Source organism: Bacillus sp. FSL K6-2944, from assembly GCF_038005385.1.
GTDB lineage: Bacteria > Bacillota > Bacilli > Bacillales > Bacillaceae_G > Bacillus_A > Bacillus_A cereus.
Genome location: NZ_JBBOTE010000006.1, coordinates 1 through 57671 on the forward strand (window position 1 = coordinate 1; position 57671 = coordinate 57671).

Below are 57671 nucleotides of genomic sequence, written 5' to 3' on the forward strand. Positions count from 1 at the left end.
GTTTCTTAGTACTTGGAGAAAAAATAAAATCAATTGGTGGCATGATCCGAGCAAAACTGCGTGAATCGTTTATTCCATGGGCGGAACGATATTTAGACGATGATACGCGTCATACACTTGTACTGGAACTCATTTCTCATGATATTGATGTACCTGATGCATTCAGACTTACTTAAATTTTAAAAATGAATAGATTATGAGCCTTGTTCAAAAAAATCACTAAGGACAGGGCTATTTGTCATGTTGAAATAAAATAGACAATCTTTCTATTACCCTATAATTCAAAAAAACAGTAGGTTTGATTTTCCTTCCCCTACTGTTTTTTTGTACTTCCATATACTAAATTACGTCTAAATACTTGTGAAATTGTTAGTAATTTATTAATTAAATTGTACATACCTTAATACATTTTTATAAAACTTGTGTGAAACTGGATAGTTTGTTGTTGTATTTATGGATAAGTTAGTATTTCGATTCAATTTTGTCAGACAATTAACCTACCCTTAGAGCCACAAGGGCTTTCAGGCTTTTCTTTTCGCCTATATAGTATTTGTATTTTTTATATAATAATTGAACCTTTTATATAATTATTGAAATTATTACTTAATAAATGTTTTTATACATATAAAGTGAAAAAATTAATAAAGACTCTATTCTTTAATACATTTAAGATTCATAGGAGATTCTGACAAACCTCATAAATAGAATTAAAACTTTTAGGGAAACTTGACTAGTTTTAGGGATACACAAGGGGTTTCATATACCACATAGAATTGCTACAGCAACTCACTTAATCTTTAAAACTTTAATTAGGAGTTGATTGTATGAGTCAAGTAATCTCATTACAACGTCCATTAAACTGTTCGGACGTTGTAAACAAGCTAAACATACCCCAAAGCACATTGCGGACATACACGGCGCATTTCAGACGTTTGGGCCATACATTCCAGAAAAAGAATGGCCGAATATTGTATTCAACCCGTGATGTAGAGCTATTTAAACAAATGATGGAATTACATGAACAAGGTTTTGGGACAATTACTGAATGTGTTTACAACGTTGTAAACAGTTCAAACAATAGTGAGGACACAGTGGACAAACAAATGAAACAACCTCAGGACACCTCTTCACCAATTGACACAGTAGATGAGATAGCAAGGATCAGGAAAGAAATGGAGGAATTGCGGAAATATGTCGATGAAAGCATAAAAAAACGAGATGAATTGTTGCTGCAAACACTGCGAGAAGTATTAGATGCTAAACAAAAAAAGAAAAAAAAGAAGCGATGGTGGCAATTCTGGAAGTAAGCCAACCATCCCCAACCCCTTCCAAGATTGGAAGGGACTCGCTCGGCGCTAGCCAGGCAAACAGGTTTGGAAGACCTTCAAACCTATTTGCATAGGTTCAAGCGTTTGGGATAGGTGAATCCGTCCATTCCTTATCCTCCCGCGCAAAGAACGCTCAGTCCGGTACCATGGACAGATACAATGTGTATTCCACCACTGTTTGATTGTGGGGACCGATGATTTTAAAAAAAGGAAACTCAAAATATAGCTTAGAGTTTCCTTTTTAATTAGTAAGGTAAAGGGCTGTATTCTGAATTATCCGTTCTAAAATCACAATAACGACAAAATTTTATCCAATTAGGGTGTTCATCATACATTGGTATTAAATTCCCCTTTGAACAACTAGGGCATATATCCGATGTATCTGTATCAGATGTTCCCTCTAAACCGACAACTAACCCCATATATTCCGCTTCCATCCCAACATCATCATACTCATAATGAAATTTACGTTGTGCATTATTCCATACTGCTAATAATCTAAGTTCATAACCATATTCATTATTTGCTGGTACAGTATCGACAATCAGGCTGGCATCTTCTGAAACTATACAATCCTCATGTAAATGAGCACATTTTTTTATCCCAATACATCTGAATAATATCATTATGTTCAAAACTTCTGTTTACAAATGTAGAAAAGCCAACAACACCGATTTTATTACGATTCATTAAATTCATAATTTCAGATCCCCCTTTGGTTTGCGATTATCTTATAAGTCTAATTTGTTAAAATGTAGAGAAAATACATTTTAATTATATAAAAAATACACTAATTATATATCTTATTTATATACAATCCCTATTTAAGTTTTTTATGCGCTCTATTTATATACAATTTATATATTTAATATATAAATTGTATATAAAAATAAACAAAAAAGTGTATATGGGATTCTCCTTGCTTAAATGTATAATAATTTTTATACAAAAAATATATAAAAATCATATAAAATGAATATTTATTGTATTGAATTCTAAAGGTGGGCGGTTTATAATATAATTAAGATATAAAAAACGTATAAAAAATATATGAAAAGGGTGGTCTTTGAATATGATAATGAGAACAGTCGCTGATATCGGAAATAGTGAATTGAAAATGGTGATTAATGGTGGAAAGGTAATCAAATTACCAGATGTAAATAAGCGTGTATTTGGCCGCGTGACAAATAAAGAAGGAAGTTTAAAACAAAGCGTAACTAACTTAATGAATGAGATTTGTGTTCATGTAACGAGTGATGCAATTGAACGTGATGGAAAATTCTATGTAGGATATCGTGCTGCACACTCAAACGGTAAGCCTGATGCCCTTGATATTGAATTAGGAGATAAATATAAACGAGATATACCAGTGGTTAATGTTCTATCTGTTATGGCAACTAAAGCGGTTCAAACGATTTATGAAGAAGTAGGAGAATTACCAAAAAGTATAGAGGTACCTGCATCACTAATATTAGCAATTCCAGCTTCTGAATATGAAGGGAAGAAAGCGCGTTTTCTAGAAAGTCGTTTTAAAGAAAATGTGCATATTGTGATCGTGTATGTGGGTGAAGAAAAAGTAACAGTACAAATCGAATTTGAAACTGTAAAAGTAACTCGCGAAGGTATTCCGGCTTTATATGCCATCTTCGAAGGAAATCAAGATATGTTTGATGACTTTAATAAGTTGTATAAAAAAGAAAAAGATAGTAAAGAAAATGGTAAAGAGGTTAAAAAGAGAAAAGCTAATCTAATGCTAGAAGAAGAAGTAAATGGTGAATATTTTAAAAACAAAAAAATTCTGCACGCTGATATTGGAGATGGTACCTCTGAATACATTTTCTCTAAGGGGTTAAACCCTGTTCCAGACGCTTGTTGGGGAGAAAAAAGAGGAATTGGCCATGCGATTGAGGGAGCGATTAAATTGTTGCAAGAAGAATATGAGGGTGGCGTAGATATCAATCGTCAACAATTCAGTGAATTAGTTACTGATCCTAATGATAAAAAACATGATAAGGCTGTAGAATTTTTAGAAGAAACTCGTTATATGCAAGCTCAAGGGATTTATGATGATATCGAAAAAGCATATGTTTATAAAACAGCTAGCCAAGCTGAAGTTCTCGCGGTTTACGGAGGAGGAAGCATTGCGCTAAAAGAAGATTTGTATAAAAAAGCATTTGAGTTTTGTGAAGTAAATGATATGCAATTACTGTGGATTTCACCAACTTATGCAACAGAAATGAATGTTAGAGGTATGGAGATTTTAAGTAAGAAATTGGCTTCTAAGGTGGCTAAGAAATGAGTAAACAGAAACAGAGAGAACAATACAATTGGAATTTTAAAAAAGAGACAAATCCCAAATTTTATGATTGGCTCAATACACAAACGAATCTATCTGAATCGTTAATTACGTTAGTTTTACATTTTGTAGATCAGTACGGAATAGATGATGTAACAGATTATGAAGTATCGAAGAAAATGCAAAGAGATCTGTTCATGAAGGAAAAGTTTTATCAAGACATTTCAGCGTTGCTAGAAAACGCGAATATAAAAAAAATTCATCAAAACAAGAATGTTCCAATTGCTGAAGTAAAGGAACAAAAAGTCGAGAAAGAAGAAATGCATATTGAGAAAGTGGATATGAGCGAGAAAGTAAAAGCACAACAAGAATCAGAGTCAATTGAAGAGAAACAAAAAGCTAATGCTTATTTGGATGACGTTGATGAGAGTACAATATTTGGCGATTAGTTCAAGATGATAATTTTCGGGAATTGATAATTAATTTTTAGCATTTTGTACAATAGAAAGGGAGAGATGAAATGTATATAGAATTGGATTTCGTAATGCAGGTGGAAAATCGTTAAAGGGAATTATAGATGGGAGAGATACCTATACAATTTTTGTTCAAACAGAAGAAAAGACACATTGTTTGTTCGAGGGTTCTGTAATGGATATTATTCCAGCAGAGAAATTAGATTTGAAGGAAATTAAAGATATCACCTTTGAATGGAATCAAGAACAAATGAAGAAAAAACAAATGAGTCCCAAAAAATAATGGCAGTAAAAAATCCCTGTTCGTAGAAACGAAATTCTAAGACAGGGATTTTTCTTGTTGTATTGCTTTTATTCGCATAATTGTTGTGAGGTATGCTAAATCTTCTAAATAGCAATGTTTACAAATTTTTTTGTTGGAAAACTGAAGTGCGGAGATTTTAATTTTGTGCATTTCTTCTTTATCCGAATGCTTGAACTCAGCGGCGGATTTTTTGATTTTATGTAACGTACTATAACTTAGGTGTTCAACTATATTATTGCATTTCATACAATGCTTCATTGAACATCACGTTTCAATAGGGAACTTTTTATTTGAATCAAGTGAAGTCCTTCTTTCACAAAAAAATTTAAAAATGAAGAGAGGATTTCATCACTTATTGTGATAAGGTATCTCTCTAAATACAGTTTGAAATTTACCTTTTTCTTCATCCCATTTTCTCTTACTCATAATGAGATAACGAACATAATTATTGTCGGATTTATTGTGAGCTGATATCATCATTGCATCTTTTTTGCTATAACAAGATATAGCGTGTATTCTCCACGTCTTTTGCAAGTCAAATGAAGAAAGTTTCAGATTTTCACAAGCTTGTTCTAGGTTACTTGCTTGGATGAATGAAAGTGTACTATCAAACATATTTAACGCAACGTACGTTGTCAGATGCATAAAAATAATAATCTCCTTTTGTATGAGTATAGTTACTTTAAAAGGCCTATAGAGCTACAGAAGAATGATTAGTAACAATTCTGTTATTTTCATCTTCAGATGAAATGTTGTTTATTTGCTGTACGCCAGGAAATAAATTCTCGATTTTTTCATTAACACGAATAGAAATTGATTCAAATAATACTTCTCGTTCTTCGATAGATAGATGCTCAATATTGAAATATTTTTCTGTTAGTTCACCAGTATCTTTACACAGCTTCTCTCTTTTTTTCTTTTCTTCAAGTTTCATTTTTCTTTTTAATTCTTGTTTTGTTTTTTTGAGTTGTTCTTCTTTTTCTAGAAGTGCTTTTAGTTTTTCTTCGGTTTTATTATTCATGTAATCTACCACCTTTTATAAATTACTTTGTTAACCTACTAAGTATTTTCTTTTTTATGAAAACGATTAGGTGTATTCGCTTGAATATAATTAGAAAATATTTTAAATACTTCCTCTCGATCTTCAATTGTCATGTGATACATATCGAAGTATTTTTCGCATAATGCACCTGTTTCTATTAATCGTTTCGTTCGTTTCTTTCTATCATGCTGTTTATCTTGAAATTGCAATTCTCGTTTTGTGATTTTTAAATACTCTAATTCTCGTTCAATCTTTTTTAGCTCTGTTTCATGTTTCATATTTTTATCACCTGAATTTCAGTAGATAGAAAAACTATGTACATCAATTATAATTTGTGTGGATAATAAAATCAATAAAAATAATTCGGGAAATTATAGAAAGAAAGAAGAAAAGATGGTAAAATATTCACTGTAAGGAACGTACAGTGCGCACTTACACAAATTTTCAGTTTGTACGTTTTACCAACCGAAATACATCGGTTGTTCTCTACGGGGTTTGTATAGTGGAAGTATCAAATTTGAGGAGGTGAACTAGGATATGGCGATCTATCATTTAAAGGTAAAAACAATTTCAAGAAAGAAACAACAAAATGTAGTAGCGAGTGCTGCGTATCGAAGTGGTGAGTCATTGTATTGTGAACGAACAAAAGAAACGAAACACTACTCTCGTACCGTGCCACCTGAGACGCATATCCTAGCACCTTCTGAAGCGCCATCATGGGTTTTTCGTCGTCAAGATTTATGGAATGAAGTAGAACGTTTTGAGAAAAGAGGGAACAGTCGCTTAGCAAGAGAAGTGGTTGTAGCAATCCCGAATGAATTGTCAGAAGAACAACAACGAGAACTTATTTTAACGTTTACACATGATACATTTGTACAACAAGGAATGATTGCTGATGTTGCCATTCACCGAGATGACAAAAATAATCCTCATGCTCATATTTTATTGACAACTCGTGAGATTTCTCAGGATGGATTTGTGAAAAAGAAAAATAGAGATTGGGATAAGAAAGAAAATCTACTTGCATGGAGAGAAGCATGGGCGAAGTATGCAAATTTATCTTTAGAAAAAGAAAATGTACAAGAGAGAATTGACCATCGTTCTTACGAAGAACGAGGAATTGAGTTGTTACCAACAAAGCATGTCGGTTATAAAGAACATCAGTTAGAGAAACGTGGGATTCGTACAGAAACAGGAGAATATAATCGTCGTGTGCAAGCCTATAATCAGCGTCTCATTTTCTTACAAGAAAAGAGACAATCGGTCGTTAAAGAACAACAAAAGAAAGAAACAGATTCGATTTCAAAAGTAGAGATATCCGTCAAAGGATATGTCGCTCTTCATAAAAAAATCGAGCTTGTTATGAAACAACAAGAACGTTTACAAGATAGTAAATCGAAACAGAAATTACATTCATATACATGGTTAAAAGAGAAAATTGAAACATCCGCTTATCGACAGTTAGAAGAGAAAAATCTGCACGTATATATTCAAGAACAACCAATGGAATTACAAGGTGAATATTCGGTTCGCATGTATGAAAAAATGAAAGAATTGCAAACAGAAGATATGGTGTCACTTGTAGAAGCGGTCGAGCGTGACATGGTTATGGAAAAGGTTGAAAGTCATATGAAGAAATCTGTAACTTATGAACGCCTGCAATCACATGTAGTCCTGTTAGATCGTTGGGAAAAGAGTATGCAAAAACAGCAGAATGATGGACGTATTTCGGATACTCGTTATGTGTCAAATATGAATATATTAGAAGCACAAAGAGAGGATACGAAGCAAGCCATTCAGAGGTATGAATTGCAAGCGATGTCCTATCTTTCTCGCCAAGGATACAGCGTATATCTTCGTGATTGGAAGGAAGAAAAACACCCAGAAATTGCGATTCAATTGTTAGAAGAAATGAAACAATCGCCTTCACTTTCTATGGGCATGATTGCGCAAAGAGTGAAAGAAAATGAAGTGCTATCAGAAGCGGAAAAAATTATCAGAAAAGAAGTAACCATTGATGCCATTGATAAGCGTAGAAAGCAACTTCATAAATGGAAAGTGGCGGAACAAAAACAAAAACGTTCGGAACGTGTGGAACACATTATTGAGCAAGCAAAAGTGTTAGTGAAAGCTCGTAAGATTTTAGTAGAACGATGCGAACAAGAGTTGAAACAATATCCGAAAACAGCATCGTATATGCAGTCATTAGGTGTAGTGGAAAATAGCCCGATTAAGAGTACATGGTTTAGCTGGAAACAAAGTATGGGAAGAGATGTAACAGAAGAAGAAAGTATGTCTTACGCTATAAAACTATCGGTACAGAAAAAAGAAGAAAAGATTCTACAGGAAGCCAAACAAGTATTACGGAAAGAAGTAACGTATCACAATGTGTCTGTGGCTATTGACCAGTTGCAAGAACAAGTAACGGATACACCAATTAAGGTCATATTGAATGAAGCAAGAACGAAAAAGATGGAGTATGAACTTGCGATTGAGCGAGTAGGTGAGTATCAAGAACTCTCTTCTAAGTGGAGAAAAACAAATTCTCAACAATATAGATTGGGAGAATTAAAAACATGGTTCACTCAAATAGGAATTGATGTAAATCATATGGCATATGGCTTACAACGAATGAAGTGGAATGTAGAGAAAATAGAAAAAGAAGCGCTCCGAAAAGAACGGATAGCGGAAGTGCAATTGCCACGAATCCAACAAGCGAAAAAGGTATTAGAAGAACAAGCGATTCGCTATGTAGGAGAAACGTATCCAGAGCTGAAAGACTTGTATACGAATCGCCATTTACTGAGTCCAAAAGAGCGACAAGTATTGGTTCAAATGAAATTATGGAATGAAGAAAGTGGTACGGTGTATGATTTTACGAATCGTCACGCACAATTGCAAAAGAAACAAGATAAAGTGATTGCGCAAAAAATGATAACAGAACAACATATTTCACGGGTGTCTGCGGTGGTACAAAAAATCGCAAAAGTTCAACGGGCAGAACAAGTTTTAGCGCAAGCGGAAGAAGCGAAAAAAGGGTTAGAAACAAAAGGGAATACCTTGAAACGAGTAGTACTACGAGACCAAAAATTAATAGAAGAGTACCAGACTGTACAGGAGCGCATTGAAAAAGCGAAAGAGGTTCTACAACTCAAGCAAGAGTTAGTCAAAGAAAATGGGGAAGCACGCCAAGCAGAGTTGGAAGAACTGAAGTTGTCGTATCATCAATTCCAAGAAAAAGAAAATCGTTTAGATGGCTTACTGGAAGTGTCAGATATTCTGGAGCGCACGCGTCAAAAAATGCAGCAAGAAGCAAAAGAAAGAGAATATGAGCATCAACAAGAAATCAGAAGGCAAAAAATGAAACATAGAGGTTTAGAACTATAGAAGGAAAGGGTGAATAGCTTGAAACAGACAAAGGTGTTATATAGTGTCATCGGTGTTTTACTCCTTGTAGTGGGAGTTATGGTCGGAATCATCGTAGCCAAAAGCGGTGATTCCTCTCCTACGGAACAAGTAGCAAAACAGGAAGTACAACAAACCTCTCAAAAGAAAGAGCAAAAAAAGAAATTAATAGCTGATGATGTAAAAGTCGTGGAGCAACGCACGAAAGAATATTTAGATCCCTATGTACGTGTGGAAGGGTTGAAAATTTCTGATGAAGTGGTGCGTGAGATCCAACAGAAGTTTTTAACAAAGCGTGTACAAGAAGAAGTATTACCGAAGTATGCATATCTTGCAGATTGGCGTGGGGCAACACAACAAGGTATGGTACAAACTTATCAACTACTAGACAAATACAGTCAAATTGATCAGCCTAGTCAAACAATCACGACATATGTGAAATATAGTAAGCCTGCTGATGTATACGGACAAACTGTAGATATTGAGTTTTGGATAGAGTGGATAGAAGAAAATAAAGAATGGCGCATTAATAGCAGTTCGAACTGGATTAATCATTCAACAGGTGAAATGCTTCCCGAAGCGAAACCAATATCTGATAATAAGAGGAACATTTTAAAAGGTGGGAGAGACATTCGCTTTGAATCGAAATAAAAAACGGTATTGTTTATACCGTTTTTTTTTTGTTCTTAAATTCCCTTACCATGTTCATATTGAATTAAAATGACATTTGCTTTTTTACTCATTCCAAGTTCCTTAAAGTTTGCTTGAGATACCCCCACACAAATTACTCCAATGCTCATAGTAGTTAACAAGACTATTTTCAGTTTTTTCATTGAAATGCCCCCATGTATTATAGTTTATTTACTAAATAACTCTTATAAAAAAATTCATTAGATTTTGAATAGTTTTTTTCCTTTAAATAACAGATGGCTAATTCTGTACTATAAGTCTTAATTTCTTTCCACATTTGTTGTTCTTCAAAATATTTATTTGCTGTAACTATTATAATTTCTAGCTCATCTATTGGTCGATTTTCAATTAGGGCAATTAAAATATCATAGTGATATTTGTATTCTTCATTAGTGTACTGTTTACCTATGTTTAAATAGTTTAATGCGTGTGAAATATTTTGAGTCTTGTAATATTCACGTGCTAATAAAAATAGAGTTTTATAATCTTTATCATGTTCAATAGATTGTAAAAAATATTGAATTGCTGATTCAGGCTGATTTCGTTCGGAATATAATAATCCCAAATTGTATTGTACTTTTAGTGCTAATTGTCCTTCATTTAGTTGTTGAAATGTTTTTAATGATGAGTGCAAATATTTTTCAGCTAATTCCCATTTTTCTAAAGTTATGTAAGCCATCCCTAAAGTATTCTCACAAGCAGCTAATTTTGTAGAATAATCTGTTTGTTTAGAAAAGTAATTGATACAAAGGTTGGCATGGTAAATTGAAGCAATTGGATCGGCTAAGTAATAGTAATAAAGTGATACACGATAATTAAATTCTGCAATTTCGCATTCATCATTAGTACATTTAAGTAATTCTTCAGCATTATTTAAGAAATGTTGAGCTTGTTGATAATCTCCAGTATTTGTACGGTGTATGAATTTGAAGAAATGGTAGTAATAGTTCAATTTAGAATCACCATCAAATTCTGAGATGTTTATTTCTAAATCATTTTCATAATCTTCTAATAGTATTAAATACCTATAATGAAATAACAAGTATAGCGTATTTATTGAAGGGACTGTTTTGGCAAAAGAGCTGTTAATGGTATTGTAGTATTTTTCAGCTTCTTTTACATGTTGTTTTCGAATTAATGAATACCAATGTTCTAATTGTATTATTAATCGGCTGTTAGAAGAAGGTTGTATTAACTTCATTAGTATCTCCTCTTTTAGAATATAAATTTTATTTTAGAATTTTCTGAATTAACACTCACTTAAGATTCGTATACTCGATGATAGCAGAAATCATCAGGTTTTGGAATGGAAATCGAAACTTTATCAACCTTCACAGAGAAAGTTTTTGTGTTTTTGCGTTTACCTTAATATGCCTTTTGTACATAGAGATGAGGTTCTAGAATTATTAGTTAAGCCTCAAAATATTTGTGTTCACTCCTTTCAAGATAACTTTAATCTAATGCACAAAAAGTTATGTATTTTGAATTGTAAACAACTATAAAAACCTAACATCATTTGAAGGAAAATATGAAAAATGAATAAAAAACATAGTGATACATGTATAAATAAGACAAATATTAAGTATTTGATTTTTGGAACTGTTATAAGTAGTATAGCAAACGTTATTCTAAAAGATTATGTATATATGCATATCCATGAATTACCAATGATGTGGGCGGTTTGCAAAATCTAATTAGGATGAAATTAGAAATATGTTATGTCATTCATGTTGTACCAATCGCTCCAACTTCTTTGTAATATACTACCGTATTGAATCGACTGAATAATTGTTATTTTCTCAAGTTTTTTTATTCGCAAATTGTTCACAATAAGTAGAGATATTTTATTTTTATGTACAACTTTAGTTTTCTTCTACTCCCTCATATGTATCTAAAGAACCTAGAATTTTATATGGATGGTGAGGATGCATGGGAAAATATCAGATGTTGTACAGCACACCATATCTTTATTCTTCTCGAACTTTACAAGAAATGTATAGGGGTGCGAGAAAAGAAGACGATATCACTGCAATACAAGGGCATATGCTCCGTCATGACGTGTATTTAGATCGGCAATATCGAGGGTACTATTCTTTGAGTGAAAAGATTGAAGATAATTTATATGGAAACGAACATCCCGTCTCTTGGAATGAATTATTAGAAGATTATCAGTTGTTTAAGGATTCCCAAGGGAATTTATCCATTCAACCGAAAGGATGGCGATAACATGACCATTGTAGGCGAATTAGGGGTTGTATACGGCGTGACAGGTGCAACCGTTATGAGTATTAAATTGTTGAAAAGAAAAGGGCTTCACCTTCCCGATTGGGTGCTACGTGCGGGTCTCAAATGCTTGTTAATTGGCACGGTGTGGTATGTGCTACGTGATATGCTCGATGTATTTCTACGCTAGCATTTTATCGGGTAGTTGAAGGGAGCTGTCGCAATGCATGGAAACAACTTCTTTCTTATGTACTATATAACCCCAACTACCTCTAGGGAGGTATGGAGTTTATGTTTTCACTTTTGGTGATCCCAGTTACTTTTTTAACAGTAGCGTATTTTTACAAGGGGAAAGAAATGAGCGATAAGAAGAAAATCAAAGCATTTTTTGAAATTACGAAAGTGTGTGTACAACATAAAGGAGAAATGCAGTACCCCGTATTTTTGAAACAAACAGATGATGATATTAGTACAACGTTTGTCTATCGGCTGCCATTAGGTGTGCCGAGTCAGCTCATACAGAAGTTAGCGCAAGTATTAGAGGAAGGGTTGTATAAACCCGTAATGATTTCCTTTCAAAAAAGGGAGCTGTTTATACGATTATTCCAGCAATGTATTCCTGAAAAATGGCATTGGTCCAACGAATTGTTACGAGAGAAGACATGGAACGTCATTGTTGGAAGAGCGTTAGACCGTATGATATATCATGATTTTGAAAAAACACCGCATATGTGCGTGAGTGGGATGACTCGTTTTGGCAAGACAGTTTTTCTCAAAAATATGATGACCAGCTTAATTTTACAGCAACCCAATCATGTAAAATTCTATGTGATTGACTTAAAAGAAGGTTTAGAGTTTAGTCCCTACAGGGACTTATTGCAATTAGAAGAAGTGGCGGAGAATCCCATGCAAGCATTCGATATGTTGATACGAATTCGTGAAAAGATGGTGGAACAGGTAGTACGCATGAAAGAATCTTATTTTACCAACATTGTAGATACACCAATCAAAGAACGCTATTTCATTATAGTTGATGAATCAGCGAACTTGTGTCCAACACAGGGATTGCCAAAACAAAAGAGAGATATGCTCTATATGTGTCAAGAAATGTTGTCTGAAATAGCGAGGATTGGCGGAGCATTGGGGTTTCGACTAATTTTTTGCACCCAATACCCGACTTCTGATACCTTACCAAGACAGATTAAACAAAATAGTGACGCGAAGATTGGCTTCCGCTTACCGACCGTAGTGGCTTCACAGGTGGCGATAGATGAAAGTGGATTAGAAGAACTTCCATCCATACCAGGGCGAGCGCTTTTCAAAACAGATCGTGTAGAAGAAATTCAAGTGCCTTATCTGTCCAATAAGGAAATGTGGAATACATTAAAACAGTATAAGGTGGTGAAACAAATTGAAACATCAAAAACTGAAACAAAAAGCGAGACAAATCGAGATTTTATCGAGTTTAAGTAAATTGGAATTTGCGTCTAGACGACAGTTGCAAGCCATTCATTGTCTAGGTAGCATTCGGAATGCCAATCGTATTCTGAAGGATTTACGCTCCTACTGTCATGTGACTTCGCACAACCGAGAGTATGTGTATTACCTCAATAAAAAAGGGATGGCACTACTCGGCATACAGGCAAAAGAACGAAAAAAGAAGCATCAATTAGAACATAGTTTATTACGAAATGAAGCATGGATGTGGCTAGATTTTCCTGATTGGAAGACAGAGCAAGTCATCACCCTGCGCTATCAAGGAGAAGAAAAAACAATTGTTCCAGACGCATTTTTCACAAAAGACAATGTTCCTCACTTTGTAGAGGTAGACCGGCTACAGCATATGAAAGTAAATGAAAAGAAAATACAGTATTATGCTTATTTAACTAACATTTATCAGAAGCAAAAACAAATTAAGCCCATTATCATTTTTTGTACGATTTCTGACCGTAGGGAGAAGCAATTAATGAATTATGCGCTGAAACATAATGTGTATGTGCAGACGTATTTGTTACAGGATGTTATATAAAAAGGTGAGACTAAAGCCAAAAATCACTATAGTCTACATTTTTATTTGTTAATTTTTTTAAAGCTAAAAGAACTCTCTTACCATTTTTAAAGGATGGATGGAAAGCATCACCTTTACACAAACGACTAATAGTAGATTTACTCAGACCACTCATTTCTGAAACTTCTTTTTGAGTTAATTTATGATGATCTAAAAATTTCCCGAATTTACTTCTAGGCTTATTAATAAAAAACCAATTCAATGGAATCACCTCGAAAATATAAATTTATTATCATCAGCTTGTCCATAAGTTTCAGTTTTTAAAACTTCCTAAAAATTTGGAATGAATTACAATTAAGTTCATAGAATAATAAAGAAGCAATCTAAGAAAGGTGTAATTATTTTGAGGAATATAGCATACATATTAATAGCTACAAGTTGCGACTACACTGAAGTATAAATTGCAACTTGTTGTAAAGGGTATGCTAGCAAAATAAAAAGCGAAAACTCTTACTCTCGCAAGGGGTTTCGCTTTTTTGTATGAAGTGAGGAATTGGAAGTAGATAAGAAGGAAATCAATAATTTCACGTACTATAATGTAAAAACATGTAAAATAAAAGAGGAACATCTGAAATAAGGGGTTTTCTCTGTCATCCTGTCGATATTTGCTGTATAATAAGGAAGATCAATTAATATGACTTCCAATATGCGGAGTTTAACATGTTTCACTTTTTTCATAGTAGCTTCAACAAAAATCAAAATCCCTATGTATAGCAGGCACACAATACTGACGTTGTATGGTATGCCTGCTCTTTTTTTAGTATAGGTAAGCGTAGCAAAGCACACAGTCTTGGCAACGGAATGGCTATAGAATAAGAGAGTAGTAGCGAGGTGTGTAAAGGGAATCCCCTTGAGAATCACATGCATGTTTCATGCGATTCCAAGGGGATTTTGTGTAGGAACACATGATGAATTTTCCAGTATTCCTCTATATGAGTATATGATACAATCAAGGTGTTCCGTATATTCCATTATATTGAACACCCATAGCAAATGCCTACAAGCAGGAGGCATTTGTTTCGATTTTTCCCTTCAGGTAAGCTAACGACCTGAAGGGTTTTTATCGTTAGAAAAGGGACAGTTGGATGGGTTCGTGTTCTTCTTTTTCTTGATTTGTACAAGAGATATGTCGATTGTATCCCTTCCCTAATCTTCGCTGCATTTCATCATCTAGTAATTGAATCGCACGCTCTTGTGAGGCTGTATACATGACTACTTCTTGTGTCGGGTATATTTCTCCACTTGGTGCTACGATGGTATAAGAAAGTGTATAGGCACTAATTTTCAAAAAAACGCCTCCTTATTGCGCATAATAGTGAAAGCAATAGAATACATACGTGATGAGGACACCTACAAATATGATACCGTATAATTTTAATCCGATCAGTGCGCATTTAGAAAAAATAGATAATCCTTTTTTTAGAAATGTAAATAAAACACCAGCCAAGAATAAGACAACAGAACCACTTATGAGAAAACTAATCAATATTTTCACCTCTTTTTTTGTGTATGCTGTATGATCGGTTATAGTTCTTCCAAATCTGTTTCCATCATGTATACAGGTGCAACGTGTTCTTGTTCCAGCAAGGTTTGCAACTGTTGTTGGAGTTCAAATCCATCTCCCGACTCAGCCAGCAGAAAAGACTTTGAAAAGTTGTTTCCATCCACAGAATAGCTCACATCAAATAGGTACATACTCACTGTGCCACTTTTTACAGGATTTGAATGGAACGGGTTTATATTGCTCATGTCGAACAACTTGGCGTCCATCAATTCCAAGTTGGAAAAAGGATTCCATTTCAGAAATATCTACCATACTAGTATGTATGTTCAAGTACCTTTACAATGTATCCTGTTACTTGCAGAGAAAGTTATGACGGTAAGAAAATGTTACATAATCCCCAACGTTAATTTTGTTAATGCTTCCATTAGAAGCCATAGTAGACACCTCCCATCACGTACGTTATTGTGAATAGAATAATAGGTGCAAGAAAAGTACCGAAAAAGTATAGTTGAGACTCGTTACAACCATCAATTCCAAACCATTCACACAGTGCGTAATATTTGGTAAGTAGCTTATTTTTTGGCGTCTGAGGTGTCTGTTGTGGTCTTTCAGAATGTGATACAATAGCTTCATCATTTTTAATTTGTAAAGCGTTTGACATATTTGTCATCCTTTCTGAATGGAAATGATATTGTGGAAAGTCCTCGCAGTCTTGGTGGGTGCTGAGGGCTTTCTATTACCTTCTTTTTTCTTTACCATAAAGACGTTCCATCGCTTCAACAGTGAATAAATATTCTCCACGTTTGTTTCCGGGTTTCAGGAAATACTTAATTAATCCTTGTGTTTTTAACTCGTCGATTATAGGACTATTTTTAATCCGCATTCGTAAGGTGGATTCGTTAATATTCCATCGATAGCTTGCTTCGTTAGTGGTCATAACATCTTGTAGTTTCATGTCATTCATATGCATCTCCTATATGTTGTAAAGGTCTAATGTCCTCTTTTTCCTATATTATAGGTCTATTGTAATGACTTATAAGTCAATTGTAAATTGATATTTTCAAAAAATTATATTTTTAATTGAACGAACTTGAATATCGAGATAAAATAATGCAATGTGACAAAATGTTCAAACAGAAATGGAGAGAGGCATCGCATGTATCCCAAATGGATTGACAAAATGGCATTTTCAAAAGCACATCAAGAGTTATTAATTCAGTTGTATAGAAAGCAAATCACACGAAGAGAATATGATTCTTTGGTGAATGAGCTATATGTTTTAGAAACAAAGGGGATCTCAAAATAAAACATAAAAAAATTATTTTGAGAGGTTTTTGATATGGAAATAGAATGGAGTGAACTGTAATGAGGGGCAATAAAAAAGAAGAGCAAATACAGAAATTCATACTTATGCAAGAAGAAATCCGGCTATGGATTCAATATGTATTTCAGCAATGGGAGAGCAAGAAACAAGAACAGCACAATTCATTTCCGAAATTAGCATATATAGAGACAGTAGCATTTGAAAGCTCAGAATCATATCAAGAAATAAAAAGACTTTCTGTAGGAATGGTGCGGGAGATGAAAACATATAAAAGAGAAAAATTATTGCTACAAATAACGGAATTGCATCAACATATGCAAAGCATTGTGTCAGCTGTCCTAGAAACGATACAAAAATATTCTGCATCCTAATTAATATATATGGTGATATCCCATTTGAAAAAGTATTGTAAGTGAACAGTAAGTAATAAAAAAAGAGTAGCTAATAATGGCTACTCAAAATGGAATACATATTATGGATGATTAACAGTTTTCTCATACAAGCTGTACTTTATACAAAAGGTTAAGAAAATTATAGGTGGTTTGTATCCTTTGTCTGTTTTTATTTTAAGCATGTTGTTTCAATTTGGATCGAGAACTGGTATTGTTCGTGTGATTCTTCTTCTAACAAAGTAGCGAGCGCTTGTAATTGGTGAATGACTTTCTGTTTTGATTTACGGCCTGTATAGTGGATATGAAAGGATTCTGGAATAGAAGGCTCTATCGGTGCTGACGGAATTGTTGTCGGTTTAGTTTCTGAAATCACGGGTACATCTTGCATTGGGATGGTTGATGGGAGTGTTTGCGTTTGAGCTGGTTCGGTGGAATGAGTATATTCTAGAGTGTTAGGTGTATCTTCTTTGGGAGTAGTTTTTTCTTTTCCTTTTCGTTTTGCCTGCATGTGCCCTTGGGTCGTAATTTCATGTTTTTTATACAAATCATAGAGTTTATTTTTATAGGTTCCTAATCCTTCTAAGATTTCTTTGATTGAAAAGTGCTCTTTCCAATATTGTAGTCGCATCTTTTGTTCTTCCACAGGTAGTGCTTCTAAAGAAGCCAAAGGCAAGAATGTGTTGAGTTCCTCAATTTTTACGATTTCTGTCAATGAAAATCACTCCTCTAAACAGGGTATGGTGTATAGATTCGATAAAAAGACGAAATTCCCTTTGAACAAAGAATGAGAGTGGTAGTGCGAAACTGTTTTTTGTGAAAGTAATGGAAGGAAAAATATAATTTCTGAAAAGTTGAAAAACTATTGCATCTATATCTATTAAACGTTATAATGAGAAAAATTCTTTATTAGGGAAGGGGATTTATACATATGGCCATCACAATCGCTGTGTTAACATTTTTAGGAGCCGTTATTCCAGCAGCTATAGAATTATTAAAAGTACTAGGTACATAGTCTAATCCCATCTTTTTTATCTTGTCATATATATAAGTAGGATAGATTATTATCTTGTTCCGGAGTAATTAGCATATGAGTACCTGTTCCGTAAACATGTGCTGGCTCATCATCCTGATTGGTACGCCTTGGTTTTGATACCAAGGCGTACTTTTTGTTTGAAATCCTTGTAAAGGCCTTGAAAAAGATTACATGGTGTTCGTTTTTTCATTTGTTTTAGAAAAAGAATTATATAACATATAGCGATTAGATGTTGAATAGGTCTCGTATGGGTAGAACAGGTTTATAATATGTTTTCTGCCACTTCGATGCCAAGTAACGATCGTACATGTTCTATATGATTGGCGATTGTAACTGAGGTTGAACCAGCAAATAACAAGCCAATGGCAACACCATCATTTGTCGTGATTAAAGAGCCAGAGTCTCCGCCCGAAGAAAGGTTGGTTGTGACAATTTGATCTCGAAACCGTGCAACCCTACCACTTCCGTAATTTACATCGACGGTTGCGTTTACTGCAGTGATGACGCCATGTGTATGATTTGTGGTCCGTCCCGTTTTCATGACGCGTGTACCGACGGTAACATTTTGTTTTCGTCGCCAGCCTTGCACAGAACCAATCCAATGAATTGAACGATCTATCTGATGAAAAGGTGCTTCTGCAATCGCGGCATCAACGAGATTGTTTTGATTTTCAAGTGGTACTTGTGAAGAAAAGGTAATTGGGATAAATCTTGATAAGGTCGCAATCCGATCTGTTGGATCGCTCCCTCCATCAATCGGGCCAGGTTGTAAAATAGGATCACCTATGTTCGCGTTATTACTATTCGCTAAGACATGATTGTTACTTAGTATATAGTATCGATTTGGGATACCATATCCATGTGCTGGCGGATTGGTAGAACCATTCGGTAATATATCATATACGCAAGTCGCAATCGTACCTGCCGTCACATTTCGATGAGCAACGCTATACCCTCCTTTTGCTGGGCGAACTCGAGTGGAAAGGGCTTGTGTATCAACTTGTAATGTTTGTTGAGTCCCAGCAAATAGATATCCTGTTTGAATGACGTCGGTTTTGATTCCATTTACTTCTTTTGGAATGACTTGATTCGTTTCCAATGTTTCAACAGGTAGTTTTTGATCTACAAATACAAGTAAAGAGGGTGTGCCTGTCATAATCCCATTTACCTGTTGAATACCGGCTCCAATACCTGTTACATTCCGAAACTGTAAGAAATCATCCTCTACACTTTGCTGCACTTTTTGAATGTCTTGTTGTTCCTGAACAGTCAACACCTTTATATTTGAATGTTTTCCCATAACAATCTCCCCCTTATCCTGTGTAATGATTTGTAATGGTCCCCACTTCTATAATGTTCGTTGGGTATGTTTCTAATTGTGTAGGTATTTGTTCCGCTGCTTTTAATTGAGAACGTGGTACTTTTTTCGAAACAAATACTTGAATCACTTCTTTTTCTTGTACAAATCCCATTCCTACTCCTACAACATAAGGTAAACGTAATAAATCTGTTTCATATTTGCGCACAACTTGTTCTAATTCCATCGGACCGCTCCCTCTTCATTTAGATGATATATTCGGTTTGTCTTCGATGGTTTTAAAAAAATGGTGTATGACACCACTATAAGTATTTAACTACACTCCTGTATTTTCCTTCTTGAAGCATAGATGAGAAAGAAAAAAAGAGACCTTCTATAGAAAGTCTCTCTAAAAAACTTATTTTGTTTCCTACTCTTACAAAATAAGTTACATAACAGCTTACTTATAAAATACTAGAAATTTTCTGTATAAAAAAGCGGGAAAATATGTAAAAATATAGAACTTCGGAATATAACATTGCAAAATATAAGCCCCACTGAATTATAAACAGGGCTTAAGCTATTGATAAAACATAGATACAATTCGTCCTTTTCATATTCAGCAGTAACAGATGGTGTACGAGTATGTATTCATATTTTGTAGACAAACGAACATATAGGATTAGAAATATGCCTATTTATTTTCTCAATAGATTCCCTGTATTTCTACATAAAAAATTATAACAAAATGATAACGCTCTTATATAATAGATAGCGTGGAAAGAACTTCTGAGAATGTCTTACATGTCTGCATTCTACAATTAAAAATGAAAGGCGTGGAAAAGATGATGAAAGGGTTATCAAAATTTACATTAGCTGCCTTGATTGGCTGCAGTATCATTGTTGCACCGCAAGCCCATGCAGCTGGTCAAGAAAAAATGACTGCTATGAACCAAGAATTTCTACAAAATGACCAATATGTCTATAATGGCTATCGTGTAAAGGAAGTAGGAAAACCAGCCATCTATTTAGTGGATAGAGGCATGAAACGTTACATTACAGATTCAGATACGTATAATCGTATTTTTAAAAATTGGGATGGGGTATTAGAATTTCAAAGCTTACATACGATTCCAAATGGAAGAAGTATTGATCCGGATATGGGATTAGTACGGTTTGAAAAGGATTCGTTCATCTATTTTCTTGATAAAGATGCGACTGGAAAACCAATGAAACGCTGGATTACGAGTCCGTCTATCTTGAACAAGTATGCTTTTCATTCAGAGGCAGCTATGCTTCCTCAGTGGATGAAAAATGCTATACCAAATGGCGCAGCTATTCGTTAAATATAAAGATTCCTAACATAAGTAATAGAAAATAGAACTTTATTTTTTATAAACTTGTATGCTAGCTATGGAATTTAGAATCTTTATACATACAACAAACAGAGGCGTATACCAAAGTACCTTCTGTTTGTTGTATAAGAAGAGATTCTGGGTTCTATCTTAATGAAAATAATGATTGGGATCGTCCAAATTGGAGGTTGTTCCATGTAAGGGAACCTATCAATTTTTCATTTTACATACATATATGATGCGCTACTTGTTACAAGAAGAAGCTATCGCATCATTGGTACCTGTATACAGATAGGCGTCACTCATCCAATACCCATTTGTTAGTTGATTCCATCTATTTGTGCTCCCCTTACGACCAGTAAATGTCGCCCCATTTGCGGTACAAGAAACCGTTACAACCTCTCCATCATGAAGAGAACCTACAACCGGATAGTTCGTACCGGGGCCTGTACGAAGGTTTACTGTACGCCCTCCATTCGCATCTACAATCCCTTGATTCGCAAGAAGTTTTCCGTAATTATACAAGGTATAGCCTGTATATCTCACTGTACTCCCATGCATCGCATAGCCATTATAAGGGGAGGTTTCAAAGAATACCCAGCCACCTAGTTCTTTTCCATGTAAAGGTATACGCGTATTGCCCTGCAAGAGGGAAAAATGCACATGGCGACCACTTGCATATCCACCACATGATATATCCGTCCCCGTATAACCTAAAAAGGTTCCTTCTTGGACTGGCTGACCATTTGGTATCATATTATTCCACAAATGATAGTAATCCGTGGCATATCCATTTTCATGATAGATACGGATCCAGCCTCTGTTATTTGCGCACATGGTGTAAGCGATGCCATCTCCCGCAGCTAACACGCGTTGGTCTCCGCCATATAAATCAAGAGAACTATAGGGTCTATCTGATCCTGACCATCCATGAGGACCGCCAGACATCACCCAAGATTGTCCTTTTTCGTAAGGTAACCGAAGTTCAGGTCTATTCTGTGATAGGGCCTGCGCATTCCCAAGTAAAGAAAATGCTTTTTTTTCTTGCGCGCTCATCATTGCATCGGGAATTTGTTGTGAGAGTTCGCTGAACAAATCCATCCCTTCTAAAGCGACTTGCCAATTTGTAGTAGCGTGTTTCGCAATGAAAAGTTTTCCTTCTGGAAATGCGCCTGTGACATTTGGAGCCAATATCACTACAGATCCAAATGCCCAGTGCTCATCGTTGGATAATCGCTTCACATTCACCTGCACTTGTGTCTCTGTAATCTGTGGTTCTTCCCCTAGTGTCTTTTTTTGTTGCGATAGTACCTGTAAAACAGCATGTTTAATCGAAGTTTCTGGTGTTTGCACGGGTAGTGCGTTCTTCATCGGTTTTGGATTTTCTTTTCGTAATATTGAAGCGTACATCATTCCTATTAGCAGTAATACTAGAAATACACCAAATAAAATCCATCGAAACCTCTTCTGAAACCTCATTCTTTCACCCCTTACCTTTATAAAAATAGCTTTCATAAAGGATATATGCCATGTTTTAGCATTTATTTATGAGAAAATTGTGTGAGTAAGCATTTATATGGAGAGTAAGAATGAAAAATAGCAAGATGTTAGGGATACACGTAACTTTGTATAGCGCTGCATTTCTGAAAGCTAGATGACCACAAAATTTTCTCAATATGTTGTGTTTTGATTTTCCATATAAACTTCTCTCTATTCGTGCTATATCTATATCAAGGGGTTCTTACATAGATTAGAAATAGAATAGGAGGAACAAAATATGTCATTCAAAAAGAAATTAGGGGTAGGAGTGGTTTCTGCCGCTCTTGGTTTATCTTTCATCGGTGGGGGAACATATGCCTATTTTAGCGATCAAGTGGTAACGAATAACACATTTACGGCGGGTACATTAGATTTAGCTATGCAACCTACTACTTCATTGGATTTAAATCAGTTGAAACCAGGGGATAAAATATTAAAAAAATTCAACTTAAAAAATAGTGGTACGTTAGCTATTCAAGATGTTGTGATGAAAATAGATTATACGGTAAACGATGTTCTAAAAAATAATCAGGCAGATGATTTTGGTAAGCATATAAAAGTACAATTCCTTTGGGATTGGGACCCAGCAAAGAGCCCTGTTTATGAAACAACCCTTGCAGAACTAAAAGAACAAGGATCAGAAGTCGTTTCAAAGAAAGTATTTGCATCCAAGTGGACGGAATCACGAGGGTTACAACCTGGGAAAATGGATTGGTTTTGGATGAAGTTTATATTTGAAGACAATGGAAACGATCAAAATATGTTCCAAGGAGATAGTATTGCTTTGAAAATGGAATTCCAAGCAAATCAAACAGAAGGAAGGGAAAGATAAGAAATACTGCACAGAAAATAATGTATCAAGCTATCGTATAGAGTAATTTACAAATTCAAATGATACATAAAAAACCGTTATATTTGTTTCATTATAAAATGTAACGGTTTTTTATAGATTTCTATCCCTTTTTACTATTCTTCTCATCCTATATTCTTTCGTGTGATGATTGTACTTTTCTATCTCTTTATTTACAAATAGGGAATTCCGCCTTTAGCCATGCTAGATATCCACCTTGTACATTCATTACTTCCTTTACACCATGTTTCTGTAATATACTTGCTGCAATAGCGGAACGTATACCAGAACGACACTGTACAATAATCGGACGATCTTTTGGAATGTCTTGTACATGCTCTGTCAAGTGTTCTAGCATGATATGTTTGGCATGCGGAAGATGTCCCTCGTTCCATTCCGATTGATTTCGAACATCAATAACGGGATGGGTTCCCGATTGTATAAGAGGAAACAATTCTTGAACTGTTCTTTCTTCATACGTCTCTAATGACTCTATATCTTCCAGTGTGTTTGAAGGCATATAGGCTATCGTACGATCTAGTCCAATTGCTTCCAAATCTCTCCGTACCTCGTTTATATTTGCAGACAGAGGATCGATAACGATGATAAGGTCCTGGCTATCCTCTAGGAGCCAACCACACCAGGTTGTAAAAGACTGGTTATAAGGAATATTCAGGGACCCCTTTACGTGACCAGATGCAAAAAACGTTGGTTCTCTTGTATCAATGATTTGTTGGTCTGTATGTGCTAGTTGTTGCCATGCAGGGAAAGAATGTATTTCTTTTATGAGACCCTGTGTACGAATCGGCGGACCAGCTTGATTGATTCGTTTCATTTTAGAAAAATAAGGTGGTGGTTCCGGCTGTCCACTTAATACATGCACCACAAGAGAATTTTGTTCCTCTGTTTGAAAGGCCAAATTAAAAAGTTTCTCATAGCCCATTGTAGAAGAGGGAATGGCGCCTAATGATTTTCCGCATGCGCTACCAGAACGATGGGAGGGCCAAATTTGTAGGTATACCGGCATCGTTTTGATTTTTTGGATCGAATGAAATAAGTCTTTGGCGCTATCCTTCGCATGATGTGGAATACCCCCAGCGGTTTCTAATAAATCTGGTCTACCCACATCACCAACAAATAGAAAATCTCCTGTAAAAATCCCTATCGGTTTATCATTGGTTTCATTATGCTGTTTTGTATCTATGACTAGAAATGAGATACTTTCAGGCGTATGTCCTGGTGTGTGAATAACCTGAAATTATTTGGGCCAGGCGGCTAGAAATGCGGGGTCTTGTAACTGAATATCTGACAGTAGCTGATTCCAGTCGCCACCTATAATCACATAATCCCCCTTCTGATACTGTGTATGCATATACTGTTTTATGTATTGCAGTTGTTGTTTGCGGATAGTCCCACCTGCATCATATGCCGAGACATGTAGATTTACGATTCGTAAGTTCTTTCCATTTTCAACCGGGATCATGCGTTCTACCATCGCACGATCTAAATCAAAGAGTTGCTTAGGCCAAGGCTCTCTCCCTGGTAATTGAAAACGAGTTGCTTGTTGTATGAAGTAGGTAGAAAAAGTAGCCAGTCCTGATTCCACATATCCCATGGGACGCAAAAAGGGAACCGGAACCCATGGATTCCTATAATTATAACCGAATGTAGAAGCGTGGTAGGATAACTCCTGTTGAAAAAATTGATATTCATTTTGATCAAAAGAACGGAATGCTTTGATATCGACTTCTTGTAACAAGACAAAATCTGCATGGTCTTCTTTTAAAAAGGACGACATGTGCTGTAAATTCTGTTTGGTTTGTTCTTTACTACGAGAACGTGAGCCTGTTCCTCCGTCCATGAAGAAATCTTGTTTTGCATCTAATCCTGCGTAACCAATGTTGAAGGTAGTAACTTGGAATGGCGTATAGGATGGTAATCTGTTTTCTTGCGAGTTTTCTATCATAAGATTTACAGATTCGGATGGCTTTTTATGCTTCCATGTAATAAAAGCTAAAAAGATGATAGGCAGTCCGAGCAAAACCAATGAGAAAGTAACCAATATTCGGGTTCCACTTTTCATCCTCTTCCCCTCCTTTTTTTATGTTCCTAGACAATCTTGCCAGGTCTCCCCATTATATATCGGATATAAGGGAAGTATTTTGAGAAATATCTCGAAACGGCTAGAATAAAAGGTTTTTCTCTTTTGGAGACCGAATATCATGAGAAATTATATGTACAAAAGGGGGCCGAGAAGATGTAATCTTCATTTGAAAGTGTATGTAAAGATAAAAACATGAGGGGGTATTCATTTGAATCATTGTAAAAGACTACTGCAATCCTTTCTTTTGCTTTTCTTATTTTTCATTTTTTATAACGCACCTTCTGTATCTGCAGAAACACATCCAAATTACGGAAAGGTATTTCCACCAAAAGAAACATTCCGGCCAGGGGATTGGTTTGTGGGAGCAACACCTACACAGGTAGATCCTACCAAATCACCGATTGTATTTGTGCAAGGAAAAAACGGAAAGGCAAATGATTGGTATGGAGATACTTACTATCATGGAAAAAATACGATGTACGACCTTGCCTACGATGCTGGCTATCAAACTGCTTTTGTACAACTGTATGATGCAGCTGGGACAGGTTCCGTAAGTCCTTGGACAAATGGGAAACTATTAGCTGAAAAATTAGAAGCCATTTCGCAACATTTTGGAAAAAAAGTCAACATCATCGCGCATAGCAAAGGGGGCATTGATACACAAGCGGCTCTTGTACAATATGGGGCGCATCGTTTTGTGGATAAGGTCATCACACTTGGATCCCCTCATTATGGGACACATCTAGCAGATTTATCCTATAGTTGGTGGGCGGGATGGCTTGCCTCTTTGCTAGGGCAACAAGATGAAGGAACGTATGCGTTACAAACCGGGGAAATGGCACGATTTCGTTCGATTATTGATAGTAATCCCGCCACAAAATCCAATCAATATTACACGATAGCAGGAACCAGTTGGGGGCCTACTTTTTCTGCTTTATCTATGGGAGGATTGTATTTGTCACCATATGGAAATAACGATGGCCTTGTCAGTGAATGGAGTACCACTTTGCCGTACGGTGCCCACCTTTTTTCTGATGTTACATTAGATCATGATTCAATTCGAACGGGAAGTGCCGTCTTTTCTCGCATAGAACCTTACTTACGAACGAAAAAAATGGGGCCAGCATGGTCACCGTCTGCCGCGCCTTCTAGGAATGAGCCCTATACAGAGTTAGGACCGACAGAAAACCAAACGGTTTTAGGCGGAGAACTGATCCCACATCAAGAAAATCGCGCTGTGTTTTCTGTGGATACATTGACATCAGGAACTGTATCGGTTTTGACTGCGCGTAAACAAGTAGAGATACAACTTATTTCGCCATCAGGGAAGGTTTACACCAAACAGGATGCGGTAGTAACAACGGGTGATGATACCTTTTTTAAAGGGGCCTTTATTCATACATTTCAAATAAAAAGTATGGAAGTGGGAGACTGGAAGATACGTATGAATACGGAAGAGAAAGATGCTTATTTAGCGATGGTACAGTATCAACAAGAAGCACCTTTCCATTTGAAAATGCCGGCTAAGCTAAAAGCAAATCAAGCAAAATTACAAATCCAATCTGCTGATAAAAAACCAGTTGAAGCGGAGGATGTCTCTATGACGGTTCGAATTGTCGATCAGACAGGTACACTGATTTCACAATCTGATGGCGTTCAGCAAGTAGATGCACATACGCTATCTACCACGTTACAGCATATAGAGCAATCAGGGGTATACAATCTTACAATTGATGTGAAAGGGAAAAATAAAGCGGGGCATCCATACACACGTACGATTATACGTTCTATATATATTGAGAAGTAATATATATTAAAATTCTATAAACAGAAAAAGGTGCCCCTAGGAGTACCTTTTTCTGTTTGTTATATGTATTCATTTTCAATCCATGATCCATGTAACTGTTTCTGGATTAGGATTGTCCATACCCGTATATATTCTAATAAGAAAGGTATACAAATAGTGATGGACCTTGTAGGATTTGAACCTACGACCGGACGGTTATGAGCCGTCTGCTCTTACCAACTGAGCTAAAGGTCCTTAGAAAAGCATATGGATAAGATAATATGAAGTGACCGTACATCAAAATCAAAGGAGAAAAGATGTACTTATATCGTGCTGTTGACTCCAAACTGTTTGACTAATCTTTTCATGAAGGAATAAGCTGCTTGATGATTACGTGTTTTTCGAAGTTGAAAATCTAGTGTATGTCCGTCACTATCAATGGCGCGATATAAATAACACCATTTTCCTTTGACTTTGATATACGTCTCATCCAAATGCCAAGTATGGTGTGCTGATTTATTTTTCTTCTTCCACATTTGATAAATCAAATTGCCATATTCATGCATCCAACGCATGATGGTTGTAGGATGAACCGAGACACCACGTTCTTTTAGAATTTCAGATACGTCACGATAGCTTAAAGCAAAACGACAATAGTAGCCAACGGCTACTAAAATAATGTCCTTCTTGAATTGTTTTCCTTCAAAATAGATAAAATAACGGTAGTTTCTAGCAAAAGAGAATGGCATTTTGGGTATAACTCTTATAAGGATTAGTTCCATCTGTATATAAAATATAATCATTTTCCATCCCGACTCTTTTGTTAAAGCAGCAATCTAGATGTATATGGAAAGAAGACAATCGAGTTTCTTCGTATTATATAAGGATTGTAATTGGAACTTTAGCTCCTACCTAGTATTCCCAATCATCTTTTGCAAAATTTGACGAAGACGCGATGATTGTCAAGGAGATTTGCATAACAGAATGAGCTTGCTATGACATATATAAATGACATTGCTAGAAACCCCTCTTTTTAAACAAATGTTTGATTCGTCATGATTTGTACAAAGTCTGGAGAGATTCGCTAGATAACGACCAAATTTTGCATATTGAAAATAATCGTCGATTTTGGATGTATGAATCGTTCGTACACAGCAGATATAATCATTGTAACTACTCAGCTTCTTCAAATAAAAAAACAGGCCAAATACATGTTTCCGATTCGAAAACATGAAAAGAAAATACTCCAATCAGAGAAAGAATCTATGCCAAATAGAGAAATTCTCTTATGAAGTCGTGTTATTCCAAGGAACCGTTCTAGTTTCTATGACTTGGTTTATCGCTTGTAAGACCGATTGTTTTTGTTTTTTCATGGTACTCATAAAGCTTCGTATCTGACAAAAAGATTCTGCGCCTTTCTTACTTCGGAAAGTCCCAGACACTTTCTGTTTTACTTTCGTCATCCGAATATCCCGTTCTGCTTGATTGTTATCAAATGGAATGGCTGGATGTTCTAAAAACGCTAGAATTCTGTCAGAATACTTGACGAAGCGATTCCATAAATTTTGAGAAGGCGTCTGCTTTCCTTTCTTCTTTTGTTTCGTGGAAAGAATCTGTTGTTCTTTCAATATGGATTGATACATAATAAACAGATTCTTTTGCGTCGCTTTTGGCATGGTACCTTCGGATTGCTTTTTCATCGTCAACGCTTGCGTTAGAAATTTCTGCATCTGTTGTGCCCATTGTTCTCCAGTACTATCTATAATTCCTTGTAAATCTCGTAAGAGATGGGCATTACATAAAACGTGACGACAATCTGTATACGCATCATACGATTTCCAACCATCATGCATCGCAATTCCAGAAAAAGATGGCAAGATTTCTCCAGCATCCATTGCTTCTTTTCCACGTTTTTGATGAATATGTTGCAATGTCACCTCCGGTGTACTGGCAGTATGTAACCATTGTGTTTTGTTTTCTACACGCATACCAGTTTCATCAAAATGGACAACAGGAGACTGCAGAATCTTTTCCTTTACTTCTTTTATGAATGGCTGCAATTGAGAAGCGAAAGCCTGTGTATGATTTACCAGGGTTCCTTCGCTTATAGAATGTCCAAAACAATCCTGAAAGAATTCTTTTGTTCGCTTCAAAGAAATGCATTGATAATGCGTTAAATAGGGAATCAGTCTTTTTATATTTGGACCATATTGAACAGGACGAGATACTGTCGAAGGAAATTGGGCTTCTTGGATAGAATGGCAATGTGGGCATTCTTTCTGTTCTACTTTATGTTCTGTCACTTCGATCTGAATAGGTGGTAAGTCATACACTTGGCGAATGCGATACCCTTTTACAGGCTCGTGGTTCAAGGAAGTATGACAACAAGTACAATATGTAGGAGAATGTGTAATCGTATGATCTGGAGTCGCTGTCAAACCAAGAGTATGTCCCTTGTGGCCCAACTGGCCACCCGTTTGACGATGAGACGGTTTGCGCAAACTTTTTGTAACGGGCTTACCCAAACCATCTGTAGAAGGTGGCTTATGACTATTTTTGGAGTTTTTTTTTGAAGCATTTTCTAGTTCTTGTATACGTTTTTCTAACTTAGAAAATGTTTCTTCAAATAAAGAAATAACAGCTTCAGGTCCTTTTTTATATGTATCTAAAATAATTTTTCGATCGACCATAAGATTCACCTCCCCTGTTTGATATACTCAGTATTTACAAATGGGAGGCATATGAAACTAGTAAAATTTAAAAAAGACACCGAAAGGTGGCTGAGTAGTTACTAATCATTTTTAGTGTAGGATTCTACTATTTGTCTCCCTTCAGTATGAATAGATAAGTTATGTTGCATCAGTTCGTTCTTTTGAAATAAATTTGATATGATAGAGGTATGAAATGCTAAGAAGAGAGACATCGGAATGAATAATTGCATCAATTTACGTATTGATTTTGCTTTTAAGCAATTATTTGGACCCAAGGAAATGAAGACATATAGCAATTAATGGGATTTTTGAATGCAGTCTTGCCGAAAACGTTATGGGTCCCCTATTATGAATTAGACAAAAGAATTGGCTATCACTTGAATAAGGAGAATGAATATATGTGTTTATGAAATGGGCGTTTGGAGGTTTTACATCAAATAAACAATGCATTGAGCGCACATTACCAATATAGAATGGATACGACATATACAGATGAAATTATAAGGTTATCAAGTTTTTGTAATCTACGACTTTTTGATGAATATTTAAATTTATTTGGTCACGGTGAAGAACAAGCTGAAGATTCGAATTAAATTATCTTTATAATTATATTTATAAACAAAGGTGGTTACGACAATGAAATCTATCTCACAAAACGTTCTAGATACGCTTGTAGTCGGCATTTATGAAGATGTTCAAATGCTTTTCATAATGATGATAGACTATGAAGAAGAAATTGACATGATTACAAAAGAAGAACTTATAATTGCACATGAAAATTTAAAAGAAGTTATTTTATTTTGCCAATCACATTCGCAAGGAATGGATGTTCTTCTTATGGAAGAGATTCTGGTAGGAATCAACCATCGTATTTCAGAAATATTGGGAAAAAAATTCACTATAGAAAATCCAAATGCCATTTATGGTGAAAAATTACGTTTACCTGAAGGAGTAACGGTGCGTAGAAAATTAGAAGAATCCAGTTTTCACTATATATTTGACCATGAAACCTTTGGGGAAATCGGGAAAATAGTATTTCCAAAAGAAAACGGGTACATACCATATTTCGATGTTTATTTAAGTGAACATGTTGTAGAAAATAGTCCCCCAGCACTCATGCTAAAAGAAATCGGAAATATATTACAAAAAGAGATTTTGCGTTTACGCTAAATCTTTGTATCTGTCTAAAATCTATGAGGGGTAGAAGCAGCATCTTCGAGCAGGATTATTTTTTGAATATTCCGTATTTAATCCTCTTTTATTAAGAACAACTTTAATTTTGTCCTTTTAAAAGGGAAAAGTGAGTTTTTAATTTTTGTGGTTCCGTTGCAAAGTTTGAGCAATCATAAGTCTGTTTACAAAATACTATTGTAATTTAAGCGGTTCTGAATAATCGCTGTAATTCTTTGTACGTCGAAAAAGAGAAGTCTGGAATGCAGTGACCCCTGTCAAGTAGACAGGATTTAAAAGGCGCAACTAAGCAACCTGAGTTCTATATTTATATGGACTCAGGTTATTTAATTTCTTTTGAAATCTTTGATGATTATAAAAATGTATATATTTGCGCACGGCAAATTTAACTTCATCTGCTTTGCGAAAGGAATATAAATGAAAGCATTCTGTCTTAAAGTGACTGAAGAAGTTTTCCATACAAGCATTATCCCAACAGTTACCTCGTCGAGACATACTTGCTTTCATCTGATATTTTTAAGTAATTGATTATATTGACGAGATGTATATTGAGACCCTTGATCACTATGTAAGAGGATTCCCGTTACATTTCGTTTTTTCTTTGCCTTTTTAAGTGTATCTAACACAAGTTTTAAGTCGTTTCTACGACTGGTTTCATAGGCAACAATTTCATTGTTGTACAAATCCTTAATAGCTGATAAGTACAGGCGTTGTCCATTGAAAATCAAGTAGGTTATATCCGTTACCCATTTCTCATTTGGTTTTGAAGCTTGAAAGTCTCTATTTAGATGGTTATCTGAAATCACATATGCCTCTTTTTTTCCTAATTCCGGCTTTGATGCCTAATTCATTCATCAATCTTTGTATGCGCTTATGATTCAAATGAAGGCTATAGGTGACTTTCAGCCACACTTGCACTCTTCTATATCCATAAATTCCTCTTAGCTTTTTATGACACTCTAATATCTTTTTCTTGATTTTAGCGTCCTCTAGTTGTTTTTCAGAAGGCACTAAGTGCCGCTTTGTCCACTTATAATACCCACTTCTAGTTACACCAACGACGGCACATAATAGGGTAACCGTATACCCCTTTTCTAACATCTCAATTATAGCTTCAACCTTTTTCGTTTTGGATATAGCTGGCATACCTTCTTTTACATCTCTAAGAGCTTTTTTAATATTTCATTCTCAGCTTCTAATCGTTTAATCTTAGCTTCTGGATCTTCTGGTTTTGTTCTTGGTCTTCCTATACCTGGTCCTTTCGCTTTACCGCGTTTTTCTTCTAATCCTTTGATTCCTTCAGCTTCAAAGTGTTTTACCCAACGACTTACAACTGAGTGATGAGTACCTAATTCTTTCGCAACGGTTTCATAGCTCATGCCTTCGTTTAAATATAAATCTATAGCTTTTTTCTTAAATCCTACATCGTAAGTGACTCTAATTTTTCCCATAGAAAAATCCCCTCCATAGTAAACAGGTTAATGTGCTTTCTTTTTCCTGTCTACTATAAGGGGATCATATCATTCCAGACTTTTCTTTTTCGACGTACAATGAATTACAGGAGTTATTCAGAACCGTCTAGATCATAACTATATTTTGTAAACGAGTTTGTATTTTTTCACACTTTGCAACAGAACCCCCAGCTTATATGAGTACGAGCATTGTGAAAGATGCTGCTGAAGGATTTAGTGATGCGCCTATTCTAATGAAAATTCATGTTCCTACAGGTGTTCCCGCTATATATGTAGACCCTTTAAGTAATTTTTCTGGAGAAATGGAATTACTTTTACCGAGAAATAGAGCGTATCAGGTTACAGATATATCACCAGTCATTGAAAAAGATAAAGAATATATCATGTTAGATATTGAGATTTTAGATATCGCATCTAATTATCGTAATAAGCGTGCGGCCGACATCATGTACGAAGACAGTGTACCATCGCTATCAAAATAGATATATAGGATGGTAAGAACTGAACAAGTTTTTATATTTTTACTATCGTTATAATGCGTGTACAGGTCATAAACAAAAGGAACGTCCATAGGACGCTTTTTTTGTTCGTACAGGTTACAAGGTCGTGCACAAAAAACAGGGTATACATGAAGAGGAATGATAATTCCATCAAGAAGATGTTATAAAAAGATAGTGCATCTTTTCGTTTGGCGTAGGTAAATTACATAGATACGAAATACTTAGATAACCGGTACTTGTATTTTGGACTGATTTGAGTATACTAAACAAAAAAGAAAGGAGTACATCCATTCCTATAAGAATGGACTGGATGACATAGCTTATGTTTACGCATCGACGACAACAAGAAATTCTCAACATGTTATTACAAAATTCAAGGTGGCATACATTAGACGAACTTGCCGAACAGGCTCATTGTGCAGTGAAAACGGTTCGAAGGGATTTACACTATTTAAAAGATCAGCTACCACCGGAATGGTACATCCAGCTAATGAAAGGAAAAGGGGTGAAATTACACAAACCACCGTATTCGTCTCAAACCAGTATATATTCTTTTTTTCAGCGAGAAGATATGCAGTTTCGTGTGTTAAATCAACTATTTCATGGACAAGTTCATACGATAACGCAATTAGCGGATTCGTTATATGTACAAGTATCTACCTTATCTCCGATTTTCTGTCGTGTGCAAAAGTACCTCCGTTATTTTGATTTAGAGCTGCATAAGAGGCCCTTACATATCGCGGGGGTAGAAGCACATATTGTATATATGTTTTACGAGTTATACTTTGCCACATATGGATGGGAAGAATGGCCTTTTCCTGACGAAATAGATGTCTTTTCTTATATTACACAAATAGAACGAGAGCTAGATATACAATTTTATCCCACTTATAAACAACGACTCGCCTATTTATTAGCTGTTGCGATTCGACGGAAAAAACAAGGATATGAAATGAAAATATTGCCGATTCATGAGGCGCTAATTATGGAGACCCCTTTCTACCATAAAATAAAAAAGCTCTCCGCAATTTTATGCGACGTTTCATTGACAAGAGCTGATCAAGTTTTCATAACCATCGCTGTAAATTGTTGTATGTTCGTTCCTTCTAATCGCGATCAGTATAAGCAAGATATTTTGCAACTTTTTTATGAAGGAACCGCCACTGTGTATCAGTATGCGCAGGATTTAGTAGAACGATTAGAAAAAAGTTTTGACATGCCTTTTCATCAAGATGACGAATTTTTGTTTTGTTTCTTGCAATATATCAGACAAATTTCTTACCGTAGCCAGTTTATTCCCACTCTTACCTCTCCCTCGTCTGAATGGCAGGAACAAATCAAGCAGAAACACGGGACAACGTTTCAAACTGTTCGTTCGGTTTATATAGAATGGATAAGGGAACACCCTTTTCTGCATAAAGCGAATGATGAAGACATTCTAGCCATTACCCTTCAATTAGAAGCGACATTTCAGCTATCGCAAACTTATCGTAAAAAGGTACTCTTGTATTTGGAAGATTCTATTCTATGGAAACGATATATACAAGGTGTGCTCTATCATGAATTTGGGACTACTTTATCCATTGTACCCGAAGAGGTGTTAGATATTCACAACTTTGATGTACAACAGTTAGGGATAGATGGGATTATCAGTACCATTCCAGTAGAAGAAAGGGAGCTCCCTATTTTACAAATATCAGTGGTTCCAACTCGAAGAGAGTTAGACGATATTCAAGAATTCTTACACGAAAAGTGAGGTCTCTTTTATGAGAACGATTTCATAAATGTGCGAAAATTACCTTTGTCAAAAGAACTTTTCGTATGAATAATTTTTCACCCTTTTCGGTATAATAAATATCTCTACAATACATATTATTTTTTACACTACTTATTTGATAGGTACAAAAAGAAACGGGCAATATAAGCATGAGGCATATATTGTCTTTTTTCGTGTGGATGTAATCATGTGAAAAAGTTGGTTTCGGATATTTTTGTAAATAATAACATGTAAATAAAGGAGCGAGTGATGAAGCGAATTTTATACCTATGTATCGCAACCAGTATAGTTGCTACAGCCGGTTGTTCTTTTGATACAAGTAAACCGGATACGTCCCATTCTAAACAACAAACAGAACATGCATCAAAAAAAGAAGCGCGTCAAATATACTTGCAGAAACACCTGCAAGAAGCCAATGCTTTTATCCCAAATTCTACGATTCGTGCAAACAAATATAAAAAGATGATGGAATCACCATTCAACTTTTATAGAGGAACAACACCTTTGTATTATAGTGACTTACGAACCGGAGTTATTCCAATACCAGTTGGATGGAATCAATACACTCCCATTCAAACTTGGTTAGAAGGAGACGCGCACGCTCAAAACGTAGCTATTTTTGATGATCGTGAGGGGACTTTACGATTTGATGTCACTGACTTTAAGAATTCTTATATCGGCCCGTTTTATTGGGATATTCTTCGTTTCATGAGTAGTATCTTTTTATTTACAGATGAATTGCCTTATATCAAGGTATCAAAAGCACAACAAAAACAACTATCTTCCGCATTTTTAAAAATCTATCAAACAACATTACAAAATATTATCGAAAATCCAATGGAAAAATACAAGGAACTTCGTAAGGAGCAATTGAAAAATGGGCTCATCCAAGAACAAATGGAAAAAATGAAGTTGTCCTATACATACGAGGCGTTTCTTGAGAAGATTACATTACTGCAAAATGGAAAACATATCTTTCTTCCAAATGATCCCTCTTTCGTTCCCCTTCGTACAGAGGAACAAGAAGATTTTACAAAAGGATGGAACGAGTATATTAAAAGTATAGGGTCTTTCGTTGATAAGAAGCCAGAAAGGTATTTTATGCGAAAAGATGTGGTACATAAACAAAATTCAGGTGTCGGTAGTGTGGGCAGAGATATTTTTTATGTCTTGCTAGAAGGAGATACAGCGGGCCCAGCAGATGATATTGTTTTGGAAGTAAAAGAACAGCAACTGCCCGCGATGTTTGCAGAAGGCCAATTATCTAAAGAAGAATATAACCGCTGGTTTACATCGCATGCAGAGCGTACGCGTATAGCGACGCTTGCAACAGGTATGAAAGTCGATTCGTACCTTGGTACCTTGTATACACAAGGACGGTCCTATTCGGTAAAAAAATTATCCCCTTGGTATCATGAGTTTGAATCAGCAGATTTTCGTAAGCTTTCGGATGTAGAAGAATTTGTACAATACGCTGCGAAAGCGTTTGCTCGTATGCATGCACGGGCGGATCAGGATTATAATCCAGCATATGTCCCCCATCACTTTGCAGAAAATGCTTTGGCATTTATGAAACAAAATCCAAAGTTTTCCCAACAGTTATTACAATGGAGTGAGACCTATTATCATCAAGTGATTGAAGATTACACATTATTTCAAGGGTTAATTCAAAGTAAGAAACTATAGTCTGGCATAAATAGGTGTTTGATAAATAAATAAAAACAGGAGGTAAATATATGATGAAAAAATACGGAATGCTAATGGCAACGTGTTGCCTGTTAATCTTACATGGATGCGGAAAGTCAGACACGTTCCCATCTGAAAAGGATGCGAGCTCTCAACCAAAACAACACGTAACAACAGAACAGCTCAATTAGGCTTAGTGACAGGGTAGCTGCTCTAGTCCGCAGGACTTTTCCCATTAAAAGTAAATAGGGAGATTCATACTATGATGTAACTGTACTTTCTGTGGCATTCTCTTTTTTTAATTGCCTCTTTGCTCTGATTAATGTACTTTTTGAAATACCCATTTTTTCTTCCACTTCTTTGTAGGAATGATTATGTAAAAGAAATAAGGCATGTTCTATTTGTTTCTTATTATATTTCTTTGGCCGCCCTTCTTTAAAATTAGGATTTAGCTTTGCGATTGCTTTTCCTTCTTGCGTACGTTCTACAATCATATCTCTTTCGAATTCAGCAAATGCGCTCATTACATTGAATACAAGCCTACCTGTTGGTGTATCTTCAACTAATCCCATATTGAGTATATGAACCTTTACACCTTTTTCAAATAGCGTTCTAATTATATGTATCGCATCAACGGTTGAACGTGCAAAACGATCTAGTTTTGTCACAACAAGCATATCCCCTGTTTTTAATATAGATAATAATTCCTGAAACTTTGGACGATCTGTTTTTGTTCCAGTAAACTTTTCAGAATAAATTTCTTCACAGCCTTCATTTTGCAATGTTTGAATTTGGGACCCCAGGTCCTGGTGTAATGTACTTACGCGTGCATAGCCATATTTCATAAAAATCGCTCCTATTTCCCCGTAACTTTAGACCTTAAGTTATGACACCTGTCTACATACTGATATTACAGCACTTCAAAAACAGAGTCAAAACTTAAAAGTTATGACTCTGTTTGTACAAGAATGATAACTTTTAAGCTACTTGTAATTTAATTGGTATTCTTTGATTCATATTTAATTTAAAAATTCCATATGGATTCACATGATGATAAAATAACGGGGTTAAACCTCGGAAATCTTCTATTGTCATTTTTTTCAACCAATATTGTTGGTTATCGTATAGAATTTCTTGTACCATTAAGGTATTCATATAGACCAAACAATTTTGAAGTAGCTGTAGTGATAAGGCCGATACTTCTTGATCCTCTAGTGAATTGGAGCGTAATTCACTATTTTTCCCATAGAAAATATAAGTAGTTACTGAATTCCATTGCTCTACAGTATTTAGTCCTTCTTGAATTTCTCTACGAATATCTTCGGAGTGTAAATATTCACATAAAAAAATGGTTTTCATTGCTTTTCCAAGTTCACATAATGCTAAATATGTTGGATGTTTTGTATCCCTTGTGAATCGTTTTAAAATAGATTCAGCAGAAGCTGTTCCCAGTCTTAGGGCAGTCGCAAACTTAACAATTTCTTCATATTGTTGTTGAATAAGATCCCAGTTAATCGGTCTACTTAAAACAGGATGTAACTGAGGGTATTCTTCGTTCATCCCAGCTTCAGGACGATACAATTTTTGAGAACCAATATTCTTGAAACGTGGCATAAGTTTGAAGCCTAACAGATGACAAAAGGCAAATGCAATCACACTTTGCCCATGCGTATCTACATAGTTTCGATCAATTTCCATATCTGTGCAGTGGCGCAATACACCTTCCATCATTGCAGCTACTTCAGAAGATAAACAAGATTTAATTTGAGAATACACACATGCAGAATTTCGATCTGTGTGCCAATAAATCATAATTCCATGTTTTCTATAACGAGGATGCCATTCTGTTAGTAGGTTTTGATCCCAAGCGCCATAATGTTTAGAATCCGAGGCACAAGCAGTGGTAGCTTCTCCCCATACATTTTTCTCTCGATGATTCATAATTTGATTGATTACTTCTGCATTCGCTTTTCTTAAATGATCTTTATGTATAAATTTCTGACGCATATATCGAAGCTCTCGATAATTATCAATGGGGTTTCCAGCAGCTACTGCTTTTAACCCAGTGTTTGTTCCTAATCCAAATAAACAAAGAAGTAAACGACGTTGAATCGTTTCTGAATCTAATATTTCTCGGTTAGCTGTAGTTTTAAAATGTTTGGTGAATCCTGTATGAAAGTCTGTTTCTTTTAATAAATCTAATAAATTAATATCATTCCATCTATTTTTAACTTCTTGTTTAATAGTTGGTACAAGTGGAGGCTCCAGTTGTTTATCAAGGGGAGTAACTTGGATCCATCCTTTATTACTTTTGGTAGTAATCACTATTTTTTTATTGCTTTGACTCTCTAATCCTTGATGAAGCATTTGTAGTTTTTCTTTCATTAACTGCTTTATATTTTCAATAAAAGGCTTCACATCAAGTGGTATCTTTAATGCTTCAAAATATTCTTCCTTATTTTCTTCAAAATCTTGTGGAAGATCTTCATCCGGGTTACGATATCGATTTGCTCCTTCAATCCAAATTTCTTTACACCGAAGCTGCGTACGAAGAGATTGAATGACTGCAATTTCATAGTTAATTCGATTGACTCTTTCAACTCCCTGACTATCCGCTTCGATAATGATATTTTTCCATTTAGGTTGAATGACACCCTCAATTGGAACAGTATCTTCAATTGCAAAATAACGTTGGCCACTTTCTTTATATTCTCGGATAAGTTGAATAGCTTCAATTACAGGTTGATGTAATTGGTTATTAGACCGGAAGGTAAGATTCATCAAAATATCAATAAATGTCCGTCGATAGTGTCCGCCATAAGAAGCATGCATCCTAGTATAAATTTTTTCTTTATATTCACGATCATTTTTTGTCATCTCTTTTATTATATCTTGAATTGTGTTAGCGCTAACAATTGGAAATAGGGTATCTTGAATAATCCCTTCGGGATGTTCTACAGTTGCTTTTAATAAGCTTATAATATGTTTATTTTTTCCTTTTACCCGTTCCAATTCTGTAATGGCTTCTTTCCGAGTTGTATTTTTAGCTCTATTTTTGATTTTAAGTGTAATTTCATCTAATAAATCTGCTAAAGAATCAATGACTTTCCCATATTGGTGTGAAAAAAGGATAGCTAATAATGTATAACGAATGTGGGACGGATGCGCACGTAATTCTGTTACAGTTTCTGTTGCTGCGCGGAAACGATATTTCTTTTCTAACTTTGGAGGTAAATGCTGAAATAGTCTAGGAGGAATTTCTAATCGTTGGATGGCTAACAGTTTTTTTAATTCTGTTTCCATAGTATTTACACTCGGTTTACATGCAGACGATAAAAGATATCGAAAAGATAACTGATTTGAATTTGTTTTTTCATACATGATGTCTACAATTTCTAAATCCTCATTTGATTGCACAGCTAACAATGCATCTAATCGACAACAAGTTTCAGCGGATAAATGTTCGGAAATTGTATAATATAAATCTTTCTCATACGTATCAATAGCGGAATGAATCATTCGTTTTAAACTACCTTTAGAAGGTGGTTCTACTTTCCATTTGCGAAATAAATGATAAGCTTGATCAGATAAATCTTCCATATCATGTGTAAGTTGTACTTGTTCTTTTAGCCATTGTATCAATTGGAGATTATCTTTTGAAGTGATCTCTCTGAAACCAAAGAGATCACGAATGATTTTTCGATGATCTGTATAACTTCTTTCTTTTCCGCCCCATTTATAATGTTCAAAAAAATCTTCAGGTAAAGCATCTATTTGATGTGCTAAATGTTGCACAATATCTTTCGAGATATCTTGTTTTTCGCTTGGAAAACGAGCTTCCTGTTGAAAATATTTTAGTAAGACAGCAAATCCCAGACGATTGGCGTTTGTTTTTTTACTCAATACTAAATGACGTTCATTTGGTAACAGCATGTAGTTCTCTAATAATTCTTCTTCAGTCCAACTTTTTTTCAATATTTCCCCTCATCTCATTACGTTTATTTAATAAATAGTATAATTGAGAGAGAGCATAACCTTCAAGAACACCCTGTTTTACTATTAATGGAAAAAGTCCTGCGGACTAGAGCAGCTACCCTGTCACTAAGCCTTCTTGAAGTCCTCTTGATTTTCTGTATAATAGGTGCTTACTTTATTTTTAGCGAATGATACAATATCATCGTTGTATTTTCTTATTTTATAAATCAAACCATTAATTAAATTGTCATTCATTCTTTGATAACGATAAAAAATAAAACATAATAGATAAAGGTACATAAGAGATTCATTAAATCTTTTTAATTTATACACAGAATAATAATCAATTAAAGAAGCGTAATATTTAATGCTTTCATTAGAAATTTTTAATTTCGGTAAAATAACACTAGCTCGTTGAAAAAGGGACCGTATATGATTTCCGCATTCTATTTCACGTTTCATTGCATTTATACTAAAATCTTTCGGTTGACATTTTATTCGAGTGATTTCATATAATCCAGAAGAATTGTATAATAATTCTTTTAAAAGTTGTTTATCTGTTTCAAATAGATGGTTGTGTATAATTGTTATGAGTCGTTGTTCTTCAGATGTAATCGCAGTCCCTACAACATCTTGCATAAAACTATACGCAGGAATAATAATATGTTCTTCTACTAAATAATTAAGTAATTCACGAAAAATAAAAATCGGTTTTCCACTTACTGTTGCAGCCCTGCGGGCTTTTTCTTCTAAAACACTTCGGTGATAGGAGTCACAAATACGGTAATTAGATATTTTAAGAATTAATTTTTTATGAGTAGATCGTGTCTTTTTATCAATTGATTCATAATCCCCAAAAGACTCGTTTTTAAAATAGATTTTTAAAATGTATTGAATATCTTCTTTCACCTCTGATAATTTAAACTGAAAAAACAATTGCTTTGATTTAAAATATCCAAGTTGAAGAATAAAATATACTTTAGATTTTATAGAACGTAAAGTATGTAATACTTCTTTTTCGACATGTGAAAGTGTAAAATACTGCACACGTTCTTGATGGGTAAATATTGGTCTACTATAAAGGCGATGTATTTCATCATCTGATAAAATCTTCAGTCTGTTCTTCGTGTTCATATCTGTTTAAGAACCCATCCTTTTAGTTAAAATATATTTATGTTATAAAGTACACGTCATTTTGTATTAGTTCGTCTTTTGATTACGATAAATAGTCATTCTAGACATCCCAGATTTTTCAATAGCTTCTGTGATACTTTCTCGATTCTTCAGAGCGAAAAATAAGCTTGTTATTATAATTGGTACTTACTATATCAACTGGATATGTATATCCCAAATACAGTTAATTACCCAGAGTATTTTTATATTCTTTCCATCTACGATAAAACGTGGCTTCACTTATATTCGTGATTTTACATATTTCTTTCACTGTCTTATTTGTTGTTTCATGTAATTCCATTGCATGTTTCACTCCATCATGTTTTAGATTGAATTTTTGTTTTCGTCCTTTATATATACCTTTTCTTTTAGCAACTGCAATTCCTGCTTGTTGTTTTTCTTTGATCATTGTCCGATCTAACTCACTAAAAGCAGACATAACTGTCAAAATAAATTTTCCTGAAGGCGTTCTCGTATCAATCCCTAAATTCAATATCACTAAATGAATGCCTCGTTTTTCTAATTCTTCCGTTAGTTCCAGTAACTGTTTTGTATTCCTTCCTAGTCGGTCCATTCTAGTTACAACCAACGTATCTCCTTTAATGAGTTGATTTAGTAATTGGTCCAATTTTTTTTTTTGTTCTAGTACGCCAGATATTTTTTCATGAATAATTTGATTTACTTTTGCATTCCTTAATTGTTCGATTTGAGAATCTAAGTTTTGATCAAAAGAAGAAACACGTGCATATCCAAAAATCATTATAATATCCTCCAATCTCCCTATTTAAAAGACAAGTGTATATGATAGCTTGATTATACAGTAAAATCAACACTCTCTCAACCTATCAATAAAGTGTACTCTATTGATAGTAAAAATAACATTATAATAAATATTAAATATACAAATAGTGCAATTAGAAAAACGTATAAGTTAATGTGGATTTGGTATATTTTGTCTTATTCCCCCTTTTCGGGGGTTGGGCAAAGAAACCCAAAATCTACTCCCTTCCCCAGACACTTTCAATCACTTTAAAATTATCCACTTCAATCAGTAGAAGCACTCTTTTCTTATGTTTTGTATCCAAAATAGATTTTTGATGCTCCATAACTCCGAAATCCTCTCCATCTGTCACATAACGATAGTCACATAGACTTAAGCACATATGTCTAGGTATGTGTGCTTAAGTCTATGTTAGGGTGCATAACTTATGTACATACACCTGCTGTCCTTAAGAACCTTATAACGAAAATGTTTAACTTAGATTTTTAGTCGGCTTTTTAAAAGAAAAAGACACCTCTCAAAACGGCAACTTAATACCCCCTTGGAATAGATGAGTTTGTTTAGAAATATGTCTCTATTCCACAAAAAGCTCTTATAAAAAACGAAATACAATTTTGACATTTCTACTACCGTACAACATCTAAATTAACATTCAAAAGTCTCCGTTCAGATGGAATCTTTTCAAGAAAGATTCATGTCCATTTCCAAATGAAAAAGCCTTGCTATTCGCAAGACTATCCTCTGAAACAAGTAAACTTGTATGATCAATTTTGACACGACATTTCCCTAACCGCCGTTTTACTTCCGATTGTAATTTCTTGTTTGCTTCTTCTAAAGAATGTGCTGGAATAATTGCTGATTGTAAGTCTGTTACCTTTCCATCATACATCACAGAAGAATCAATCTCATACCGATGTATCATGATTTCTCCACTTCCTTTCCAAAATTCCGCTTACAAATCATCCATACATGCATTATATTTATATATATTTTCACGATTACACTATATTTCTTCACAATCCCAGCTAACCCTGCCGCAATATCCTTGAAAAATCCCAATACTTAACATAATATATGCAATTGTCCTTAAAAAAATCATTTCCCTCTCCTTTTTCTGCCTATAACCATTTGAGCTATCTAATAAAACGAATAAAGAACAAAACTTGGGGTACAGTTAACAAAATAATAACAGGTTGATAATGCTCCAGCTTGAATGCGGTTGATTTTCCATATTAATCACACACCCTTTTTAGAGTGGTAGTATCAGTATGTCCAAGATTTAAAATCTCATTTTAAAATTTTTATATTCTTTGTATAAGGACCGGTTTTTTTCAGTTTTTCTTATGAAAATCACAAGGAGATAAATTATATTTTTTACTTTTAATAAATGTCCTTTTCTAGAAGAACCCCTTTATATATTTCTGATAGAATCTAAATTGTATAAAAAATATGTATGAGAAGAGGAGAAAAATATGAACCAGTATAAAAAAATATTAAAAGTTATCCCACTTGCTGGAGTATTAAGTACGTCATTATTAATAGCCCCAAATAATTCATTTGCAGCAACTAACTTGGATATGTGCTTAAAGCAAGGAAAAGGATATGAACAAACATGCGTAGAACAAAATGATTCTAGTGATCCTAGTCGTATTCATGCTATGTATGAAACAATAAATCACCTTGTAGAAATTGATGATTTAAATGAACAGACCAATTGGAAAAAGGATAGTTATAATTTTATCAGATTGAATTATCTTATTTTGCCGAGTCAAGAGCAAGGTGTGCTAGATAGGTTGAATACGATTCCAAAAGACAACGTACAACTTCAAGAAGTTCTGAAAGCTTTAAATGGCTATCATAATGGAACAAATACAATTACGGGTATTGACACATTACAAATTTCTAATCCAAATGTAGATAAGTATGTAGAAGCACCGAAACCAGATCCTAATTCGGACCAATATGAAAATATTATTTCATCAGCGAGCAATCAAAATTATACTAATAAAATTATTAGTAAAACTCAGAATATAACAAAAACATTGACATCAAGCAAACAATTAACAGTCACACATAGCATGAATATAGGAATGAAGGAATCGATGCATTTAACATTAGGAACGAATTTCCTTGGCCTTCTAGATGCGAAAAATGAAATTACATTTGAGTTTTCCGCAAACTATGGGTACACAAACGCATCTACATCAGTTGATACGGTTTCACACGTTGTGAATGTTCCTTCAGAGGAATTCGAAATAGCTCCTCGCACAGCTGTTGTCAAAACAGCTAAGTTGAGTACACCAGTATATACGTCGAAACTATTAGGGACTTCTAAAATTAAAGGTTACTATACAGATCAAGTTAATACGTATCCAACATGGGTACAATTAGGTATTTATAATAAATTTAAAGTCATCTCTCAACACAATCCAACTATCTGGAACAAATTAAAAGAGTTAGGCTTTGATTTAGATGATCAAACAAAAGAAGTTATTTTTAAAGGTGTAATTGATATGAAAGACAAAAAAGAACCAGGTTCTGTATATGAATCTAAGGTTCAAACTTATGAATTAGATGCAAATGGAGATATTAACTTTAATAAACCAGTAGGAACTCCTGTAGTAAAACTAGCAAAATTAGCCATACAATAAAGTGTAACAGCAAAACGCGTGCTACCTCTAAAATAAATCAAAGATAAAAATAGGGAAAGCTGCTCGATTTGTACATATCTAGATTAATTTATGAAAAATCCACCTTTTTTGAAAGAATGATGATAATCGAAGAGGGTGGATTTATTAATGTGATAGCTGCAGGTTAATCAGATTGACCTGCAAAAGAGTAAATAAATCTTTATTGTATCATAAGTAGTATCTTTAGGAAGAGCATGTCAAAATTAAATAGTAATTTAGCAAACGTCAAGTTTTAAGACTGAACCAGACATGTTAGCATAAGAAAATGTATTGTTTACTGCATGTGTAACTTTTTCTAATCTATTACATTTTGGGTTTCTTTGCCCATCCCCCGAAAAAGGGGGATAAGACAGAAACTACCAATTAATGAACAATCAACGTAACAAAAAGGTAGAAGATTTATATTGTGACAAATTATTTTTGAGACAGTATTTAGTTACATCTAAATTCAATACAATCTAGTTTAGAATTTAAAAAGAAATATTGTAACAAAAACGAACGAACGTTGATATTACAAATCCATTTAGCCCAGTTAATCCCTCGCTATGATTATAACTAAGGTTGTTTTGTTAGTACTACCTAATCCAGATAACCCAAAACGTTAATGAATTGGAATATTTTGTATTAATATCCCTTTTCGGGGGATGGGCAAAGATACCCATGTAACAAACAGAAAAAGGTGCTCCTAGGGGCACCTTTTTCTGTTTATAGAATTTTAATATATATTACTTCTCAATATATATAGAACGTATAATCGTACGTGTGTATGGATGCCCCGTTTTATTTTTCCCTTTCACATCAATGGTAAAATTGTATACACCTGATTGCTCTATATGCTGTAACGTGGTAGATAACATATTTGCATCTCCTTGTTGAACGCCATCAGATTGTGAAATCAGTGTACCTGTCTGATCGACAATTCGAACCGTCATAGAAACATCCTCCGCTTCAACTGGGTTTTTATCAGCAGATTGGATTTGTAATTTTGCTTGATTTACTTTCAGCTTAGCCGGTATTTTCAAATGGAAAGGTGCTTCCTGTTGATACTGTACCATCGCTAAATAAGCATCTTTCCCTTCCGTATTCATACGTATCTTCCAGTCTCCCACTTCCATACTTTTTATTTGAAATGTATGAATAAAGGCCCCTTTAAAAAAGGTATCATCACCCGTTGTTACTACCGCATCCTGTTTGGTGTAAACCTTCCCTGATGGCGAAATAAGTTGTATCTCTACTTGTTTACTCGCAGTCAAAACCGATACAGTTCCTGCTGTCAATGTATCCACAGAAAACACAGCGCGATTTTCTTGATGTGGGATCAGCTCTCCGCCTAAAACCGTTTGGTTTTCTGTCGGTCCTAACTCTGTATAGGGCTCATTCCTAGAAGGCGCGGCAGACGGTGACCATGCTGGCCCCATTTTTTTCGTTCGTAAGTAAGGTTCTATGCGAGAAAAGACGGCACTTCCCGTTCGAATTGAATCATGATCTAATGTAATATCAGAAAAAAGGTGGGCACCGTACGGCAAAGTGGTACTCCATTCACTGACAAGGCCATCGTTATTTCCATATGGTGACAAATATAATCCTCCCATAGATAAAGCAGAAAAAGTAGGCCCCCAACTGGTTCCTGCTATCGTGTAATATTGATTGGATTTTGTGGCAGGATTACTATCAATAATCGAGCGAAAACGTGCCATTTCCCCGGTTTGTAACGCATACGTTCCTTCATCTTGTTGCCCTAGTAAAGAGGCAAGCCATCCCGCCCACCAACTATAGGATAAATCTGCTAGATGTGTCCCATAATGAGGGGATCCAAGTGTGATGACCTTATCCACAAAACGATGCGCCCCATATTGTACAAGAGCCGCTTGTGTATCAATGCCCCCTTTGCTATGCGCGATGATGTTGACTTTTTTTCCAAAATGTTGCGAAATGGCTTCTAATTTTGCAGCTAATAGTTTCCCATTTGTCCAAGGACTTACCGACCCTGTTCCCGCCGCATCGTACAGTTGTACAAAAGCAGTTTGATAGCCAGCATCGTAAGCAAGGTCATACATCGTATTTTTCCCATGATAGTAAGTATCTCCATACCAATCATTTGCCTTTCCGTTTTTTCCTTGCACAAATACAATCGGTGATTTGGTAGGATCTACCTGTGTAGGTGTTGCTCCCACAAACCAATCCCCTGGCCGGAATGTTTCTTTTGGTGGAAATACCTTTCCGTAATTTGGATGTGTTTCTGCAGATACAGAAGGTGCGTTATAAAAAATGAAAAATAAGAAAAGCAAAAGAAAGGATTGCAGTAGTCTTTTACAATGTTTCAAATGAATACCCCCTTATGTTTTTATCTTTACATACACTTTCAAATGAAGATTACATCTTCTCGGCCCCCTTTTGTACATATAATTTCTCATGATATTCGGTCTCCAAAAGAGAAAAACCTTTTATTCTAGCCGTTTCGAGATATTTCTCAAAATACTTCCCTTATATCCGATATATAATGGGGAGACCTGGCAGGATTGTCTAGGAACATAGAAAAAGGAGGGGAAGAGGATGAAAAGTGGAACCCGAATATTGGTTACTTTCTCATTGGTTTTGCTCGGACTGCCTATCATCTTTTTAGCTTTTATTACATGGAAGCATAAAAAGCCATCCGAATCTGTAAATCTTATGATAGAAAACTCGCAAGAAAACAGATTACCATCCTATACGCCATTCCAAGTTACTACCTTCAACATTGGTTACGCAGGATTAGATGCAAAACAAGATTTCTTCATGGACGGAGGAACAGGCTCACGTTCTCGTAGTAAAGAACAAACCAAACAGAATTTACAGCACATGTCGTCCTTTTTAAAAGAAGACCATGCAGATTTTGTCTTGTTACAAGAAGTCGATATCAAAGCATTCCGTTCTTTTGATCAAAATGAATATCAATTTTTTCAACAGGAGTTATCCCACCACGCTTCTACATTCGGTTATAATTATAGGAATCCATGGGTTCCGGTTCCCTTTTTGCGTCCCATGGGATATGTGGAATCAGGACTGGCTACTTTTTCTACCTACTTCATACAACAGGCAACTCGTTTTCAATTACCAGGGAGAGAACCTTGGCCCAAACAACTCTTTGATTTAGATCGTGCGATGGTAGAACACATGATCCCGGTTGAAAATGGAAAGAACTTACGAATCGTAAATCTACATGTCTCGGCATATGATGCAGGTGGGAATATCCGCAAACAACAACTGCAATACATAAAACAGTATATGCATACACAGTATCAGAAGGGGGATTATGTGATTATAGGTGGCGACTGGAATCAGCTACTGTCAGATATTCAGTTACAAGACCCCGCATTTCTAGCCGCCTGGCCCAAATGGTTAGTGCGTTTGCCCCAAGATTTTACAGAAGGAGGGTTTCAATGGGCTGTAGATTCTTCTGTGTATACGGTACGCGATAATCGTACGGCATACATCAAAGGAAAAAGTTTTGTGACCATTATTGATGGATTTGTAGTCTCACCTAATGTGGAAATCCTTCAAGTCAAGGGACACGATTTACAGTTTACACACAGTGATCATAATCCTGTGAGTGCTGTTTTTCAATTACAGTAGAACGGAAGACATACGTTCGAATAAACTTTTGGGAGACGTGAATAAACATGAAACAAGCATATACAATTGTTGTTATCGGAGCTGGTACAGCTGGGATTTCCTTGGCTGCTCATTTACTCCGTCATGCCCCTGTATTAACAGAACAGGTGGCCATCATAGACCCTGCTCAAACACATTATTTCCAGCCACTATGGACCTTTGCGGGAGCTGGGATTGTCAAAAAAGAAGCAACGATGAAAAAGCAATCCGACCTCATTCCAGAAGGCGTACATTGGATACAAAGGAACGTTGTGGAAATAAGCCCTGTAGAAAACAGGTTGCTGCTAGAGGATGGAACTGTTATTGCCTATGAAATGTTAATTGTAGCTGCGGGTATTCAAATGCATTGGAATCACATTAAAGGATTGAAAGAATCGATTGGGAAAAATGGGGTTTGTAGTAATTATTCGTATGACTATACGGATGCAACCTGGAGAGAAATCCAACAATTTAAAGGAGGAAACGCTATCTTTACGCATCCGAATACCCCTATCAAGTGTGGCGGTGCACCCCAAAAAATTATGTATTTAGCCGAGGAATACTTTTGTCGCCAAGGTGTCCGGGAGAAAAGTAAGATTATGTTTCAAACAGCAAATCCACATATTTTTCATGTACCTCGCTATGCTTCCTCTTTAGAAAAGGTAATTCAGAGGAAACAAATTATAACGAAATTTCATCAGAATTTAGTAGAAATTAACGCTGAAAAAAAAGAAGCGATTTTTGAAGATATACAAACAGGTAACAGAGAAAGCATACCGTATCATCTCTTACATGTTGTCCCGCCTATGGGACCACCTGATATGATCAAGAATAGTTTACTAGGAGACGAAGAGGGATGGGTAGATATAAACCCTTATACACTGCAGCATGTACGGTACCCCAATATATTTGGAATTGGGGATTGTACCAATTTGCCAACTTCTAAAACGGGGGCGGCTATTCGAAAACAAATCCCTGTTGTAAGAGAAAACCTGTTGGCATTTTTACAGGGACAGGAGGTACAAGCGACATACGATGGCTATACATCTTGCCCCATTGTCACGGGATATAAAAGTTTGATTTTAGCAGAATTTGATTATCATCAGGAAGAACAAGAAACATTTCCGTTTGATCAATCGAAAGAAAGATATAGTATGTTTTTGTTAAAGAGATATGCACTTCCTTTTCTATATTGGAGATATATGCTGAAAGGCATTGTATAAGAAATGATACATTGTCAAAAGAAATCCTGGCTAAAAAAGAATTTGAAATGTAAGGGGGCAGATGTATGTTATTCGAATGCTTTTATCATGACAAATTGGCTCATGCATCTTATATTGTGGGGTGTCAGGATCACGGAGTAGCCATCGTTATTGATCCGGGACGCCACATCGAACAATATATGGAATTTGCTAGAAAGCGCGGATTAAGCATCATTGCGGTAACAGAAACACATATTCATGCTGATTTTGTATCTGGTGCGAAAGAGCTTGCGTTATCTTGTAACGCAACGTTTTATGCATCAGCTGAAGGGGGAAGCACGTGGAAATATCAGTATCTCGATCAAGTGCCATACCATCTCGTCAAAGGTGGTAGTGCATTTCATATTGGTACGATTCAATTTCAAGTTATGCACACGCCAGGACATACGCCTGAAAGTATTTCATTTCTAGTCATAGATACAAAACAGCATAATGAAACCAATGACAAACCGATAGGGATTTTTACAGGAGATTTTCTATTTGTTGGTGATGTAGGTAGACCAGATTTATTAGAAACCGCTGTTGGTATTCCACATCATGCGAAGAGTAGTGCCAAAGACTTATTTCATTCGATCCAAAAAATCAAAACGATGCCGGTATACCTACAAATTTGGCCCTCCCATCGTGCTGGTAGCGCATGCGGAAAATCATTAGGCGCCATTCCCTCCTCTACAATAGGCTATGAGAAACTTTTTAATTGGGCCTTTCAAACAGAGGAACAAAATTCTTTTGTGATGCATGTATTAAGTGGACAGCCGGAACCACCACCTTATTTTTCTAAAATGAAACGAATCAATCAAGCTGGCCCGCCGATTCGTACACAAGGTCTCATAAAAGAAATACATTCTTTCCCTGCATGGCAACAACTAGCACATGCAGACCAACAAATCATTGATATAAGAGAACCAACGGTTTTTGCATCTGGTCACGTAAAGGGATCCCTGAATATTCCTTATAACCAGTCTTTTACAACCTGGTGTGGTTGGCTCCTAGAGGATAGCCAGGACCTTATCATCGTTATCGATCCTCTGTCTGCGAATATAAACGAGGTACGGAGAGATTTGGAAGCAATTGGACTAGACCGTACGATAGCCTATATGCCTTCAAACACACTGGAAGATATAGAGCCATTAGAGACGTATGAAGAAAGAACTGTTCAAGAATTGTTTCCTCTTATACAATCGGGAACCCATCCCGTTATTGATGTTCGAAATCAATCGGAATGGAACGAGGGACATCTTCCGCATGCCAAACATATCACGCTAGAACACCTGACAAAGCATGTACAAGACATTCCAAAAGATCGTCCGATTATTGTGCAGTGTCGTTCTGGTACACGTTCCGCTATTGCAGCAAGTATATTACAGAAACATAGTGTAAAGGAAGTAATAAATGTACAAGGTGGATATCTAGCATGGCTAAGGGCGGAATTCCCTATTTGTAAATAAAGAGATAGAAAAGTACAATCATCACACAAAAGAATATAGGATGAAAAGAATAGTGAAAAGGGATAAACATCTATAAAAACCTTTATATTTTGTAATGAAACAAATATAAAGGTTTTTTATGTGTCATTTGAATTTGTAAATTACTCTATACAATAGCTTGATTACATCAAGTGCTTATTGTATCACGAATTTTTTGTGCAGTATTTTTTATCTTTCCCTTCCTTCTGTTTGATTTGCTTGGAATTCCATTTTCAAAGCAATACTATCTCCTTGGAACATATTTTGATCGTTTCCATTGTCTTCAAATATAAACTTCATCCAAAACCAATCCATTTTCCCAGGTTGTAACCCTCGTGATTCCGTCCACTTGGATGCAAATACTTTCTTTGAAACGACTTCTGATCCTTGTTCTTTTAGTTCTGCAAGGGTTGTTTCATAAACAGGGCTCTTTGCTGGGTCCCAATCCCAAAGGAATTGTACTTTTATATGCTTACCAAAATCATCTGCTTGATTATTTTTCAGAACATCGTTTACCGTATAATCTATTTTCATCACAACATCTTGAATAGCTAACGTACCACTATTTTTTAAGTTGAATTTTTTTAATATTTTATCCCCTGGTTTCAACTGATTTAAATCCAATGAAGTAGTAGGTTGCATAGCTAAATCTAATGTACCCGCCGTAAATGTGTTATTCGTTACCACTTGATCGCTAAAATAGGCATATGTTCCCCCACCGATGAAAGATAAACCAAGAGCGGCAGAAATAACTCCTACCCCTAATTTCTTTTTGAATGACATATTTTGTTCCTCCTATTCCATTTCTAATCTATGTAAGAACCCCTTGATATAGATATAGCACGAATAGAGAGAAGTTTATATGGAAATCAAAACATGACATATTGAGAAAATTCTATGGTCATCTCCCTTTTCGAAATGCATCGCTATACAAAGTTACGTGTATCCCTAACATCTTGCTACTTTTTATTTTTGCTCTCAAGTATAAAATACCTATCCACATGATTTTCTCAATAATAAATGCTAAAACATAGCATATACCCCTTATGAAAGCTATTTTTATAAAGGTAAGGGGTGAAAGAATGAGGTTACAGAAGAGGTTTCGATGGATTTTATTTGGTGTATTTCTAGTATTACTACTAATAGGAGTGGGGTATTCTTCAATATTACGACCAGACAATCCAAAACCGATGAAGAACGCACTACCCGTGCAAACACCAGAAACGTCGATTAAACATGCTGTTTTACAGGAATTATCGCAACAAAAAAAGACACTCGGGGAAGAACCACAGATTACAGATACACAAGTGCAGGTGAATGTGAAGCGATTATCCAAAGATGAGCACTGGGCATTTGGATCTGTAGTGATATTGGCCCCCAATGTAACAGGCGCATTTCCAGAAGGAAAACTCTTTATTGCGAAACACGCTACTACAAATTGGGAAGTCGCTTTAGAAGGAATGGATTTGTTCAGCGAACTCTCACAACAAATTCCCGATGCAATGATGAGCGCGCAAGAAAAGAAGGCATTTTCTTTACTTGGGAATGCGCAGGCCCTCTCACAGAATAGGCCTGAACTTCGGTTACCTTACGAAAAAGGACAATCTTGGGTGATGTCTGGCGGTCCTCATGGATGGTCAGGATCAGATAGACCCTATAGTTCTCTTGATTTATATGGCGGAGACCAACGCGTGTTAGCTGCGGGAGATGGCATCGCTTACACCATGTGCGCAAATAACAGAGGCTGGATCCGTATCTATCATGAAAATGGATATGCCACGGATTACTATCATTTGTGGAATAATATGATACCAAATGGTCAGCCAGTCCAAGAAGGAACCTTTTTAGGGTATACGGGGACGGATGTATCGTGTGGTGGATATGCAAGTGGTCGCCATGTGCATTTTTCGCTCTTGCAGGGCAATACGCGTATCCCTTTACAAGGAAAAGAACTAGGTGGCTGGGTATTCTTTGAAACCTCTCCTTATAATGGCTATGCAATGCATGGGAGTACAATGAGATATACAGGCAATACTTTGTATAATTACGGAAAACTTCTGGTGAATCAAGGAATTGTAGATGCCAATGGAGGGCGTACAGTAAACCTTCGTACAGGCCCCGGTACGAACTATTCGGTTGTAGGTTCTCTTCATGATGGAGAGGTTGTAACGGTTTCTTGTACCGCAAATGGGGCGACATTTACTGGTCGTAAGGGGAGCACAAATAGATGGAATCAACTCACAAATGGGTATTGGATGAGTGACGCCTATCTGTATACAGGTACCAATGATGCGATAGCTTCTTCTTGTAACGAGTAGCGCATCATATATGTATGTAAAATTGATAGGTTCCCTTACATGGAACAACCTCCAATTTGGACGATCCCAATCATTATTTTCATTAAGATAGAACCCAGAATCTCTTCTTATACAACAAACAGAAGGTACTTTGGTATACGCCTCTGTTTGTTGTATGTATAAAGATTCTAAATTCCATAGCTAGCATACAAGTTTATAAAAAATAAAGTTCTATTTTCTATTACTTATGTTAGGAATCTTTATATTTAACGAATAGCTGCGCCATTTGGTATAGCATTTTTCATCCACTGAGGAAGCATAGCTGCCTCTGAATGAAAAGCATACTTGTTCAAGATAGACGGACTCGTAATCCAGCGTTTCATTGGTTTTCCAGTCGCATCTTTATCAAGAAAATAGATGAACGAATCCTTTTCAAACCGTACTAATCCCATATCCGGATCAATACTTCTTCCATTTGGAATCGTATGTAAGCTTTGAAATTCTAATACCCCATCCCAATTTTTAAAAATACGATTATACGTATCTGAATCTGTAATGTAACGTTTCATGCCTCTATCCACTAAATAGATGGCTGGTTTTCCTACTTCCTTTACACGATAGCCATTATAGACATATTGGTCATTTTGTAGAAATTCTTGGTTCATAGCAGTCATTTTTTCTTGACCAGCTGCATGGGCTTGCGGTGCAACAATGATACTGCAGCCAATCAAGGCTTAGTGACAGGGTAGCTGCTGTAATCCGCAAGATATTTTCCAATTATAGTAAAAACGGGAGTTTTATTGTTAACATAAATGTTTGTTTTTGACAAAAAGAGTCATAACTCACAAGTTTTGAACTTAAATTTTGTATTCAGTAAATTTAGGGCGTCACTCGGTTTCATAACTTATGTTTATAAACAACAGTAAATTGAATGACTTTTGATGAAATACTATGTGCTTCAAATTTTGTGAGTTTATTTTACTTTTAATGGGAACTATTCTGCAGATTAGAGCAAGCACCCTGTCATTAAGCCTAGTAAAAGGGAAATGGAAAGAAAGACCATCATTAGGGGGCATGCTTCTTTCGCCGAGTGTGCAATTTTCGAAACTGAAGGTCACACAAAAAGTATGGGGTGCTTTCTTTTTAGTTGTTTTTTTTCAAGCAATTGTAAAAGGGATTTCTTCTTATGCCGCTCAAAATACTGCGGAAATGATAGAAATACAGAAACAACTGGGTGATGTGCAAGAATCTATGGGATTGATGATAGGTAAGGCGATGGGAACTAGTTTTTTCGGGGCGCTTATCGGAACTTTATTAGTAGCAATGATCTATAAAGTCTTTCTCATGTTTTTTGGAAATGATACGTCTTATAAGATGGTACTTGCTATTATAGTGTATGCAAGTATTGTACTGATTATTGGTGATCTATTCAATGCAATTTTAACACGTATGTTTGGTGGAAATATAACAGGATATACGAACTTATCCCCATTATTCCAACAAGGTACACTACTCCATGGAATGGCTAGCGCATTTGAGGTATTTTATTTATGGTATTTAGGTTTAATTTGGATGGGATTACGAACAGTGGCCGGATTAAGTAAAGTAAAATCCTCTATTCCAGTTGTTGTCATCTTTTTGATACAAGCGGCGTTTATTACTTTTGGCACCATGATGGTATCAAAGTTCATGTAATCTAAAGTATATGTTATGCTCTACTTGAATATATCCAGGTAGAGCATATATTTTTAGTGTATATCATTTAAGGGGATAGAAATCTATACGAATACATTTGAATCCTTTGGGTGGATAACGAATCGTTTATCCTAACAGGTGAAAACTGCAGCCAATGTCCCCAAAAAGCAGTGTTACTATAATTTTTAAGTGCTTAGCTATGTTGACAGAATAGAAAGGGTTGTATGTAAGATGGTATATGCAGAGCTAACCCCTTCGTTTCAGGGGAGTTTTCGTTCTGATTTATGTAAAGTATTGCGCTATTATTTAGAAGACACGAAATATGCATGTGTGACAGAAGATACATCGATTGTGACAGATTCATTTGTGGAGATATTGATGGTATATTTTCAAGGTTCCCCTGTATTTTTTAAGTGGGAGAAGATGGGTTTTGAAATGGACCGTATCTCGTGTAAGCAGGTATTGCAAAAAATTGAACATGCCATGCGCCAAAGAAGTTCTACGTTAAAACATAGAAATCATTTTTATCGTTTACTACGAGAGGTAGGCCTGCAAGAAGATATACCACAAGACTTTTTATGTATGAAGAAAAGAATATTAGAATTGGAAATGCTAAAACAACAGCGAGAGACAAAGAAAAAAGGCCGTCTTGTTTCGGGGCGACAAATCAAATTGTTACAAGTTTTGTGGAAGAAAACATTTCATCGAACTTTAGAGGTATCAAAGGACATGACACAAGGAGAAGTAGATGAGTTATTTCGTCGTATACATAAAAAACGGTGCAAGTTAGCTCGGATGTCGGAAGAAAATAATTCTGGTGACATATCAAAGATCTTTTGATATGCGAAATTGCATATTTTGTTCTCTCTCTACTCATGTATAATTGCAATCGCAGTCTTAACATTTATTGGGGGAGTTGCTCCATTAGTGACACAATTGTTAAAAGCATTTATGTAGTATATCGTTTCTAACATGTTGAAAAAGAGGTAAATACCCACGGCGTTAGTTATGGGCATCTACCTCTTTTCGTATTGAGAAAGTTACCTTTTAAATTCGGGACAACAAACAATATAAGTAATTCCCGTCCCAATCCTAAGGTAATACGCTGCAATAGGAAATAAACCCCTATTGCAAATCAAGGTCAAATACGAGAAAAAATAAAAAAAGATTGAGTGAGTTCACTCAATCTTAAGAAGGAGACAAATGACAGATTATCACAAAGCTTATTAAATAGTATAACTCATATTGTCAGAAAATTAAATTCATGATTTGTATATCAAATGCCGTTTCTGTTGCAAAGTTTTACACTACCCTAAAAATATAGAATTAAAATACAAATAGGAAGAATAAATCGTATGAAATATACAAGATGAGGTATAGACTATTCATAATTTTTAATCGTTTTTAAACTTTGCAACAGAACCTATTTTTCTTCTTGAGGTATACAAGAGAAAAAAAGAGGGCCTTTTATAGAAAGGCCCTCTAAAAATGTATGTCTTTTATAAACAAACGAATAGCTAGGATATAGCAATCTATCCTCCTAATGTTACTTTATGATTTACAGGTTAATTTCCACGGAAGAACGTTTCCTGTCTAAGTCTGTTTCTGTAGATTGTTCAGAAAGTGTCGTGCATTCTTGAAAGGCAAATTGTTTACAGCCCTTACATTTGGATGTCTCTAATTCTTGTAGTGCAAAATGCAATGCTACTCCTGTACGTGTGAAAAAGTGTGGTTCGCCAATTCTTTCGTATAATCCTGTTTGATGGAATATTTCTTTCGGTTGATGCTGGATACCGGAAATCAAAAGGGTTCCTTGTTTTGCTAGCATCTTCTTCCGAATGTGTTCTACTGCAGATTCTGCCGAAGTATCCATAAAAGACACGTTTCCCATACGTAGGAGAAGAATGTGAGCGTTAGACTGTAGGGCAGATTCTATAGACGTTTCGAACTCCTTTATGGTACCGAAGAATAAGGGACCTTCTACGGTGAAGATACTGATTTGCGGACAATTTTTCCCATTTGCGACGATGTCTGACTTGACATAGGAATCTACTGGATCTGGCAATACTTTTCGAACACGTAAAGATTTGCTCATTTTTCCAATAAACAAAAGAAAAGCAAGGAGTAATCCCACGCTTACTCCGGTTGTAAGATCTGTGAAAACGGTTAATAGGAACGTCAAAACAAGTACTAGGGTGTCCCCCGTTCTTGTTTTCAGAACATGAATAAACTCATGCTTCTCACTCATATTCCAAGCAACGACCATTAAAATCGGTGCCATACTAGCCAGTGGAATATGAAAGGCAAGCGGAGATAGAAATAATAAAACCAGTAATACTACCATTCCGTGTA

Annotated in this window: 54 protein-coding genes, 1 tRNA gene and 2 pseudogenes (1 of these 57 running past the window's edge); 24 read left to right on the plus strand and 33 right to left on the minus strand. The window is 35.6% G+C overall.

What is annotated here, in order from left to right; genetic code table 11:
- The first annotated feature begins 824 nt into the window (after positions 1–824).
- Positions 825–1307 (plus strand): MerR family transcriptional regulator, encoded by a 483-nt coding sequence (locus tag MHH55_RS33110; RefSeq protein WP_078187415.1) that lies wholly within the window; start codon positions 825–827, stop codon positions 1305–1307.
- A 266-nt stretch (positions 1308–1573) separates the two neighbouring features.
- Here MHH55_RS33110 and MHH55_RS33115 read toward each other — a convergent pair whose 3' ends face one another.
- The gene (locus MHH55_RS33115) at positions 1574–1954 is read right to left on the minus strand and encodes a hypothetical protein (RefSeq protein ID WP_254849769.1); all 381 of its coding nucleotides are present in this window, start codon (positions 1952–1954) and stop codon (positions 1574–1576) included.
- A gap of 446 nt (positions 1955–2400) precedes the next feature.
- On the opposite strand from MHH55_RS33115, the gene MHH55_RS33120 reads away from it, so the two are divergent.
- Both MHH55_RS33120 and MHH55_RS33125 read left to right on the plus strand, forming a co-directional pair.
- Complete coding sequence (locus tag MHH55_RS33120; RefSeq protein WP_078187416.1) at positions 2401–3627, plus strand: ParM/StbA family protein; 1227 nt, start codon at positions 2401–2403, stop codon at positions 3625–3627.
- Complete coding sequence (locus tag MHH55_RS33125; RefSeq protein WP_078187417.1) at positions 3624–4073, plus strand: hypothetical protein; 450 nt, start codon at positions 3624–3626, stop codon at positions 4071–4073. The genes MHH55_RS33120 and MHH55_RS33125 overlap by 4 nt, the downstream gene beginning before the upstream one ends.
- 676 nt (positions 4074–4749) lie before the next feature.
- On the opposite strand, the gene MHH55_RS33130 is transcribed toward MHH55_RS33125, so the two are convergent.
- The 3 genes from MHH55_RS33130 to MHH55_RS33140 are packed head-to-tail and all read right to left on the minus strand — an operon-like array spanning position 4750 to position 5721.
- Complete coding sequence (locus tag MHH55_RS33130) at positions 4750–5046, minus strand: hypothetical protein (protein ID WP_078187419.1); 297 nt, start codon at positions 5044–5046, stop codon at positions 4750–4752.
- 46 nt (positions 5047–5092) lie between these two features.
- Positions 5093–5422, minus strand: coding sequence for a restriction endonuclease (locus MHH55_RS33135; protein ID WP_078187420.1), 330 nt, complete (start codon positions 5420–5422; stop codon positions 5093–5095).
- Between the two features lie 38 nt (positions 5423–5460).
- Positions 5461–5721 (minus strand): hypothetical protein, encoded by a 261-nt coding sequence (locus tag MHH55_RS33140; RefSeq protein ID WP_078187422.1) that lies wholly within the window; start codon positions 5719–5721, stop codon positions 5461–5463.
- 259 nt (positions 5722–5980) lie between these two features.
- Here MHH55_RS33140 and mobQ point away from each other — a divergent pair, with 259 nt between their 5' ends.
- A complete protein-coding gene (gene mobQ, locus MHH55_RS33145) occupies positions 5981–8830 on the plus strand; it encodes a MobQ family relaxase (protein ID WP_078187423.1) in 2850 nt (949 codons plus the stop codon).
- Positions 8831–8839: 9 nt separating this feature from the next.
- Positions 8840–9499, plus strand: a complete 660-nt coding sequence (locus MHH55_RS33150) for a hypothetical protein (RefSeq protein ID WP_078187424.1) — start codon at positions 8840–8842, stop codon at positions 9497–9499.
- Between the two features lie 35 nt (positions 9500–9534).
- Here the strand turns inward: MHH55_RS33150 and MHH55_RS33155 are convergent, their stop codons facing one another.
- Together MHH55_RS33155 and MHH55_RS33160 are read right to left on the minus strand one after the other, a co-directional pair.
- Positions 9535–9681 carry a hypothetical protein gene (locus MHH55_RS33155; RefSeq protein ID WP_176116643.1) on the minus strand — a complete coding sequence of 49 codons (147 nt, stop codon included), beginning with the start codon at positions 9679–9681 and terminating at the stop codon, positions 9535–9537.
- A 17-nt stretch (positions 9682–9698) separates the two neighbouring features.
- Positions 9699–10739, minus strand: coding sequence for a tetratricopeptide repeat protein (locus tag MHH55_RS33160; RefSeq protein ID WP_078187425.1), 1041 nt, complete (start codon positions 10737–10739; stop codon positions 9699–9701).
- A 728-nt stretch (positions 10740–11467) separates the two neighbouring features.
- Between MHH55_RS33160 and MHH55_RS33165 the strand changes: the two genes are divergently transcribed.
- The 4 genes from MHH55_RS33165 (at position 11468) to MHH55_RS33180 (ending at position 13790) form a co-directional block, all read left to right on the plus strand.
- Positions 11468–11764: a hypothetical protein gene (locus MHH55_RS33165; protein ID WP_078187427.1), complete on the plus strand. Its 297-nt coding sequence runs from the start codon at positions 11468–11470 to the stop codon at positions 11762–11764.
- A gap of 1 nt (position 11765) precedes the next feature.
- Positions 11766–11951, plus strand: coding sequence for a hypothetical protein (locus MHH55_RS33170; RefSeq protein ID WP_006920341.1), 186 nt, complete (start codon positions 11766–11768; stop codon positions 11949–11951).
- 101 nt (positions 11952–12052) lie between these two features.
- Positions 12053–13234: an FtsK/SpoIIIE domain-containing protein gene (locus MHH55_RS33175; protein ID WP_078187428.1), complete on the plus strand. Its 1182-nt coding sequence runs from the start codon at positions 12053–12055 to the stop codon at positions 13232–13234.
- Positions 13173–13790 (plus strand): replication-relaxation family protein, encoded by a 618-nt coding sequence (locus MHH55_RS33180; protein WP_078187429.1) that lies wholly within the window; start codon positions 13173–13175, stop codon positions 13788–13790. Before MHH55_RS33175 ends, MHH55_RS33180 begins: the two co-directional genes overlap by 62 nt.
- Before the next feature lie 10 nt (positions 13791–13800).
- Here the strand turns inward: MHH55_RS33180 and MHH55_RS33185 are convergent, their stop codons facing one another.
- The 5 genes from MHH55_RS33185 to MHH55_RS33205 form a co-directional block, all read right to left on the minus strand.
- Complete coding sequence (locus MHH55_RS33185) at positions 13801–14031, minus strand: helix-turn-helix domain-containing protein (RefSeq protein WP_016099630.1); 231 nt, start codon at positions 14029–14031, stop codon at positions 13801–13803.
- 864 nt (positions 14032–14895) lie between these two features.
- Positions 14896–15117 (minus strand): hypothetical protein, encoded by a 222-nt coding sequence (locus tag MHH55_RS33190; RefSeq protein ID WP_065486452.1) that lies wholly within the window; start codon positions 15115–15117, stop codon positions 14896–14898.
- Positions 15118–15353: 236 nt separating this feature from the next.
- Positions 15354–15578, minus strand: coding sequence for a hypothetical protein (locus MHH55_RS33195; RefSeq protein ID WP_340882319.1), 225 nt, complete (start codon positions 15576–15578; stop codon positions 15354–15356).
- 179 nt (positions 15579–15757) lie between these two features.
- On the minus strand, positions 15758–15994 hold the full coding sequence (locus MHH55_RS33200; RefSeq protein ID WP_078188140.1) for a hypothetical protein: 237 nt from the start codon (positions 15992–15994) through the stop codon (positions 15758–15760).
- Positions 15995–16069: 75 nt separating this feature from the next.
- Positions 16070–16297 carry a helix-turn-helix domain-containing protein gene (locus tag MHH55_RS33205; RefSeq protein ID WP_078188141.1) on the minus strand — a complete coding sequence of 76 codons (228 nt, stop codon included), beginning with the start codon at positions 16295–16297 and terminating at the stop codon, positions 16070–16072.
- 401 nt (positions 16298–16698) lie between these two features.
- On the opposite strand from MHH55_RS33205, the gene MHH55_RS33210 reads away from it, so the two are divergent.
- A complete protein-coding gene (locus MHH55_RS33210) occupies positions 16699–17028 on the plus strand; it encodes a hypothetical protein (protein WP_065486456.1) in 330 nt (109 codons plus the stop codon).
- Between the two features lie 190 nt (positions 17029–17218).
- Here MHH55_RS33210 and MHH55_RS33215 read toward each other — a convergent pair whose 3' ends face one another.
- From MHH55_RS33215 to MHH55_RS33225, 3 genes are all read right to left on the minus strand, one after another.
- On the minus strand, positions 17219–17761 hold the full coding sequence (locus tag MHH55_RS33215; RefSeq protein ID WP_000136353.1) for a hypothetical protein: 543 nt from the start codon (positions 17759–17761) through the stop codon (positions 17219–17221).
- 583 nt (positions 17762–18344) lie between these two features.
- A complete protein-coding gene (locus MHH55_RS33220; RefSeq protein WP_078187567.1) occupies positions 18345–19382 on the minus strand; it encodes a hypothetical protein in 1038 nt (345 codons plus the stop codon).
- 13 nt (positions 19383–19395) lie between these two features.
- Positions 19396–19626 (minus strand): hypothetical protein, encoded by a 231-nt coding sequence (locus MHH55_RS33225; RefSeq protein ID WP_065486461.1) that lies wholly within the window; start codon positions 19624–19626, stop codon positions 19396–19398.
- Positions 19627–20224: 598 nt separating this feature from the next.
- Here MHH55_RS33225 and MHH55_RS33230 point away from each other — a divergent pair.
- Positions 20225–20725 (plus strand): hypothetical protein, encoded by a 501-nt coding sequence (locus MHH55_RS33230; protein WP_254849782.1) that lies wholly within the window; start codon positions 20225–20227, stop codon positions 20723–20725.
- A 252-nt stretch (positions 20726–20977) separates the two neighbouring features.
- Here MHH55_RS33230 and MHH55_RS33235 read toward each other — a convergent pair whose 3' ends face one another.
- Entirely contained in the window at positions 20978–22213 is a 1236-nt protein-coding gene (locus MHH55_RS33235) for a peptidoglycan DD-metalloendopeptidase family protein (RefSeq protein WP_340882322.1), read from the minus strand.
- A 298-nt stretch (positions 22214–22511) separates the two neighbouring features.
- Between MHH55_RS33235 and MHH55_RS33240 the strand changes: the two genes are divergently transcribed.
- Positions 22512–23105, plus strand: a complete 594-nt coding sequence (locus MHH55_RS33240; protein WP_086387979.1) for a TasA family protein — start codon at positions 22512–22514, stop codon at positions 23103–23105.
- A 187-nt stretch (positions 23106–23292) separates the two neighbouring features.
- On the opposite strand, the gene MHH55_RS33245 is transcribed toward MHH55_RS33240, so the two are convergent.
- Together MHH55_RS33245 and MHH55_RS33250 are read right to left on the minus strand one after the other, a co-directional pair.
- The gene (locus MHH55_RS33245) at positions 23293–24249 is read right to left on the minus strand and encodes a rhodanese-like domain-containing protein (RefSeq protein ID WP_340882326.1); all 957 of its coding nucleotides are present in this window, start codon (positions 24247–24249) and stop codon (positions 23293–23295) included.
- A gap of 132 nt (positions 24250–24381) precedes the next feature.
- The gene (locus MHH55_RS33250; protein WP_139362517.1) at positions 24382–25170 is read right to left on the minus strand and encodes an endonuclease/exonuclease/phosphatase family protein; all 789 of its coding nucleotides are present in this window, start codon (positions 25168–25170) and stop codon (positions 24382–24384) included.
- Between the two features lie 265 nt (positions 25171–25435).
- On the opposite strand from MHH55_RS33250, the gene MHH55_RS33255 reads away from it, so the two are divergent.
- Positions 25436–27034 carry an esterase/lipase family protein gene (locus MHH55_RS33255; RefSeq protein ID WP_078187562.1) on the plus strand — a complete coding sequence of 533 codons (1599 nt, stop codon included), beginning with the start codon at positions 25436–25438 and terminating at the stop codon, positions 27032–27034.
- Positions 27035–27194: 160 nt separating this feature from the next.
- On the opposite strand, the gene MHH55_RS33260 is transcribed toward MHH55_RS33255, so the two are convergent.
- From MHH55_RS33260 to tnpC, 3 genes and pseudogenes are all read right to left on the minus strand, one after another.
- Positions 27195–27268, minus strand: a tRNA-Ile gene (locus MHH55_RS33260).
- Positions 27269–27354: 86 nt separating this feature from the next.
- Positions 27355–27762 (minus strand): annotated as a pseudogene (locus tag MHH55_RS33265) (IS6 family transposase); the annotation flags it as partial.
- Positions 27763–28299: 537 nt separating this feature from the next.
- Positions 28300–29703, minus strand: coding sequence for an IS66 family transposase (gene tnpC / locus MHH55_RS33270; RefSeq protein WP_100910632.1), 1404 nt, complete (start codon positions 29701–29703; stop codon positions 28300–28302).
- Positions 29704–30360: 657 nt separating this feature from the next.
- On the opposite strand from tnpC, the gene MHH55_RS33275 reads away from it, so the two are divergent.
- Complete coding sequence (locus MHH55_RS33275; protein WP_327947290.1) at positions 30361–30894, plus strand: hypothetical protein; 534 nt, start codon at positions 30361–30363, stop codon at positions 30892–30894.
- Positions 30895–31200: 306 nt separating this feature from the next.
- Here the strand turns inward: MHH55_RS33275 and MHH55_RS36625 are convergent, their stop codons facing one another.
- Genes MHH55_RS36625 through MHH55_RS33285 form a run of 4 tightly spaced genes read right to left on the minus strand, consistent with a single transcriptional unit; the run spans position 31201 to position 32366 of the window.
- Positions 31201–31422, minus strand: a complete 222-nt coding sequence (locus MHH55_RS36625; protein WP_078187797.1) for an IS3 family transposase — start codon at positions 31420–31422, stop codon at positions 31201–31203.
- On the minus strand, positions 31419–31721 hold the full coding sequence (locus tag MHH55_RS33280) for a DDE-type integrase/transposase/recombinase (protein WP_139362534.1): 303 nt from the start codon (positions 31719–31721) through the stop codon (positions 31419–31421). The genes MHH55_RS36625 and MHH55_RS33280 overlap by 4 nt, the downstream gene beginning before the upstream one ends.
- Positions 31708–32061 carry an IS3 family transposase gene (locus tag MHH55_RS36630; protein WP_139362535.1) on the minus strand — a complete coding sequence of 118 codons (354 nt, stop codon included), beginning with the start codon at positions 32059–32061 and terminating at the stop codon, positions 31708–31710. The genes MHH55_RS33280 and MHH55_RS36630 overlap by 14 nt, the downstream gene beginning before the upstream one ends.
- Positions 32062–32069: 8 nt before the next feature.
- Positions 32070–32366 carry a transposase gene (locus MHH55_RS33285; RefSeq protein ID WP_078187798.1) on the minus strand — a complete coding sequence of 99 codons (297 nt, stop codon included), beginning with the start codon at positions 32364–32366 and terminating at the stop codon, positions 32070–32072.
- Between the two features lie 197 nt (positions 32367–32563).
- Here MHH55_RS33285 and MHH55_RS33290 point away from each other — a divergent pair, with 197 nt between their 5' ends.
- The 3 genes from MHH55_RS33290 to MHH55_RS33300 all read left to right on the plus strand — a co-directional run bounded on the left by MHH55_RS33290 (position 32564) and on the right by MHH55_RS33300 (position 36350).
- A complete protein-coding gene (locus MHH55_RS33290; protein ID WP_078187800.1) occupies positions 32564–32869 on the plus strand; it encodes an ADP-ribosyltransferase in 306 nt (101 codons plus the stop codon).
- 340 nt (positions 32870–33209) lie between these two features.
- A complete protein-coding gene (locus MHH55_RS33295) occupies positions 33210–34643 on the plus strand; it encodes a BglG family transcription antiterminator (protein ID WP_078187802.1) in 1434 nt (477 codons plus the stop codon).
- Positions 34644–34913: 270 nt separating this feature from the next.
- Positions 34914–36350 carry a DUF2252 family protein gene (locus MHH55_RS33300; protein ID WP_078187804.1) on the plus strand — a complete coding sequence of 479 codons (1437 nt, stop codon included), beginning with the start codon at positions 34914–34916 and terminating at the stop codon, positions 36348–36350.
- A 260-nt stretch (positions 36351–36610) separates the two neighbouring features.
- On the opposite strand, the gene MHH55_RS33305 is transcribed toward MHH55_RS33300, so the two are convergent.
- The 5 genes and pseudogenes from MHH55_RS33305 to MHH55_RS33325 form a co-directional block, all read right to left on the minus strand.
- A complete protein-coding gene (locus MHH55_RS33305) occupies positions 36611–37195 on the minus strand; it encodes a recombinase family protein (protein ID WP_078187806.1) in 585 nt (194 codons plus the stop codon).
- 133 nt (positions 37196–37328) lie between these two features.
- Positions 37329–40283, minus strand: a complete 2955-nt coding sequence (locus MHH55_RS33310) for a Tn3 family transposase (RefSeq protein ID WP_445661833.1) — start codon at positions 40281–40283, stop codon at positions 37329–37331.
- Positions 40284–40457: 174 nt separating this feature from the next.
- Positions 40458–41459: pseudogene (locus MHH55_RS33315) on the minus strand (DUF4158 domain-containing protein); the annotation flags it as partial.
- Positions 41460–41682: 223 nt separating this feature from the next.
- Positions 41683–42258 carry a recombinase family protein gene (locus MHH55_RS33320; protein WP_208743173.1) on the minus strand — a complete coding sequence of 192 codons (576 nt, stop codon included), beginning with the start codon at positions 42256–42258 and terminating at the stop codon, positions 41683–41685.
- A gap of 673 nt (positions 42259–42931) precedes the next feature.
- Complete coding sequence (locus tag MHH55_RS33325; protein WP_340882336.1) at positions 42932–43201, minus strand: hypothetical protein; 270 nt, start codon at positions 43199–43201, stop codon at positions 42932–42934.
- 550 nt (positions 43202–43751) lie between these two features.
- Here MHH55_RS33325 and MHH55_RS33330 point away from each other — a divergent pair.
- The gene (locus MHH55_RS33330; protein WP_340882339.1) at positions 43752–44930 is read left to right on the plus strand and encodes an ETX/MTX2 family pore-forming toxin; all 1179 of its coding nucleotides are present in this window, start codon (positions 43752–43754) and stop codon (positions 44928–44930) included.
- Between the two features lie 764 nt (positions 44931–45694).
- Here the strand turns inward: MHH55_RS33330 and MHH55_RS33335 are convergent.
- Complete coding sequence (locus MHH55_RS33335) at positions 45695–47293, minus strand: esterase/lipase family protein (RefSeq protein ID WP_340882341.1); 1599 nt, start codon at positions 47291–47293, stop codon at positions 45695–45697.
- A gap of 229 nt (positions 47294–47522) precedes the next feature.
- On the opposite strand from MHH55_RS33335, the gene MHH55_RS33340 reads away from it, so the two are divergent.
- From MHH55_RS33340 to MHH55_RS33350, 3 genes are all read left to right on the plus strand, one after another.
- Positions 47523–48581, plus strand: a complete 1059-nt coding sequence (locus tag MHH55_RS33340) for an endonuclease/exonuclease/phosphatase family protein (RefSeq protein WP_340882345.1) — start codon at positions 47523–47525, stop codon at positions 48579–48581.
- Positions 48582–48622: 41 nt separating this feature from the next.
- Entirely contained in the window at positions 48623–49822 is a 1200-nt protein-coding gene (locus tag MHH55_RS33345) for an FAD-dependent oxidoreductase (RefSeq protein WP_134208083.1), read from the plus strand.
- Positions 49823–49887: 65 nt separating this feature from the next.
- Positions 49888–51309 carry an MBL fold metallo-hydrolase gene (locus MHH55_RS33350; RefSeq protein WP_340882348.1) on the plus strand — a complete coding sequence of 474 codons (1422 nt, stop codon included), beginning with the start codon at positions 49888–49890 and terminating at the stop codon, positions 51307–51309.
- 207 nt (positions 51310–51516) lie between these two features.
- On the opposite strand, the gene MHH55_RS33355 is transcribed toward MHH55_RS33350, so the two are convergent.
- Positions 51517–52110 carry a TasA family protein gene (locus tag MHH55_RS33355; RefSeq protein ID WP_340882350.1) on the minus strand — a complete coding sequence of 198 codons (594 nt, stop codon included), beginning with the start codon at positions 52108–52110 and terminating at the stop codon, positions 51517–51519.
- A 299-nt stretch (positions 52111–52409) separates the two neighbouring features.
- Between MHH55_RS33355 and MHH55_RS33360 the strand changes: the two genes are divergently transcribed.
- Positions 52410–53645, plus strand: a complete 1236-nt coding sequence (locus MHH55_RS33360) for a peptidoglycan DD-metalloendopeptidase family protein (RefSeq protein WP_236828950.1) — start codon at positions 52410–52412, stop codon at positions 53643–53645.
- A 245-nt stretch (positions 53646–53890) separates the two neighbouring features.
- Here MHH55_RS33360 and MHH55_RS33365 read toward each other — a convergent pair whose 3' ends face one another.
- Entirely contained in the window at positions 53891–54355 is a 465-nt protein-coding gene (locus MHH55_RS33365) for a hypothetical protein (protein WP_340882352.1), read from the minus strand.
- A gap of 220 nt (positions 54356–54575) precedes the next feature.
- Between MHH55_RS33365 and MHH55_RS33370 the strand changes: the two genes are divergently transcribed.
- Both MHH55_RS33370 and MHH55_RS33375 read left to right on the plus strand, forming a co-directional pair.
- Positions 54576–55319 (plus strand): Yip1 family protein, encoded by a 744-nt coding sequence (locus MHH55_RS33370; RefSeq protein WP_340882354.1) that lies wholly within the window; start codon positions 54576–54578, stop codon positions 55317–55319.
- Positions 55320–55550: 231 nt separating this feature from the next.
- On the plus strand, positions 55551–56159 hold the full coding sequence (locus MHH55_RS33375; RefSeq protein WP_127064276.1) for a hypothetical protein: 609 nt from the start codon (positions 55551–55553) through the stop codon (positions 56157–56159).
- A 718-nt stretch (positions 56160–56877) separates the two neighbouring features.
- Here MHH55_RS33375 and MHH55_RS33380 read toward each other — a convergent pair.
- Positions 56878–57671, minus strand: partial view of a SulP family inorganic anion transporter gene (locus tag MHH55_RS33380; RefSeq protein ID WP_078187225.1) — the final stretch only. The gene runs 961 nt beyond the window's last position; the window shows 794 of its 1755 coding nt (coding positions 962–1755); the start codon falls outside the window, past its right edge — the gene reads right to left on this strand; its stop codon occupies positions 56878–56880.

Coding starts and splice junctions, on each gene's coding strand:
- MHH55_RS33110 (WP_078187415.1), top strand. CDS start 825: ATGAGTCAAGTAATCTCATTACAACGTCCATTAAACTGTTCGGACGTT.
- MHH55_RS33115 (WP_254849769.1), bottom strand. CDS start 1,954: ATGATATTATTCAGATGTATTGGGATAAAAAAATGTGCTCATTTACAT.
- MHH55_RS33120 (WP_078187416.1), top strand. CDS start 2,401: ATGATAATGAGAACAGTCGCTGATATCGGAAATAGTGAATTGAAAATG.
- MHH55_RS33125 (WP_078187417.1), top strand. CDS start 3,624: ATGAGTAAACAGAAACAGAGAGAACAATACAATTGGAATTTTAAAAAA.
- MHH55_RS33130 (WP_078187419.1), bottom strand. CDS start 5,046: ATGCATCTGACAACGTACGTTGCGTTAAATATGTTTGATAGTACACTT.
- MHH55_RS33135 (WP_078187420.1), bottom strand. CDS start 5,422: ATGAATAATAAAACCGAAGAAAAACTAAAAGCACTTCTAGAAAAAGAA.
- MHH55_RS33140 (WP_078187422.1), bottom strand. CDS start 5,721: ATGAAACATGAAACAGAGCTAAAAAAGATTGAACGAGAATTAGAGTAT.
- mobQ (WP_078187423.1), top strand. CDS start 5,981: ATGGCGATCTATCATTTAAAGGTAAAAACAATTTCAAGAAAGAAACAA.
- MHH55_RS33155 (WP_176116643.1), bottom strand. CDS start 9,681: ATGAAAAAACTGAAAATAGTCTTGTTAACTACTATGAGCATTGGAGTA.
- MHH55_RS33160 (WP_078187425.1), bottom strand. CDS start 10,739: ATGAAGTTAATACAACCTTCTTCTAACAGCCGATTAATAATACAATTA.
- MHH55_RS33165 (WP_078187427.1), top strand. CDS start 11,468: ATGGGAAAATATCAGATGTTGTACAGCACACCATATCTTTATTCTTCT.
- MHH55_RS33170 (WP_006920341.1), top strand. CDS start 11,766: ATGACCATTGTAGGCGAATTAGGGGTTGTATACGGCGTGACAGGTGCA.
- MHH55_RS33175 (WP_078187428.1), top strand. CDS start 12,053: ATGTTTTCACTTTTGGTGATCCCAGTTACTTTTTTAACAGTAGCGTAT.
- MHH55_RS33195 (WP_340882319.1), bottom strand. CDS start 15,578: ATGAGCAATATAAACCCGTTCCATTCAAATCCTGTAAAAAGTGGCACA.
- MHH55_RS33200 (WP_078188140.1), bottom strand. CDS start 15,994: ATGTCAAACGCTTTACAAATTAAAAATGATGAAGCTATTGTATCACAT.
- MHH55_RS33205 (WP_078188141.1), bottom strand. CDS start 16,297: ATGAATGACATGAAACTACAAGATGTTATGACCACTAACGAAGCAAGC.
- MHH55_RS33210 (WP_065486456.1), top strand. CDS start 16,699: ATGAGGGGCAATAAAAAAGAAGAGCAAATACAGAAATTCATACTTATG.
- MHH55_RS33220 (WP_078187567.1), bottom strand. CDS start 19,382: ATGGGAAAACATTCAAATATAAAGGTGTTGACTGTTCAGGAACAACAA.
- MHH55_RS33225 (WP_065486461.1), bottom strand. CDS start 19,626: ATGGAATTAGAACAAGTTGTGCGCAAATATGAAACAGATTTATTACGT.
- MHH55_RS33230 (WP_254849782.1), top strand. CDS start 20,225: ATGATGAAAGGGTTATCAAAATTTACATTAGCTGCCTTGATTGGCTGC.
- MHH55_RS33235 (WP_340882322.1), bottom strand. CDS start 22,213: ATGAGGTTTCAGAAGAGGTTTCGATGGATTTTATTTGGTGTATTTCTA.
- MHH55_RS33240 (WP_086387979.1), top strand. CDS start 22,512: ATGTCATTCAAAAAGAAATTAGGGGTAGGAGTGGTTTCTGCCGCTCTT.
- tnpC (WP_100910632.1), bottom strand. CDS start 29,703: ATGGTCGATCGAAAAATTATTTTAGATACATATAAAAAAGGACCTGAA.
- MHH55_RS33275 (WP_327947290.1), top strand. CDS start 30,361: ATGAAATCTATCTCACAAAACGTTCTAGATACGCTTGTAGTCGGCATT.
- MHH55_RS36625 (WP_078187797.1), bottom strand. CDS start 31,422: ATGAAAGCAAGTATGTCTCGACGAGGTAACTGTTGGGATAATGCTTGT.
- MHH55_RS36630 (WP_139362535.1), bottom strand. CDS start 32,061: ATGCCAGCTATATCCAAAACGAAAAAGGTTGAAGCTATAATTGAGATG.
- MHH55_RS33285 (WP_078187798.1), bottom strand. CDS start 32,366: ATGGGAAAAATTAGAGTCACTTACGATGTAGGATTTAAGAAAAAAGCT.
- MHH55_RS33290 (WP_078187800.1), top strand. CDS start 32,564: ATGAGTACGAGCATTGTGAAAGATGCTGCTGAAGGATTTAGTGATGCG.
- MHH55_RS33295 (WP_078187802.1), top strand. CDS start 33,210: ATGTTTACGCATCGACGACAACAAGAAATTCTCAACATGTTATTACAA.
- MHH55_RS33300 (WP_078187804.1), top strand. CDS start 34,914: ATGAAGCGAATTTTATACCTATGTATCGCAACCAGTATAGTTGCTACA.
- MHH55_RS33305 (WP_078187806.1), bottom strand. CDS start 37,195: ATGAAATATGGCTATGCACGCGTAAGTACATTACACCAGGACCTGGGG.
- MHH55_RS33310 (WP_445661833.1), bottom strand. CDS start 40,283: ATGCTGTTACCAAATGAACGTCATTTAGTATTGAGTAAAAAAACAAAC.
- MHH55_RS33320 (WP_208743173.1), bottom strand. CDS start 42,258: ATGATTTTTGGATATGCACGTGTTTCTTCTTTTGATCAAAACTTAGAT.
- MHH55_RS33325 (WP_340882336.1), bottom strand. CDS start 43,201: ATGATACATCGGTATGAGATTGATTCTTCTGTGATGTATGATGGAAAG.
- MHH55_RS33330 (WP_340882339.1), top strand. CDS start 43,752: ATGAACCAGTATAAAAAAATATTAAAAGTTATCCCACTTGCTGGAGTA.
- MHH55_RS33340 (WP_340882345.1), top strand. CDS start 47,523: ATGAAAAGTGGAACCCGAATATTGGTTACTTTCTCATTGGTTTTGCTC.
- MHH55_RS33350 (WP_340882348.1), top strand. CDS start 49,888: ATGTTATTCGAATGCTTTTATCATGACAAATTGGCTCATGCATCTTAT.
- MHH55_RS33355 (WP_340882350.1), bottom strand. CDS start 52,110: ATGTCATTCAAAAAGAAATTAGGGGTAGGAGTTATTTCTGCCGCTCTT.
- MHH55_RS33360 (WP_236828950.1), top strand. CDS start 52,410: ATGAGGTTACAGAAGAGGTTTCGATGGATTTTATTTGGTGTATTTCTA.
- MHH55_RS33370 (WP_340882354.1), top strand. CDS start 54,576: ATGTGCTTCAAATTTTGTGAGTTTATTTTACTTTTAATGGGAACTATT.
- MHH55_RS33375 (WP_127064276.1), top strand. CDS start 55,551: ATGGTATATGCAGAGCTAACCCCTTCGTTTCAGGGGAGTTTTCGTTCT.